Raw genomic sequence first — 40,753 nt, forward strand, 5'->3', positions numbered from 1 at the left:
GATCGGCGGCGGCGCGATGCCGCTCACCTTCCTCAACGAGGATGAGGAAACCGGCGAGACCGGCTGGCCGGACCTGCAGCAGACCCTGGTGGTGGACGCTCCGGCGGGCAGGGACGTGTTCGTGACGCTCGGCGTTCGACGCACCCAGTTCAGCGCCGATCGCATGGACGAAGTGCTGGAGATCACCGACGAGCTTGGACAGCGCGTGCTGCTGGCTGCCGGCGGCAACACGGTGCAGCCGGTAGCGCTCCGCCGGGGCGCCACCGAAGGCACGCCGGCCGCGGCCAGCTATGCCGGCCTGTGGGTCGGTGACGTCGAAGTGCGCGCGGTCAGCGAAGCCCAGCGCGGCGGCACCGAGCCGCGCCCCGTGGTGCGTCCGTTCCGCCAGCGCGTGCTGATCCATGTCGACGCGGCGGGCAATGCGCGCCTGCTGAAGGATGTGATCCAGATGTGGCAGGACGGCACCAGTCGACCCAGCGCGATCAACCCGGCCTTCAATGAGGTCGACCAGCCGGGTCGGCATGTGCTCATCACCGATCCCAACCTGATCAGCCTCTACACCGGCCCGGTCAATCGGGATGGTCAGCCGGTCGGCCTGCGCTTCTCGACGGTCGCCTACGACTTCGCCGGCAACGAGATCGAACTCGACGGCGACTTCGGGCCCGGCGGTGAGGTGGGCGGCACCCTGGTGATCGCCTCGAACCTGCCGACCAACCCCTTCCTGCATCGCTACCACCCCGATCACGACAACCTCGATCCGCAGTTCCTGAACACGGTGGAAGAGGCCTACCAGGTCGTTCGCAACCTGAGCTTCCGCTTCGTCGCCGAAGACCCCGAAGGGCGCAACCCGCCGGGCTGGGGCGACACCCTGGTCGGCGGCGACTTCAGCGAATCGATCACCGGCCTGCACAAGAACCCGATCTTCCTTTCCGGCCAGTTCCGGCTGCGGCGCGCGTCCGCCGTGACGGTGCTGAACCAATGAGTACCGCCATGAACGCCTGTATCGAGCCCGTTGGCAGTGAACATGAGTCAGGGACACCGGACATGAGCGCAAGCCGTCTTCGCAACCGGGGCAGACGATGCATCCGCGCCTGCCTGCTGCTGGCCAGCCTGCTCCTGCCGGCCCTGCCCGCGGCGGCGCAATGGCCGATGGGCATCCCGGCCACCGGCGACGTCGAGGTCACCGCGATCGCCAATGCCAGCAACGGCGACACCATCGTTGCCGGCCAGTACTCGGGCCTGCTCGAGTACGGCGGCCAATCTCTGGCCTCCGAAGGCCTGGAGGACATCTTCATCGCCCGTGTCAGGGCCGGCGGGCAGGTGGTCTGGGTACGCCGTGCGGGTGGGCCGTCCGTCGACACCGTGCGCGCGATCAGCCTGGATGCCGCCAACAACGTGTTCATTGTCGGCGGCTTCTTCGGCACCGCGCGCTTTGGCGGCAGCGATCTCGGCACGCCCGGTGCGACCGATCGCGACGCCTATGTCGCCAAGCTGGATTTCGACGGCAGCTGGCGCTGGGCCCGCCAGATGGGCGGCAGCGGCAATGACGAAGCCACCGGCGCGGCGACACTGCCGGGTGACAACACCCAGATTCCACCGGTCACCGAGTCGGTGGCGGTCACCGGTCGCTATGTGTGCAATGCCTCGTTCGGCCCCACGACCCTGAATGCCCCAAGCTGCCCGGAGGGCGGCGGCGACCTCTTCGTGGCGCGGCTCAGCACCAATGGCGACTGGCTGTGGGCGCGCAATCGGGGCGGCGCCTCGGGCACCGATCGCGCGACCCACATGCTCGCGGATGCCGACAACCGGCTGTTCGTGATCGGCCAGGGCGCAGGGGGATCGCTGTCGTCGCTGATCTCCAGCAATTTCAACGATGGATCGCTGCAGGGCTGGACGCCTTCGGATGCCAGCAAGGGCACAGTCAGTCCCACCAGCGGCCTGCTGGGTGCCACGCCCTATTCGTTCTTCAATGGCACCAACGCACTGGTGCTTCGCGCCGGCGGCGTCAACGTGGCCAGCCCGGTGTTCGACACCAGCGCATCGGACTCGATCGAAGTCTCGCTGGACCTCATGCGCGGGTTCTCTGACTTCGCGTCCCCGACCTACACGGTGGTCACCGAGCAGCCGGACGGGGGCGAGGACATCTTCGTCCAGTACCTCGGCGTGGATGGCCAGTGGCGGGAGATCCTGCGCCTCAACAGTGGATTCAGCGGCCCGCAGAATTTCGCTCTGACAGTGACGGATCCGCGCGCCCTGCACGCTGGTTTCCGGCTGCGATTCAACATGCCGAACGGCTCGGGCAGCGCCGGCGCGGGGCGCTATTTCGACTGGTGGCATATCGACAACGTGCTGATCCGGGCGCGTCCGCGCGTGGCCTTCGTGCTGCCGGTGAGCAACGTCATCGGCGATGCGCCAACGCTGGGTTCCACCCAGCTGCTGCCGGCGGGCCTGGTGCCTTCGGGTATCGCCATCGATCGCAGCCGCCGTCGCCTGCTGCTTACCGGCAACTACACCGGCAGTGGCGCGCCGAACCAGTGCGCCCCGCCCAGCGGTGCCGGCGCTTTCCTTGCCAGTTTCGACATCGGCGGCCTCAACGCCAACTGCGTCTGGGCGCGCTTCGTGAACGGAGCGGTCGGCGGTGGCGTCAGCGTCGATCCGCAGGGCAGGGTGTACTTCACCGGCGCGTTCAGCGGGCCGACGACCTTCTTCACCGATCCGGCCGGACGCGGCAGCCTGGACTCGCAGGGCGCCGCCAGTGACGTCTACATCGCGGCGGTCGATGGCAACGGTGGCTGGCAATGGGTGACCGGCGGCAATCGCAACGATCCGGATACCCGCCTGCCTTCCTTCGCTGGCGGCGGCGGTGCGGATCGTGGCCGCGTCATCAGCAACAACGGCGGCGGCAGTCTCTATGTTGGCGGCAGCTTCGCTGGCATCGCACGCTTCGGTCCGCAGGACCAGCTGATCGCGCAGGCGCGCGATGGCTTCCTGCTGAACCTGGGGGACGATGGCCGCTTCTTCGAGGAAGAGCGCTGGCTGGCCGGGCAGCCGCTGGTGCCGCCACCGAACGCGAAGGTCGACGACGTCACCTATCGCCCCGATTTCGCCGTGGACGGCGAGCCCTTCGATGCGATCGGCAACAAGATCTTCTACTGGGCCGCGCCCGGTGCGCCCGGCTCTGGCCGGATGGCGCGGTTGATTCCGCTGCAGCCCTTCGGCCGCATCGAAGTGCGCTGGCGCGTGCAGGGCGATGACCTGACCTCGACGCGGCGGATCAGCAGCCTCGGCGTGATCGGCTGGCCGACGCTCTCCTGCACACAGACGGTTGGCGTCGGCTGCGTGCAGGATCACGTGATCGGTGCGCCCGTGCAGGCGGAGCCCGCGGCCGGCAACTACAAGGTGCTGGAGCTGGTGAACCCCAGCACGGGTTCGAGCGGCGCGACTTACGCGGCCGGGCAGTTCAATGCTTCCCGCAGCGGCTTCGCCAGCCTGATCTATGTCAACGGCCCGAGCATCGACCCGCTGCAGTTCCCGGTGGAAGTGGAGGTGGTGCGCTCGCAGCCGTACTCGACGGTGCCGCTGTTCAGCGACAACGTCCCCGCGCAGATCGGCGAGGCCCTGGTCGACAGCTACCACAACGAGCCCGGCACCACTGGTTTCGTGATCAATGAGCTCGCCTTCTACGATGGCGTAGGCCAGGACGCCGCCTACAACCGGGCGGCGCGCACCGGCGCGATCATTCCGGTCAACCGCTATGCCGTTGGCCGCGGCCAGGACCAGGGCCGCGAGCTCGCTGTGGCCTGGTACCACGCAAAATCGCGCGGCGTGTACTGGCCGGAGAAGGCCGTTCGCTACCAGCCCTACTGGCCCTTCGATCCCGATCGCATCGTCATCGCCAGCCAGCAGGGCGGCGAGAATCTCGGCCAGGCGCCGCTGGACCCGCAGGTGTTCGCCTCGGCGCGGATCTACATCCAGAACGATTTCGGTCTGCCGGGCTACAACCCCAATGACGAACACGCGTTCACCGCACCTTCGCAGACCGGCACCGGCTTCGAGGCCGTGTTCGCCCTGCGCTCGGATTTCGGCAGCGCCTTGGCCGGAGACACCACGGCGGCCTCCGACCCCTATGTGCTGGTCAAGTACTTCCATTCGGCCAGCGGTCTCTGGCGCTTCCGCGTCTTCCGCGTGCAGGCCACGGGTGCCGGCTTCAACCAGTTCCGCTTCGCCGGCACCGCCGGCACCACGGTGTCGCCGCCGTATCCGGTGCGACTGCTGCCCGGCTGCGCACAGACCTTCGTGGTCGGCCAGGCCGTCGGCGAACAGCCGCCGCCGCCGTTCTTCCAGGACTACAAGAACCAGCTGTGGGCGAAGTCGGCCGGCAGCGGCAGCGTCCGCTATTTCTACCCTGCCCAGGCCGGCTTCTTCACCGACCTCAACAACAACGACGTCAACGACATCGCGGCGGGCATCTGCGTGCCCTGGCTGGCGCGGCTGCCGGTTGCCGAGGGCGGCAGCAGTTCACCGGTCGAGCCGCTGCAGGTCGACTACGACATCGCCTGGCCCGAGCAGGTGCCCCTGCTGATCAGCGGCGAGACCCTGCTGACGCCGAAGCGCGGCCTGCCGGACATCCTCAACCAGGCCGCGGTCGAGGTCGTCTATGACGACATCCAGGAGACGCGCCCGAACCCGCTGCCCAGCGACACCCTGGCGCAGCTGATCGACCCGCTGAACCCGCGGTTCGTGATCCTGCCGGTGATCCCCGGCACCGTGGCCAAGGAGTTCCAGACCGATGGCAGCGAGGCCATCGTTGGCTCCAGCGACGGCGCGCTTAAGCTGCCGGTCTCGATCGCCAGTCGGCTCCGTTACGAGCCACTCAATCGACGGCTGGTGTTCAAGGGCAGCGCCGACTTCAGCCGGGCGGGGGACCCCATGCTGCTGCTGAACGTCCTGTCCAAGCGCGATCGGGTCACCCTGAAGCGACTCGATGGCGGCGACGGCAGCGAGCAGTCCGGCTTCACCGGCGCCTGCGGCACACTTGCGGCCAACTGCAGCTGGGATCAGGCGGTCGAGGCATTGTTCCGCAAGAGCCGCAATCCGCAGGGCATCACCCGCATCTGCACCAGCTCGCGGATCGGCGAGAACCGTCAGCGCATCTGCGACAGCTCGCGCGCGGTGACGCCTGACGATGTGCTGATCGGCTACAAGGACAGCAACAACGACGGCATCCTGGAGCCCTTCCAGGCGGTGGGCGTGCAGCCCGCGCTGACGGCAGGCCTGTCGCAGGGGTCGGGCTACATGACCGTGGCCTTCAACAATGATCCCGCGCTCAATCCGCTGCCGGTCAGCCTCGAGGTGATCGAGGTCGGCTGCCTGCGCAATCCGCCGCCGCCGGCCACCGCCACCCTGGTCGCGCCCTACCAGGGCCAGATCAATGTGATTTCGCCGCCGAACGTCTTCGACGAGCAGCTGGTGCTGCGCCACAGCGGCGACTTCGGCGGCAACGTCGATGCGCTGGATTTCGAGTGGTTCTTCCGGCCCGACACCAGCGGCGTGCCGCCGACCGTGCTGCCCAGCCCGGAAACCGGCCAGCTCAATGGCTGGATCCAGTTCTCGCTGCCGAACCCGCAGGGCGCGGTCGAGATCAGCATCGAAGGCGCCAACATCCAGACCCTGTCGGACAACTGGTATCTGGCGCGCTATCGCGGACTGCCCGGCTGCAACAACGCCAGCCAGTGGAGCCTGTGGGCGGGACAGCCCGGCGCCACCCCGCTGCAGCCGCGCGCGCAGCTGGCGGAGGGTTGGGTGAAGCGCGTGCTCGGCCGCCTCAACCCGTTCGAGGCGCGCGTGCAGAACTTCGCGCAGGCGGCCACCAACAACTACGCCAGCATGCTGGTGCAGCTGGGCCAGCGCTATGAAGGGCCGATCGCGCTCAACAACGACCCGAACAACCTCAACCAGATCGGCCTGATCGAGGCCTACACCACGGTCATGCGTCGGGCGCTGCAGCTGTCGGTGGATTCCTCGCCGCCGGTGGACTACGGCCCGGCCAATTCGGCGGTGCTGCTGGTGGCCTCGCGTCTGGTCGACTTCTACACCCTGCTCGGCAACGAGGCCTATGCCGATGCCCAGGATCCAACCATCGGCATCACCACCAGCTCGGGCACCTTCTCGCTGGCGCCGGCGATCTTCAACTTCCAGAACCAGCTGCCCTCGCTGCTGGAAGAGGAACTCATCCTGCTGCGCGGTCGCGACAACAGCTTGGGCCCGGTGGCGGCGCGGCCCGTCTACAACCGCCTGTTCTGGAACTTCACCACGGGCCAGGGCGAGGTCGCCTACGCGCTGTCTTACAACATCACCGACCAGAATGCCGACGGCATCATCAACGAGCAGGATGCGCGCAAGCTGTTCCCGCAGGGACATGGCGATGCCTGGGGTCACTATCTGACGGCCGCCAAGACCTACTACGGCCTGCTGCGGCATCCGTTCTTCTCGTGGAACCCGCAGGCCGAGGCGGTGCTGGTCGCCGGCGTGCCGATCGCGGTGGATTTCCTCGACGAGCGCCAGTTCGCCTTGACTGCCGCCGCCAAGGCCCGGGTCGGCGCCGAAGTGGTCGACCTCACCTATCGCGCCGCCTATACCGAGAATCCGAATGGCCAGTGGCAGGGCTATGCCGACACCCGCCCTGAACGCGCCTGGGGCCTGTCCGAGTGGGGCCGCCGCGCCGGCATGGCGTCCTACTTCGACTGGGTGACGGTCAACGCCATCCTGCCGGAAGTGGATACCGATCCGAACAAGGTGGGCATCCAGAAGATCGACCGCACCACGATCTCCGAGCTGACCGAGATCATCGGCCACTACGGCAACATCCAGGCCCAGGTCGACAAGGCCGATGCCGGACTGAACCCGCTGGGTCTGGCCAAGAACGTGGTGCCGTTCGACATCGACCCCGCTCAGCTGCAGAACTTCAACAGGACCCAGTTCGAGCAGGTCTACGAACGTGCCCTGCGCGCACTGCAGAACGTGGTCAATGTCTGGGACTATGCCAACCAGCTGAACAACCAGATGCGTCGCAACCAGAACGAGGTTGACGATATCCGCCGCGATTCGGCTTCGCAGGAAAGCGATTTCGCCAACCGGCTGATCGAGATCTTCGGCTATCCCTATGCCGACGACATCGGCCCCGGCGGCACCTATCCGGCGGGCTACAACGGCGCCGACATCTACCACTACATGATGGTCGATGTGCCGCAGTTGGCCGGTACAACCTTCGATTTCGACACCGATCCGGACAATCCGCCGACCAGCGGTCAGAGCATTGATGACCTGGGCATCAAGCGGATCAAGCGCTTCACGGCGACGTACTCGCCGAGCCCGAACGGCATGAACTTCTTCAACCTGAAGCCCATCCCGCCGGGACAGCCCGACACGACCGGCGCCAACGGTCAGTCCTGCCGCAATCAGCCCCTGAGCGTGGGCTGCCCGCTTGGCGATCTGGATGCGAGCACGCCGCTGGAGGTCGAGTACACGACGATCGAGTCGCCGGACTTCGGCTTCTGGTTCACCAAGCCCCCGGAGTGGACCGGTCAGCGCCGCGCCCCGGGTCGTCTGCAGCAGACCCTGCAGCAGATGGTGCAGGCACGTGTTGCGCTGAAGCAGGCGCTGCTGCAGTACGACCTGCTGCGGCAGGAGATCGAAGTGGCCGCGGACACCATGCGTGCGACCTTCGATATCGAAGAGAGCAACATCAATATCCTGATCAACCAGCGCAGTGAACTGAAGGCGCTGACCGCGACTACTGCGGCGATGAACGCGGCGGCGACCGTCGCGCGCCGGATCGGCGAGTTCGCGGATTTCACCTTCGAGGACACGGCCGAGTGCCTGCCCGAGGTGTTCATCGCCGGCCTCGCAGCCGGTGGTGACATGACCTCGGGCATCCGCTGCGGCATCAAGCAGGCCGGCAACGGCGTCAAGCTTGGCCTCGACACGGTGGCTGATGGTCTTGAGATCATCGGCACCGCTACCGAGGCGGCCAAGGAGGACGTGACCGAGCTGGCGGGTCTGAACACCGCCATCAACGGCGCCAACCTCAACCTGTTCAATTCCCTGGGAGAGGTGGAAACGCTGATCCGCAAGGAGCCGATCCTGCGCGCCGAAGTGTTCGCACGCACTGAAGCGATCAAGCAGCTGCTCGGCGACTATCAGGCCACCCTCGCCGAAGGGCTCAGGGTCATGGACAGCATGATCGCCTTCCGCCGCAACGGCGCGGCCGAGATCCAGGAATACCGCTACCAGGACATGGCATTCCGGATCTTCCGCAATGACGCCCTGCAGAAGTACCGCGCCGCCTTCGATCTCGCTGCACGCTACGTCTACCTGGCAGCGGCGGCATACGACTACGACACCAATCTGCTGGGCGCCAACCAGCAGGCCGGGCAGGCTTTCCTGACCCGGATCGTGCGTGAGCGCAGCATTGGACAGGTGCTGAACGGCACGCCGGTGGCAGGCACGACCGGCCTGGCGGGCGTCATGGCGCAGATGAGCCTGAACTTCGACGTGCTGAAAGGTCAGATGGGCTTCAACAATCCGCAGGTCGAGACCAACCGCTTCTCGCTGCGGCGCGAGCTGTTCCGGATCCCCGAAGGACCCGAGGGTGACGAGGCTTGGCGGGCGAAGCTGGAGTCCTTCAAGGTCGACGATCTCTGGCGGGTGCCCGAGTTCAGGCGCTATGCGCGGCCATTTGCGCCGGAGTCGGCCGGTCCTCAGCCGGGACTGGTGATCGAGTTCACGACCAATGTCAGCTTCGGACTGAACTTCTTCGGCTGGGCGCTGGGGCCGCAGGACAGCAGCTACGACTCCAGCCAGTTCAGCACGCGCGTCCGCTCGGTTGGCGCTTGGTTCGGCAACTATGCCAACCTGCCTCTGGCCGATGATCCGCGCGTCTACCTGTTCCCGGTCGGCGCCGACGTGCTGCGTGCGCCCTCGGCGAACGACTTCACGATCCGCGAGTGGCAGGTGGTCGACCAAGCGGTTCCAGTGCCGTTCCCCATCAATACCCAGGAGCTGACCGACTACGACTGGTTGCCGGTGGCCGACACGCTCTCGGAGAGCAGTACCGAGATCCGGCGCTACGGTCGCTTCCGCGCCTTCCACTTCGCCGAGCCCTTCGATGATTCGCAGGTCACCTCGGACAGCCGCCTGATCGGACGTTCGGTCTGGAATCGCCGCTGGCTGATGATCATTCCCGGCGGCACCTTCCTGAACGATCCGGTCGACGGGCTCGACACCTTCATCCAGGGTCCGCTGATTCCGGGCGGTGGCGGCCAGCGCGACGGTCAGGGCGTCAACGACATCCGGATCTTCTTCAAGACCTACGCCTACTCGGGGAACTGACATGAATCGACTGACTCCCCGCGTCCCGCATCGCGCTTTGCCTCGGGCACTTGGCATCGCCCTGCTGCTCCTGGTGCTCGGACTGGCACCGCCCGCGCAGGCCGAGATCGAAGCGCCGGACCACGTGCTGTACGGCTCCGCAACCTTGTTTGGCCAGCCCGCGCCCATCGGCAGCCTGATCGAGGTGCGCAGCGTGCCCGCAGGCGACGTGCTGGCGCGATACACCCTGGGGCGCGATCCCCGCCTCGGCGGGCAGTTCCGACTCGGCATTCCGATGTCGGCGCTGAACCCGCGGGTGCCCGGTACGGCGCGCCCGGGCGATCCAGTGCGGATCTTCCTGGGCCAGCGGCTGGCCGCGCAGACCAGCGTCGGTGCCGAAGGCGTGGCGCGCCGGCTCGACATCGATCCGCAGAACACCGGCACCGGCCCGGCAGTGACCATCGACGATGTCAGCGGCTTTGAAGGCAACGCCGGCACCAGTCCGCTGCGCTTCACCCTCAGCATGAACACCACCAGCTTGGGCACGGTGCACGTCGACTACCAGACCGCCAACGGCAGCGCCGTCGGCGGACCCAGCTGCGGCCCCGGCGTGGACTTCATCCAGCGCGCCGGGCGGGTCAGTCTTCCTTCCGGCAGCCTGAGCCAGAGCCTGGACATCCAGGTCTGTGGCGACACCGTGATCGAGGGCGCCGAGAGCTTCTCGGTGGAGCTGATCAATGCCGAGAACGGCGTGCTCGCCCGCGCAGCGGGCGTCGGCACCATCGTCGATGACGACGACGTGCCGCAGCTGAGCGTCGAGCCCGTACGCGTGCTGGAGCCGGCGACCGGCACGGCGATCGCGCGCTTCCGGGCGCGCCTGTCGCGCAGTTCGACCTTCGAAGCGCGCTTCAACTTCGCCACCCAGAACCTCACCGCCACGGCGGGGGCGGACTACGAGGCCAACAGCGGCACGGCGACGATCGCTGCGGGCGAGGTCGAGGCCCTGATCGATGTGGTGATCCTCGCCGACGCCCAGGTGGAAGCGCCGGAAACCTTCAGGCTGGTGTTCTCGCAGCCCTTCAACGTGAGCTTCGCCACGCCGCAGGTGCTTGGCACGATCGTCGATCCCGCTTTTGCGCCCGAAGTCGAGTTGGAGCAGGACGTGATCGGAGGACCGGGCGGCATCAGCGCCCTGGTCCAGCCCAGCGCGCTCGCCCTGTCGCCGGATGGCGCCTTCGCCTATGTCGCCAGCGAAAGCCGCGATGCAGTCCTGCTGTTCGCCCGCGATCCTGCCAATGGGCGGCTCAGCTATCTGCGCGACTACCGCGCTGTTGCCGGCGGGCTGCCCGATGCGCGGCTGGATGGCGCCAAGCACCTGCTGCTGAGTGCGGACGGGCGGCACCTCTACGTGGCTGCCCGCAATGACGCTGCCATTGCCGTGCTGTCGCGCGATCCCGCCTCGGGCGAACTTGCGTTCGTCGCCAATCAGATCGAAGGTCAGGGCCCCCCCGGGGCTGCCGGCGGCACCACCCGCGGCCTGAGCGGCGTCAGCCGGTTGGCGATCAGTCCGGATGGCCGGCATGTCTATGCCAGCGGCTCACTCGGCAATGCGCTCTCAGTCTTCGCACGCGATACCGACACCGGCGTGCTCAGCTTCATCGAGGCCGAGACCCAGGGCGTGGACGATCCAAACGATGGCGGTGGCGCCGTGGTGGGCCTCGAACGTCCGGCTGGCCTCACGGTTTCCGCGGATGGTTCGCAGGTCTATGTGGCTGCGCGCTTCGGCAATGCGGTGGTCGTCTTCGATCGCCAGCCCAACGCCGCCGAGCCGCGCTTCGGGCACCTGAGCTTCCGCACCGCCTACCGCAACGGCCTGCTGGGCGTGAGCGGAATCGCCGGCGCTTCGGATCTCGTGCTGAGTCCGGACGGTGGTCAGCTCTACGTGGCAGCCGAAGCCGACAATGGCGTGGTGCGGTTCGACCGCGCGGGCGACGGTTCGCTGACCTGGCGCCGCAAGCTGAGCCGTGGCGATGCCGGCCTGCCCGGCATGGCCGGCCCGCAGTCGATCAGCCTGTCGCCCGACGGCAGCGAGCTGTACGTGGCCGGCTTCGGCGACAGCAGCCTGACGATCCTCGAGCGAATCGTCGCCGGCGAAAGCGCCGGCACCCTGCGCCCCCTGCAGACCCTGTTCGATGAAGAGGGAGCGGTCTTCAACATGGGCGGACCGGTGGCGGTGGTGCCCAGCGGCGACGATCGCCAGGTCTACGTGGTGGCGAGCACGGACAGCAGTGTCGTGGTGTTCCGCCGCCTGCAGTCCGAGCGGATCTTCATCGATGGCTTCGAGGTGATCCCGCCCTGACGGCGGCTCCGCTCCGAGGTGCGGCGCGAGCGCGCCGGATGACTTGCGCACTCGTCATCCCCGCGCAGGCGGGGATCGAGGGCCAAGTGCCAAGCAGAAGCCGGCTGCCCGAGGGGCAGCCGGCCTTCGCGCCGGCGCCGGTGACGGATGTTCGGGTGCAGTCCTGTCTATCGAGAGTCACTGGAGCACGCTGGGCCGGCTGCACCCTTGCGAGCCCAACCGAGACCCCGACCGACGCCTCGCCTCAGTACGAACTCTCGTGCACCGCCTGCACCGCGCGGCCCGAGGGGTCGACGATGTTCTTCAGGCTGGCGTCCCACTCCAGCGCCGCCGCGGTGGAGCAGGCCACCGAGGGGCCGCCGGGCACGCATTCCGCGGCCCAGGCCTGCGGGTAGTGGCGCTCGAAGAGCTCGCGGTAGAAGTAGGCTTCCTTGCTGACCGGGGTGTTGTAGGGGAAGCGGAACTTCGCGCTCTCCATCTGCGCGTCGCTGACCTGGGCAGCTGCGTGCGCCTTCAGCGAATCGATCCAGCTGTAGCCGACACCGTCGGAGAACTGTTCCTTCTGGCGCCACAGGATCTTGTCGGGCAGATAGCCGGCGAAGGCTTCGCGCAGGAACTGCTTCTCGATGCGGCCGCGCGGCTTGCCCGAGAGCTTGACCTCGGGGTTGAGCGACATCGCCACGTCGATGAAGCCGCGGTCGAGGAAGGGCACGCGCGCTTCCACCCCCCAAGCCGACATCGACTTGTTGGCGCGCAGGCAGTCGAACAGGTGCAGGGCATCGAGCTTGCGCACGGTTTCCTCGTGCAGGGACTTCGCGTCCGGCGCCTTGTGGAAATACAGGTAACCGCCGAACAGCTCGTCCGAGCCCTCGCCCGACAGCACCATCTTGATGCCCATGGCGCGGATGCGGCGCGCCATCAGGTACATCGGCGTGGACGCGCGGATCGTCGTCACGTCATAGGTTTCGAGGTGGTAGATCACGTCGGAGAGCGCGTCAATGCCCTCCTGCACGGTGAAGTGGAACTCGTGGTGCACCGTGCCGATGTGCGCGGCGACCTCGCGCGCGGCCTTGAGATCCGGTGACTCCTTCAAGCCCACCGCGAAACTGTGCAGCTGCGGCCACCAAGCCTCGGTCTTCTCGTCTTCCTCGACGCGGCGGGCGGCGTACTTCTTGGCGATCGCCGCGACCAGCGAGGAATCCAGGCCGCCCGAGAGCAGCACGCCGTAGGGCACGTCGCTCATCATGTGGGACTTGACCGCGCTTTCGAACGCAGCGCGCAGGGCGGCGCGATCGGTGGGGCCGTCCTTCACCGCTTCGAATTCGCGCCAGCCGGGGTGGTAGTAGCGGGTCGGTTCGGCATCGCCCTTGGCCCAGTAGTGGCCGGGCGGGAACTCGCGCGCCTCCTTGCAGACCGGGGCCAGCGCCTTCAGCTCGGAGGCGAAGTACAGGTTGCCGTGGGCGTCGTGGCCGTAGTACAGCGGAATGATGCCGATGGGATCGCGCGCGACCAGCCAGTGCTGCTTCGCGTCGTCCCACAGCACGAAGGCGAACATGCCCTCCAGCTGGTTGAGGAAGTCGTGGCCGAACTTCGCGTACAGCGGCAGGATCACCTCGCAGTCGGAGTGGGTCTGGAAGGCGTAGTCGGCCTCCAGCGCCGAACGCAGCTGGCGGTGGTTGTAGATCTCGCCGTTGACCGCCAGCGCCTGGGTGCCGTCCGGCGACAGCAGCGGCTGGGCGCCGGAATCGACGCCCACGATGGCGAGGCGCTCGTGCACCAGGATCGCGCGCTCATTGGCATACACGCCCGACCAGTCCGGGCCGCGATGGCGCATGCGGCGGGAGAGGTCCAGCGCCTGCGTGCGCAGGGCGGCCGGATCGGAGCGGAGATCGAGGATGCCGAGAATCGAACACATGGACTGGAGGCCGCCGTCAGCGAGGAGTGAAGGCCCGATTCTATGTCAGCGCTCGACGCCGCTATTGCGGCGCAGCAGGCCTCACGACGCTTCGGACTTCTCCTGCCCGTACAGCTGCGACGTGGCGTGGGCGGCAAGCGCTGCCTGCGAGTGAGCGCTTTGCCGGGCCAGCTGGCGGGTGAAAGCGGATCCAAAGGCCTCAACTGCGCGCCGGAAGTCGGCGAAGGTCTCAGCGCTGGCTTCGGCCCCGACGGGTCCGCTGTCCGCCCACCAGAAACCCACGGCGCGCCCCTGCACTGCGACCGTGGCCAGCAGCATTCCGCTGTCCGGGGCCCAGTCGGCCAAGGCTGCCGGTAGTTTGTCGCCGATGACCGCGCGCTGCGCCCGGGCGACGCGGAACGCCACGCCGGGCCGCGCCAGCAGCAGCTTCACCAGGCCCGGCTCGCCGGTCGGCAGCCGCAGGCTGCGGCTGGCTTGGCCTGCCGGGAAGCCGAAGCTGAAATAGCAGGCCAGGGCGGCCTGGTCGGTTTCGCGCAGGAACAGCGCGCAGCGCTTCAGGCCCAGCCGGGTGAACAGGCGGGCGCTGTCGGTGAACAGGCTGCGGAGGTCCGGGTGACCCAACTGGCAGCGCTGCGCGAAGGCGGCGACCCCTCCCTGGCTGTTCGCCGGGGCGGCCTGCGTTGGTGCGGTCGGGTTGCTTTCTGCGACGGCTTGAGCGACGCGGCGTAGCGACCGCGGCGGCCGTGGCGGCCGCAGCAGCCCGGCGGCAGGGGCGGGCGCATCCTCGCTGAACAGGGCTTCGCGACTGGCGAACACGGCCTGTCGCTGCACGCCGCGCAGCACTTCATCGAGTGGCCGTCCGGTGATCGTTGCCGCGGCCTGGAGCAGGTGGCGCGTGCGCGTGCTGTACCAGTCCACCTGCGTTTCCTGTGCCAAGGCCCGCGCCAGACTGCAGAGCAGGCCGCGCTCGCGCAGGCGGCCCTTGAGGCGCGGCGGCAGGTCCTGCGCACGGATGTCGCTGCGTGCCGCAGCGGCAGTCCGGGCGAGGAGGGTCGGCGTCCAGCGGCAGCCTGCGACGAGCGCGTTGGCCTGGGGCACGCCAAGGTCCTGCAGGTGCCAGAGATTGATCGAATCGAGATCCGCGCCCAGCAGTTCGCGCTCGATGCGGGCACGACGCTCGCCGGACTCGACGCGGTGCTCGATCTGAGCCGCCAGCGCGGGTGCCGCCAGCGGCAGTTTCCAGCGGGCGACGTCCAGCAGGATCAGGCTTGACAGCCGCGCATCCTCGTCAGAGGCCAGCGCGGCGCGCAGCCAGTGCGCGAGGTAGAGCCAGGCCAGGCGGCTGGTGGCCATGGCCCGCAAGGCGAGCAGATGCCCTGGCTGTGTTCGGTCGTAGCGCACTGCTCGCAGGCCGCGCAGCAGGCGCTGCACGCCGCCGCTGCCGAGCCGGTGGATGCCCTGCTGCAGACCGCGCGGAGCATCGTCGGCGCCGGTTCGGGCATTTGCGGCCTGCAGGATCGCCAACGCCAGCCCGGGCTCGCGCTCCGCCAGCAACTGCAGCTGCTTGAGCTCGACCGTCTCGGCCAGCGCCAGCCGGTGTTCGGTCTCGGCGGCGACGCGCGGCAGTGGGGTGTGTCGGAGGCTTTCCAGCAGCGGGCGCAGCTGCGGCGGGCGCGAGAGGGTCTGCGACATCGATGCGGGATACGTCGTCAGGGCAGGGCGGTGGTCCGCGCGGCGTTTCGCGGATGGCCGCCTCCTGCAGATTCCGTGCCCTCTCGTGGCCTAGGCGTTCGCCGGACTGCCGGCGTCATCCTGCCCCGCCAGGAACTGCCGTATCGCGACCGCCGCCTGCTGGGGCTCGGCGATGTGCAGATGGTGTCCGCCGGGCAGACGCAGCAGCTGGGCGCGCGGCACGCAGGCCAGTCGCGCTTGCACGTGCAGACGAGGCAGGCGCGGGTCGGGCTGTTCCGCAGCCAGCACCAGCACCGGCATCGCCAGCGCGCGCAGCAGCTGCTGTACCTGGATTTCGCTCATGGGCATCGCGGACGGCAGCTGCAGGCGCGGGTCGGCGGACCAGATCCAGCCACCCTCGGTTTCACTCAGGCCGCGCTCGACCATCGGGGCGATGGCCTGTGGACTCAGGCCATTCAAGTCGGCGCGCTGCCGGCAGGCGTCCTCGATCCGCGCGAACAGACGTCGTCGCGGTCGCGGTTCGCGCCGCGCCGCCAGCGCACGGCGCAGGCGTGCTGCAACTTCGGCTTCATCGAGACTGAGCGGGCCGAGGGCATCGATGCAGATCAGCCGCTCGACGCGCTCGGGCGCTGCCGCCGCGAACAGGCAGGCGATGGCCGCGCCCATCGAGTGTCCGAGCAGGATCGCAGAAGGCCAGTCGAGTGCGTCCAGCGCGTCCTGCAGGTCGGGCAGGTGATCGACCAGGGCGTAGCTGCCGGCGGCTGGCCGCCACGCGGAGCGACCGTGGCCCGCGAGGTCGAGCGCCAGCAGCTCGACCTCCGGCAGGGCGTCAGCCAGGGCGGTGAAGCTGGCGGCGTTGTCCAGCCAGCCGTGCAGGGCCAGCACGCGCGGAACGCCGGCATGCACGGCCGGAAAGTGCAGCGCAGCGAGGGTGCCGGTGCTGACTTGGAAGCGGCGTTCTTCGCCCGTGCGCGAGGCCTGCGTGGCGGCCGCACTCCAAGCCCCGCGCTCGGCCTCGGCCTCAGCCACGCTGGAACTGCTCGAAGCGCTGCGCCCGCACGGCGTCCGCCGCGGTCTCCGCGCCAGCGTCCCATGAGCCTGGCTCGAATTCCGGCCAGCCAGCGCCCTGGCGGCGCAGCAGGGGCAGCAAGGCCTGGACGTGCGCATCGCTGTCGTTCAGGGCCGGCACGTAGCGCAGGGCCTCGCCGCCGGCATGGGTGAAGATCTCGGCGTTCTCACCGGCGATTTCCTCGATGGTTTCGAGACAGTCCACCGCGAAACCCGGGCAGACCACGTCCAGCTTGCGCACGCCCTGTGCGGGCAGCGCCGCCACTGTCTCATCGGTGTAGGGCCGCAGCCATTCCTCCTTGCCCACGCGCGACTGGAAGCTGAGTTGCCAGGCCTCGCGCGGCAGCTGCAGCCGCTCGGCGACTTCGCGGGCGGTGTATTGGCACAGGCAGTGATAGGGGTCGCCAGCGGTGAAGTAGCGCTTGGGAATGCCGTGGAAGGAGAACAGCAAACGGTCGCCGCGGCCCTGCGCCTGCCAGTGCTGGCGCACGCTTTCGGCAATCGCGTCGAGCCAGGCCGGTTCGCGGTGGTAATCGGTGATGAAGCGCAGCTCGGGCTGCCAGCGCCAGGTCTTCAGCTCATCGACCACGGCATCGAAGACCGAGGCCGTGGTGGTCGCCGAGAACTGCGGATACAGCGGCAGCACCAGCAGGCGGCGCAGGCCGCGGTCCTTGAGCTCGCGCAGCACGCTGGCGATCGAGGGGTTGCCGTAGCGCATGGCCATATGCACGCCGAGCGGACGCGCGTCGGCGGCCAGCGCCGACTGCAGGCCCGCTGCCAGGCCGCGGGTATGGGTCAGCAGCGGCGAGCCCTGCTCGGTCCAGACCTGCTGGTAGGCCTTGGCCGAGCGGCGTGATCGAAACGGCAGGATGACCCCGTGCAGCAAAGGCATCCACAGCAGTCTTGGCAGCTCGATCACGCGAGGATCGGCGAGGAACTCTGCAAGATAGCGACGCACGGCGGCAGGCGTCGCAGCGTCGGGAGTGCCCAGGTTGACCAGCAGAACAGCGGCGGATTCGGTGCTGCCGTGGCGGTAATCGGGCCGGCCGAGGTAGGGCATGGAGTCTCCGAAGCGTTGGGAGGATTGCGACCGGCGGCGTGGACGGACCGATCGGGCGAGCGATATGCAGGCCGAATCAAGCGCTTGCAAGCGCCCTTCGCGGCTGTTCATGCGTGAGGCACCCTGTTATTCTCGCCCGAGGTGCCACCAGAGCGCCGTGACGATTACATAGACTCGGTAAAGGACGTGGCCCACATGCGCCCGATTGCCCGCAGGCTGCTCATTGCCTCCGGACTGCTGCTCAGCGCAGCAGTGAGCGCGCAGCCTTATGGCTACGCCTCGGGAACCGATCCCGACAGTCCCTCGCTCCGCGACGCCCTGTACCGCATCGATCTCGCCACTGGCGCGGCGACGCGCATCGGCTACATCGGCTTCCGCGATATCGATGGCTTGGCCTTCCATCCGGACGGCGTGCTCTACGGCGCGGCGGATGGCTCGGCAGACGCCGGTGGCACCAGCGACGTGCTGGTGCGGATCAACCCCGAAACCGGCAGCGGCAGCTTCGTCGCTCCGTTTGCGGGTCTGGCCGGCCAAGGGCCAGGTCAGGGCGGGCAGCTCGACAACGGCCTCGCCGTGACCTGCGACGGCCAGATGTGGATGTCTTCCGACACCTTGGGGCACCTCTGGCGCGTCGATCGTGCCACGGGTGCGGTGCAGCGGGTGCTCACCGGTGGGCCGCCGATTTCCGGCCTGGCGGCGCGTGGGCAGGTGCTGTTCGGTGTTTCCGTGGATCCCGATCCCGCGCTGTACCGGTTCGACACCAGTACCTCCCAGCTGACGCGGGTCGGGCCGCTCGCAGTGTCCGACCGGATTTTCGACGCGGGTCTCGACTTCGATGCCGACGGTCGACTCTGGGCAACACTCGACTACCTGGTTCCTCCGGAAGGCCTGCCGCGGCCCAACCTCAACGATCTGGTGCAGATCGATCCCGAAACCGGCGCGCTGCTGAGCAGCACGCCCATCACCGGCGCAGGCAGCGGTCTGTCACGCGTGCAGCTGGAGGGCTTCGCGATTGCGCCCCCGGCCTGTGCAAGCGGCGGCACGCCGCCCAGCTTCCCGCCGGTGCAGGTGGACGCCAGCGGCACGACCTCGCTTGCGCTGCTTGCAGTGCTGCTCGCTCTGATCGGGCTGTTCGGACTGCGCCGCGCGCGCTGATCCCTCGCTGCCCGGGCGCTTGCCCGGGGTGGCGCTGATGCGCGCGAACACGCCAAGACAGCCGATCGGATTGTTTGCACGACTTGCAAGGTCCGCGGCCCGTGCCCTTGATGCGCGATCGCAACGCGTCCTTGCTTTCGAGCCGGTGCGATAAGCCCCGATTCATCCGCGCCCGGCCTATAGTCGCGGCGCCTCGCGCGCCCACGCATCCCTTGAAGGCATTGGCCTTCGCAGCCGCGCCCCCAACCCTGGAGATACCGCATGCGATTCTTCGCCCGCTTCGCCCTGCTCAGCCTGAGCGTCCTTGCTCTCTTCGCAGCCCAGCCTGCCTCTGCCGCGCCGCCGCCCGAGCAGCGCCTGCAGAACGCCACGCGCGTGCTGGACGAGATCATGCAGAGCCCCGATCGCGCCGTGCCGCGTCGCCTGCTGGAGGATGCCTACGCGATCGCAGTCATCCCGGATGTGGTCAAGGCGGGCCTGCTGATCGGCGGCCGCCGCGGTCGCGGTGTCGTCAGCGTGCGCACGCCCGACGGTACCTGGAGCCATCCGGCCTTTCTGACCTTGACCGGCGGCAGCATCGGCTTCCAGGCCGGTGTGCAGTCGACCGACGTGATCCTGGTCTTCCGCAGCGCCCGTGGCGTGGATTCCATCGTCAACGGCAAGTTCACCCTGGGCGCCGATGCGGCGGTCGCGGCGGGCCCGGTGGGTCGCAACGCGCAGGCCTCGACCGATGCCGATCTGCGCGCGGAGATCTACTCGTACTCGCGCTCGCGCGGCCTGTTCGCCGGCGTCGCGCTTGATGGCGCGGTGCTGTCGATCGACCACCGTGCCAACCAGAGCAGCTACGGCCGCAACATCACGCCTCGCGCGGTGTTCGAGGGGCGCGTCAACGTCAGCCCTGACCAGGCAGTGGACTTCCGCGACCGTCTGGAGGAGTACACCACGCGCTGAGACCGCCTGCGTGCGGTCCGGGAGTTCCGCGTCATGAGCGGTTGCCGCGCGGCCGCATCGCATCACCGGCGCAGGAGCAAGTGTCGGCAGCGTCATCGCTCTGTCTTTGCGCCTGCGCTATGCTCCGCGGTCTGTCCGACGGAGAGCGTCCATGGGTTCCTTTAGCATCTGGCACTGGCTGGTCGTGCTGGTGGTGATCGTTCTGGTGTTCGGCACCAAGAAGCTGCGCAACGTCGGTGGCGATCTCGGTGCGGCCATCAAGAACTTCCGCAAGGGCATGAATGACGAGGCGCCGCCTGCCGAGAAGCTCGGCGACGAGTCTCGACAGGGTGAGTCGGCCACGGCCGAGAAGTCCGCGAAAGCGGCCGACCGCGGCGACTGACGGCCACCGGGGCCCTGCGCGATGTTCGACCTCAGCATGGCCGAGATCGGCGTGATCGGCGTCGTGGCCCTGCTGGTGCTCGGCCCCGAGCGCTTGCCCAAGGCCGCGCGCACGCTGGGCTTCTACGTGCGCAAGGCGCGCCAGAGCTGGTACTCGGTGCGCAGCGAGTTCGAACGTGAACTCGCCGCCGAGGAGTTGAAGCGCAGCCTCAAGCTCGACGAGGTGCACGCCACGCTGGAGGGCACGGCGAAGGACCTGCGCCGCGACATCGCCGCGACCGGCGCGTCGCTCGCCGCCGCTGGCGCAGAGCTCGGCACGGCGCTGTCCGCGACGAGCGGTGCGGACCCCCTGCCGGCCGCCCTGCAGAGGGAGCCCGCTGCCGCGGACTCCGACGACCTCGGCGGTCTGAGTCCCGAGGAACTCGCCCGCCAGGCTGAGGCCGTGAGCGAAGCGACACCTGGCCCTGTGGATGGGGTCGACGGAGTGTCCGCGCGCAATACGGCCGATACGGACGCCCCGACCGCGCAGCCTGCGTCCGAGGAGACAGGACCGGTTCCGGACGCTGTTCGAACAGCGGACCAGCCTAGGCCCGAACGACACGCATGAACTCACTGCCCGGGCCGTCCCAGGAGGAGGGCGAGCACACCCTGATCTCGCATCTGGTGGAGCTGCGCTCGCGGCTGATGCGCGCCGTGCTTGCGGTGCTGGCCGTGTTCCTGGCGTTGATGCCGTTCGCCAACCGTCTGTACTCGGCGGTGGCGCAGCCGATGATCGAACGCCTGCCGGCCGGCGCCAGCATGATCGCCGTGGACGTGGCCAGCCCCTTCTTCGCACCGATCAAGCTGGCCTTCGTGGCAGCGGTGACGATCGCAATGCCGGCCATCCTCTATCAGGCCTGGGCCTTCGTGGCGCCCGGGCTGTACCAGCACGAGCGGCGCCTCGCGCTGCCGATCCTCGTCTCCGCCACCGCCTTGTTCTACATCGGCGCGGCCTTCGCCTATTTCCTGGTGCTGCCCGCGGTGTTCGGTTTCCTGACCGCGATCTCGCCCGAGGGCGTGCAGGTGGCGCCGGACATCAGCGCCTACCTGAACTTCGTGCTGGTGATCTTCCTGGCCTTTGGCTTCAGCTTCGAAGTGCCGGTGGCGGTGGTGATCCTGGGCGTGCTGCGCTGGGTGACCGTCGAGCAGCTGAAGGAGGCGCGCCCCTATGTCATCGTCGGTGCCTTCGTGGTCGCGGCCATCATTACCCCGCCGGACGTGATCTCGCAGCTGATGCTGGCCATTCCGATGGCCCTGCTGTACGAGATCGGGATCATCGCCACGCGCATGCTGCTGGCGCGGCAGCCGGCGAAGGTCGACGAGTCCTAGCGATGGGTACCGCCCGACCTGCTCAGCACTCGCGGACGCGCTCCAGGTAGTCCTCCAGGCGGCGCCCAGCCGCCCATTCAGGCTGGGGTTCGCCGCAGTCCAAGCGCTGGATGCGGTCGACCCGGAAATGCCGGAAGTCCGTGCGCAGGTGGCACCAGCCGACCAGGGTCCAGCGGTCGCCCCAGAAGAACAGGCCCAGTGGATCGACCCGGCGCGAGCTGGGTCGCGCCTCCGCATCGGCGTAGTCGAACTGGAGCGGGCGGCGTTCGCGCAGCGCACGGCGGAGCTGGCCCAGCCAGCGCCGCGTGGCGGGCTCGATGTGGAAATCCGGCACGTGCAGGGCCAGTGACTGCGCGCCGCTGGCCAGTGGCGGCGGCAGTGCTTCGAGGATGCGATCGCGCGCCGAGCGCGCGGCACGCGCCAGGTCGCTGTCGCCCCAGGCCGCGGTGATCGAGAGCCCGAGCATCAGGGCCTCGATCTCTTCGATATCGAATCGCAGCGCGGGCATCTTCCACCCCGGGCTCAGCCGATAGCCTTCGCCGGGCGTGCCGACGATGGGCACGCCCGAGGCCGAGAGGTCATCGAGATCACGATAGACCGTGCGGACCGACACCTCCTCGACGGAGGCCAGCTCGGCCGCAGTGCGGCGGCCGTGGATCTGCAGCTGGCGCACCAGACGGAACAGGCGGTCGGCACGGCGACTCATTCAACAGGCCTCATGCGGGCACCGTTTCCTCGATCTCTTCGACAGCTGGCACATCGATGCGCCAGGGCTCGCGCTGGCCGCCCGCATACTCGGCCGCCATCGGCCTCGGACTGTAGCAGTAGAGTTCAAGGCCGGCCGGGTCGACACAGGAGAACGCGCGGTCACCCCAGGGGTGGTCCTCCAGCGGCATGCGCATCTCCACGCCAGCCGCCGCCATACGCGCGTGCAGCCCATCGACGTCGTCCAGTTCGAGGTTGAGCATGAGGCTGCCGCCCTGGAACCCCTGCTGGCCCTCGCAGCTTTTCATCAGGTGCAGCTCCGGCGCCAGCGGGCCGCCAAGCTGCAGCACCAGGTACATCTCCGCCTCGAACAGGGCCCGCGCATTGAGGTGGCGCTCGTAGAACGCACGCAAGCGCGTGAAGTCGTCGACGCAGAGGCACAAGGTGGCGCGGCGCGGCGGTGGCTGGCGCGTCCACAGCGAAGCGGGGGCGGGCGCGGCGAAGTGGCGGATACGCGAGGACTGCATATCGATCAGGCCGAAGAAGGCAGCAAGCGCCGGCTCGCGCCCGGCAAGCGCATCCGATTGTTCGGCAGCATGACGTGCATCGGCCATGGAGCGCCACCGGATTAGGTCGATCCACTCACCGTCTTCGCTGCGGCCAAAGTGCCTGCTGACGAAGCCCGGCAGTCGTTCTATCGCCGGCTGCGCGGCCCAGGCGGCCTCGGTCATGCGCGCATCCGCCTCGGGGCTGCGTGCGCGGAAACTGACCTGTTCAATCACATCGCTCTGCATGTCGGCTCTCCTGCCGTGGTGGGGAGGCCAGACTGCTCGCCGCCTGCTGACAGCGGAATGTCAGCAGGCCGCCGCCCCTTGAACATCCGCTTCACAGCCTCATTAAGGGCACATCGCCGCCCGCCGGCCCCGCTACCCTTCGGAGACGTTCCCATGCGCATGGACAAACTGACCTCGCGCTTCCAGCAGGCCCTGGCCGACGCCCAGTCACTGGCGGTCGGCCGCGACCACAACATGATGGAGCCGGCCCACGTGCTGGCGGCCCTGATCGACCAGCAGGGCGGCAGCACGCGGCCGATGCTGCAGCAGGCCGGCGTCAACGCCACCGCCCTGCGCACGCGTCTGGGCGAGGTGCTGGATCGCCTGCCCAAGGTCAAGGGCCAGGAAGGCAACCTCGCCATCGGCAACGATCTCTCGCGCCTGCTGAACCTCACCGACAAGCTGGCCCAGCAGCGCGGCGATGCCTTCATCGCCAGCGAGCTGTTCGTGTTGGCCTGCGTGGAAGACAAGGGCGAGATCGGGCAGATCCTGAAGTCAGTGGGCGCCGACCGCGCCCGCATCGAGCAAGCCATCGACAAGCTGCGCGGAGGCGAGAAGGTGCAGAGCGAAAACGCGGAAGAGCAGCGCCAGGCGCTGGAGAAGTACTGCATCGACCTCACCGCGCGCGCCGAGAACAGCAAGCTCGATCCGGTGATCGGCCGCGACGAGGAGATCCGCCGCACCATCCAGGTGCTGCAGCGGCGTACCAAGAACAACCCGGTGCTGATCGGCGAGCCCGGCGTCGGCAAGACCGCCATCGTCGAAGGCCTGGCCCAGCGCATCGTCAACGGCGAGGTGCCTGAAGGCCTGCGCGGCAAGCGCGTGCTGTCGCTGGACATGGGCGCCTTGATTGCAGGCGCGAAGTTCCGCGGCGAGTTCGAGGAACGGCTCAAGGCCGTGCTGAATGACCTGTCGAAGAACGAGGGCCAGGTCATCCTGTTCATCGACGAGCTGCACACCATGGTCGGCGCCGGCAAGGCCGAAGGCTCGATGGACGCCGGCAACATGCTGAAGCCCGCGCTGGCGCGCGGCGAGCTGCACTGCATCGGCGCGACCACCCTGGACGAATACCGCAAGTATGTCGAGAAGGATGCAGCGTTGGAGCGCCGCTTCCAGAAGGTGTTCGTCGGCGAGCCCTCGGTCGAGGACACCATCGCCATCCTGCGTGGGCTCAAGGAGCGCTACGCCGTGCACCACGGTGTCGAGATCACCGACCCCGCCATCGTCGCCGCGGCCACGCTGTCGAACCGCTACATCGCCGACCGCCAGCTGCCCGACAAGGCCATCGACCTCATGGACGAGGCCGCCTCGCGCATCCGCATGGAGATCGACTCGAAACCTGAAGAAATGGACCGCAAGGAGCGACGCCTGATCCAGCTCAAGATCCAGCGCGAGGCGCTGAAGAAGGAGAAGGACGACGAGTCGAAGCAGCGCCTGGCCGACCTCGAAACCGAGATCGCCAAGCTTGAGCGCGAGTTCTCCGATCTCGAGGAAATCTGGCGCGCCGAGAAGGCCGCGGTCGCCGGCACCGCCAAGATCATGGAGCAGATCGAACAGGCCAAGTCAGAGCTTGAGACCGCGCACCGTCGCCAGGACCTGGCGCGGGCGTCGGAGATCCAGTACGGCCGCATCCCCGAGCTGGAGCGCCAGCTGCAGGCCGCTGCCGAGACGGAGCAGAAGGGCTTCCAGCTGCTGCAGCAGAAGGTGACCGCGGAGGAAATCGCCCAGGTCGTCAGCCGCTGGACCGGCATTCCCGTGTCCAAGATGCTCGAAGGCGAGCGCGAGAAGTTGCTTCGCATGGAAGACGTGCTGCAGCAGAAGGTGGTGGGGCAGGGCGAAGCCGTGCGCGCGGTGTCGGACGCCATCCGCCGCTCGCGCGCGGGCCTGTCCGACCCGAACCGCCCCAACGGCAGCTTCCTCTTCCTCGGCCCGACGGGCGTGGGCAAGACCGAGCTGTGCAAGGCGCTGGCCGAGTTCCTGTTCGACTCCACCGACGCGATGGTGCGCATCGACATGAGCGAGTTCATGGAGAAGCATTCGGTCGCGCGCCTGATCGGTGCGCCTCCGGGCTATGTCGGCTACGAAGAGGGCGGCTACCTGACCGAGGCCGTGCGCCGCCGGCCCTACAGCGTGATCCTGCTGGACGAGGTCGAGAAGGCCCACCCCGATGTCTTCAATGTCCTGCTGCAGGTGCTGGACGACGGCCGCCTGACCGATGGGCAGGGCCGCACGGTCGACTTCCGCAACACCGTCATCGTCATGACCTCGAACCTCGGCTCGCAGATGATCCAGGAGCTGGCCGGCGATACGGACGAGGACTACATGAAGATGAAGGCGGCAGTGATGGGCGTGGTGCAGGCGCACTTCCGCCCGGAGTTCATCAATCGGCTCGACGAGCTGGTGGTGTTCCATCCGCTGGGCCGCGCGCAGATCCGCGAGATCGCCCGCATCCAGACCTCGTATCTCGCCAAGCGCCTGTCCGACCGCCAGCTGAAGATCGAGATCAGCGACGCTGCTCTGGACCTGCTGGGCAGCGTCGGCTTCGACCCGGTCTACGGTGCGCGGCCGCTGAAGCGCGCGATCCAGCAGCAGCTGGAGAACCCGCTGGCCACCCGCATCCTGCGCGGCGAGTTCGCGCCGGGCGAGCAGATCCGCGTCGAGGCCAAGGGCAGCGAGCTGGTGTTCGAGCGTGTCTGACACGAGTGCTGGGAGCCCGACTGCGCCGGGCCTGACCCGGCGCAGCTTTCTGGGCGCGGCGGTCTCCGCCGTGACGCTTTCCGCCTGTGGTCTGCCAACGCGCGAGCGGCCCGAGCGCGTGCTGTTCGTCGGCAACAGCCTGATCTACTACAACGACCTGCCGAGCCAGTTCGCGCAGCTTGCGAGTGCCGCACTCGGCCGTCCGGTGGAGGCTGACATGCTGGCGCGAGGCGGTGCGCACCTCAGCCATCACCTGGCCGGAGGCGTCGTGCAGCGGGAGCTGGCCAGCGGACGCTATTCGGCGCTGGTGCTGCAGGAGTTCGGCGGCGGCCTGCGCTGCCACCCCGAGCTCGCGAAGTTCGGCTTCACCTGCGAGGTCTCGCACGCAGCGCATGCCGAGCTCGCGTCGACGGCGCAGCAGCACGGCACACGCCCGCTGCTGCTCGGCAGCTACCGCATGGATCCCCGTGGTGCGGGCATGCTCGGCGCGGCGGAGGCCGAGCTGGCAGCACGCATCGGCGCGCTGCACGCGGGATTGGGCGATTTTCCGGCGCTGCGCGCTGAGTATTCCGACTGGCTGTGGCTGGATCCTGAGGACGGCGCTCACCCTGGCCACGATCTCACGCTGCTGATGGCGCTGCGCACGCTGAAGACGCTGTACGGGCAGCTGCCGCCGATCGGGGCGGTCACGCTGCGATTCCGCGATTTTCGCGGCCCACACGCGCCGCGCCTGGATCGTCTGGCCTCTGCCGAGGAGGCTCACGCGCCGTGGCTGCAGCGAAGCCTGAGCAGCGAGGACTTCGCTGAGCGCATGGAAGCAGCCGGTCTGAGCCTGCCACCCCGGGCCGGATAGCTGGGCGGGCTTCGCGAGACGGTTCCAACGAACACATCATCCACCCGTGATGATCTGTTCGCGTTTTTCCCGCTTAAGGGGCTGGAGACCCGGATGCCCCGGGTGAAACCAGCCCCGGAGGGCGGGGCGCGCCATGAAGACGTTCCTTCCGTTTCTGATGCTGCTGAACCTGGCGGCGGCCGCAAGCGCCGCCCCCGCCGAGCAGGCTCCCCTGCGCGTCGGCGTCGACCCCGAGTGGCTGCCGCGCTTTGCAACCGAGGGCAGCAGTTCGATCGCCTGCTCCACTTCGCCGTTCGGTCGCTACGCCACGCTCGGAGAGGACGCGGAGTACGTCAACTTCATTGCCAGCACCAACCAGCTGCGCAGCCTGCAGGTGTTCGCGCCGGGGCCCAGTAACGGCAACGTGCTGGTGCAGGAGTTCAGCGGCGAGCTGCTGCAGACCGGCAACGTGGCCGGCTCCACCTTCCTGACCGCGGTCGATGCCGATCTGAACGGCGATGGTCGCGACGAGCTGGTGACGGTGCATCGCTCCGATGTCAACGGGGGCTTGCGACTTGGCGTTTTCCGTCGCGGTACCAACGGCAACGTCACCCTGCAGCAGACCTGGAATCTGGCGCGCACCTTCAGCCATGTCGAGATCGTGGCCGCGGATCTCGACGGCTCGAAGGATGGCAAGCAGGAGTTGGCCATCCTCCTGCAGGCCAACGGCACCGGCGGCAATGCGCTGGAAGTCTATGTGCTCACCGGCAACGCGCAGGGCCTGATCGCCGAAGACACCAGCGGTGCCTGGGCAGGACGCTGGGTCCTGCCGGGTGCGTTTCCGCTCAGTTCGCTCGCCGTGGGTGATCTTCTTCTGACCGGGCGCGAGCAGATGCTGGTGGTCAACGAGTCGGGCAGCGGCGGCACGCGTGCGCTCAACTACCACCTGCTGGAGTTCAGGCCGAGCACCAGCGCGCTGCCGGTCGGCTCGGGCAACGTCCAGATCGGCAGCCGCAGCTTCGTCACCACGCTCGGCACCAGCTTCGACATCGACGATGGCGCTGGCGTCTCGGGCGTATCGATCAACCAGCTGCGGCGGATCAAGGCATTGGCCGGTGACGTGGTCGACAGCGCGGCGGCCGAGCTGATGGTGCTGGTGCTGGTCGAGGGCTCCAGCAATTTCAATCAGCTGTTCGCACGCATGCACCACTTCATAGCGGTGCGCGACGTCGACAACACCATCGTCGACATCCAGATGTACCGTCGCTCCGAGCAGAAGCCCTGGGATTCCAGCTTCGCGGTCAGCGGCCAGAACCAGGGCGCGCTGATCAAGTTCGATGCGGCCTTCGCCAACATGGATCTGATCTCGCCCAGCGAGTTCGTGATGGCCTTCGCCGAGGGGCAGGACAACCGGCTGAAGGTGCAGGCGCACAAGGCCAATGTCGACATGACTGCCGGCTTCCAGTGGCAGCGCAACGGCCGCACGGTCAGCTTCACCGACCGCTCGACCGGCCGCATCGCCTCGCGCAGATGGGACTTCGGCGACGGCAGCGGTCCGCTGACCGATCTCGATCCCACCTACACCTTCCCCGGTACTGCCACGTCCTTCACCGTCAAGCTTACGGTCATCGGGTTCAACTCCCAGATCGAGACCCGCGAACACGTGGTGACGCTCGGACCCACGGATCCCACCAGCGGTGGCGCGGGTCCGCAGACCCGCTACGCGCTGAACACCACCCCCGCCTATTCGGCTTCGCTGGCGGTGGACTCCGCGTCCGACTTGAACCAGCTGAGCCTGGCGGTGGGGGACATGGACAGGCAGGGCGTGGCCGAGATCATGACCCTGGTGAACGACCGCAGCCTGCAGCTGATCCGCTCGGTCTGGCGCCTGCAGAACACCGCCAATCCGGCGAGCTTTGCCGGTCGTCATCTGTTCACGCAGACCTCGGGTCTGGACAGCAACGCCCGCTTGAAGGTGCTGGCAGCCGACACCGATGGCGATTCGGTGCGGGCCGTGCTGGGCGCCGACTGTCGCCAGCTGGAAGAGCCGCAGGTGCGCCAGCTGGTCTGGCATCCGCCCTACTTCGAGCGCCTGCAGGGCGAGGCTGAGAAGCTTGCCGCCTTCGGCGAGAGCACCTCCGGCCAGACCAGCACCGAGAAGCGCGCCGGCAGCTTCACCTCGCACGACGTCTCGACCTATGTCGGCGTGTCCGCCGGCTTCGAGGCGGCGGGCTTCGGCCTGGAGTCCTCGCTCAAGGCGACCGCCGGCTACAACTACCAGTCCACCTTTGGTTCAATCCACGGCAGCGAGAACGCCTTCGCCCTGAACCAGGGCTTCTCGTCAAGCCTGGGCGAGGCGCTGATGGTGGTGGAGGAGAACACTTTCCGCTGCTACAGCTACGACATCCGTCGCGAAGCCACGGGCATCGTGCCCGACAGCGGCCTGCGCATGTGCGAGGTGATCGACGACACGCGCGGCATCAGTGCCACCACGGCCGACTTCTGGGACACGGTGATTCCTGCCGCCAACGGCAGCGAGACGCCGCCTGCGCAGTGGACGCCGCTGCATCGCGACTGGGCCAGCCTGAGCCTGTTCCAGGCCGCCACCACCAATGTCACGCCAGTTGCAGGCAGTGCCGCAAGCGTCACGGATGGTCGCTTCAGCACCCCGCTCACCAGCCAGGCCAATGTGAGCCGGCCCTACGTGCAGATCGACCTCGGCGAAGTGCAGGACATTTCCAACATCCGGGTCTTCCCGACCGCGAACCAGGCGATCCGGCTGCGCGGCTTCCGCGTCTTCGTCTCCGAGACGCCGATGACGGGCGATGCGATTCCCGGCGGCGCAGGGGTCAGCATCTTCGCGCCGGAGACTGTCGACGACATGGCCTTCGACCGCTGGAACATCCACACCCGCAGCGCCGGGGGGCAAATGCTGCGCGGGCGCTACGTCCGCCTGCAGCACCCGGGCACGGCGACCCTGGACGTTACCCAGATCCAGGTCTTCGGCGACGTGCACGTCGAGCCTCCCCGCTATCCGCAGGGAGCCTGCGACCCCAACCGCAGCGACAACACCTTCCTCGTGCGGATGTGGAACCCTCGCACCCAGGGCTGGGCCAACATCGAATCGCGCGGCGAACTCCTCTGGAACGGCACCGGCAACATGGACGGCTGCAGCAACTTCTCGGGCATGCAGCGCTGGGAGATCTGGGCCAATCTGTTCGTGGGCAGCCCGGGCAGCGCCTCCTGGAACCTGAGCCAGGAAGGCGGCGTGTTCAGCGGTGACTACAGCGGCTTTGAAAGCTCCAACCGGGTGGGCGCCGAGTTCGACATCGAGGCCGGCTTCATCGCCAAGGTGCAGGCCGGCGCCGCCTACGAGTACAGCTTCGGCGTCACAGAAGAGGTGCAGACTGTGCAGTACTGGGGCGAGGGGCTGGAAATGGGCGGCACCATTGGCGGCTTCGCGCCGGAGTACTCCAACCTCGTGAGCACCTGCCGCTACACGCCGCGGCCCTATGCCTACCGGCTGATGGACTACTCGAACACCGGCTACGAGCACACCATCTTCGTGGTCGACTACGTGGTGCGCCAGGGGTCGTCGAGCTGGCAGCGCGACAACGTGCCCGAGGTCTGCCTCAACATCCAGCGGCCGCCGGAGATCTTCGCCAACGGCTTCGAGTGAGGGGGCGAACACGGCTGAAGCACGGGCCCGGCGCGCGAGCGCCGGGCCCGTGTCGCATCTGCATCCGCGGGCTTCACGTCCGGCGGGCTTTCATGTGCGTGAAGGCTTCAACGCGCGGGAGCGCCAGTGCAGTCCGCGGGGCACCCGATCTGTTCCATTGGCGCAGGGGCTGCCACCGGCAGTCGCGTAATGCTCCGCTTTCGAATCCCGAATCCCGAATCCCGGCTCCCCATCCATGCGCCTGACCTCAACACTCGCCCTGTTCCTGCCGCTGCTGCTCGCCGGCTGCTTCAACCTCGGTGATCGCCGCGAGCCGATCCCCTACGAAGCCTTTCCGGGCCGCGGCGAAGCCGACCGCAAGACCCTGGTGATCGTGCTGCCGGGGCGAGCCGACAATGTCGAGGTGATGCGCGAATTCGGCGTGGCGCAGGCCATCCAGGCCGGATGGCCGGAGGTCGATGTCTGGCTGACCTCAGCGACGCTGGCCTACTACACCGATGGTGGGCTGCCCGAGCGCGTGCGCGAGCGCTTCATCGAGCCCGCCCGCGCGCAGGGCTACGAGCGCCTGATCCTGATGGGCGCGTCGATGGGTGGCATGGGCAGCCTGGTGGTCGACGAGGCGCATCCCGGCGTGTTCGAGCACCTGGTGCTGATGGCGCCCTACCTGGGGCGGAAGCGGGTCATGCGCGAAGTGGAAAGCGCCGGCGGCATCCGCCGCTGGCAGCCCGGCCCCAAGCCCGAACTCGTCGATCGCAGCAACTTCGACCGCGAGCTGCTCTGGCGGCAGGTCGCGAACTACGCCGCCGATCCGGCGCTGCGCCAGCGCGTCTGGCTGGCGTACGGCGAGGAGGATCGCCTGGCCGCCACCGTGCCGCTGATCGCGCCGGCGCTGGAGCCGGCGCAGATCCTGCCGCGCCCGGGTGGTCACAAGTGGGTGGTCTGGAATGCCGCCGCTACCGAAATCTTCGCCCGGCTGCGCGCCCAAGCCCTTTCGACGGCAGGTTGACCTACCGGGCGTCCCGCGCAGGGCCTGCGGGCTCCTAGGGAAGCTCTGATTTATCGGAGCTTCCCGTGCGCCATGGATGGCGCGCTCGCGAATCAAGCATGCATGTGCTTGATTCAGCGCGAGTGAGTCCGGACCTGCGCCGGACTCACGACGTCTGAAGAACTGCAGGATGGAGTTCTTCAGACCTTCCCTAGCGGGGCGCGGCATTCCTGTTGCTGCCGGACGGGCGTCAACCCCCTGTGCCCAGCCAGCGCCTCAGCTTGGGCGTCACCACCGGAATGGTCAGCATGGTGCTGGCGACTGCCATCAGCAGCAGGGCGGTGAAGGTCTCTGAGGTGATGATCGCCTTGTCCAGCAGGATGTTGGCGAAAATGATCATGATCAGGGCCTTGGTCTGCAGCAGCCAGCCGATCAGCGAGGCTTCGCCGGGCTGCCACTTGAGGATGCGACCGGCCAAGTGCACACCCGCCAGCTTGCCGGACACCGAGGCCACCAGCAGCAGGGCGCCGGCGATAAAGACGGTGGTGCCGCCCACGTCCCAGTTGGTGCGCAGACCGGTCGACAGGAAGAACACCGGCATGATCACCAGCAGCACGTGGTGGCGCAGCAGATCCATGCGCTCCTGGTTGAACCAGCGCGCGTCCATCACCGCGCCTGACAGGAAGGCGCCGACCATGTAGTGCAGGCCCGCCCAGTCGGCGATCAGGCCATTGACCGCCAGCCAGATCAGACCGACATACCAGCGGTCGCGCTCGGCCAACCAGCGCATGAGGCGGCGGAACAGCCAGGCGGCAACGATGAAGCCGATGAGGTAGACGGCCTGGCGGCCGATCCGCGTCCAGTCGAGCAGGATCAGGGCCAGCACGCCCCAGATCGCGATGTCATCGAGGCTGGCGTAGCGCAGCACGCGCTGCCCCAGCGGCTCGCGCAGGATCTCGAGCTTCTCCATGAACAGGATCAGGATCGGCAGCGCGGTGACGGCGCAGGCCATGCCGACGCCGGCGACGAACTGCCAGGTCTGCGCCTGCGGGCCCATCCAGCCGGCGTTCCACGACAGCATGACCGCTGCCGCCGCGCAGCCGAACAGCAGGGGCATGCCCAGCGCCAGGCCGGCGGTCACGCTGGTCTCGCCGCGCTTCGCCCAGGCCTCTTCCAGATCGAGCTCGATGCCGGCGATCCAGACGAAGATCATCACCGCCCACCAGGCCACACCGTTCAGCGCCGTCACCACCTCGGGGGTGAAGACGAAACGGTAGTAGTCGGGAAAGGCCGCACCCAGTACGCCCGGCCCCAGCAGGATGCCGGTGATGATCTGCACCACCACCAGCGGCGCGTAGTATTCGGTGCGGCCGACCCGCCAGATCAGGAACGGCACGGCGAAGATCAGCACCATGGCGATCAGGTAGAGCTCGGTGGTGGTGATGTGCATGCGATGCTTGGTCTGAGCTTGGTTGGAAACGGGCTGAGCAGAGGTGCAACAAGGGCGCGAAAGGTAGGTCGAACGCGCCCCTAAAGCGAGAGAGCCGGCGGACGCTGGGCGTCCGCCGGCTCCCGGTTCACGCGTCCAACATTGGGCTCAGTTGCGGCGTGCGTAGGCGAACGCCGCGAAGCCGAGGGTCAGCAGGGCGAGCACGACCAGGCTGAAGGAGCCGCTCGCCGGAACCACCGCAGGGCGCGGTGCGGCGCCAGAAACACCCGTGCCCGAGAGGGTGAAGGTGGGGCTGCCGCCGTTGCTGGTCACCGTCAGGGGCTGCGAGAAGCTGCCGAGTGCCGTCGGGCTGAACGCGTAGATCAGGGTGCAGCTGGCGCCCGCGGCAAGGCTGATCGGAGTCGCACTGCAGGTGCCGCCCGAGCGCGTGAACGGCGCGGTGGGAGCGGTGATCGCAGTAATCGACAGCGCCGAGCCGCCCGTGTTGCTGAGTGTGACGGTGGCATTGCCCGAGGCCGACACAGCGATGTTGCCGAAGTTGAGCGCGCTGGCGCTCAGCGATGCCACCGGCGCGCCCACGCCCGCGCCCTGCAGGGTGAAGCTGGGGTTGCCACCGTTGCTGGTGATCGCGATCGACTGGCTGGAGTTCGTCGCTGACGTCGGAGTGAAGCTGTAGGTCAGAGTGCAGCTGGCCGCCGGTGCCAAAGCGATCGGTGTGGCGCCGCAGGTGCCGCCCGTCGCCGTGAAGGGAGCGCTGGCAGCGCCGATCGCGGTGATGCTGAGGCCTGCAGTGCCTGTGTTGCTGAGCGTGAGCGTGCCGTTGGCAGTCTGGCCGGTGACCACGCTGCCGAAATCGACCGTGGAGGAGCTGAGGCTGAGGGTCGGCGTGCCGACCGGGCCGAGCAGCAGGAAGGGCAGGCCCTGCGCGGGCGTGCCAGTGCCTGTGTCGAGCAGGGGGCCCCACGTCGCGCTGGTGCCGATGAACTGCTGGGCGTTGCCAGTCACTGCCTGGCCGACGATGGTGATCGGAGGCGCCCACGGCCCGGAACCCAAGGTGCCGTCGGACTGCCAGTCCAGCCAGTAGGTCCCCGCCGCCAGCGTCAGGCCGCCCAGATTGACCGTCTGCGCCATGATGGGGCGCGAAGTGTCCGTCGTCGTGGTTTCGGTCACGCGATAGGCATTGGTCCACGCCGTGGAAGTCATCCGGTTGGTGGTCGTATCGCCGAACACGATATTGCTGCCCATGGCGCCGGGCGGGCCGTCCCAGATACGGACATTGACTGCCGTGATCGTCGAGGTCGTTGTGGAGCCGGTCTGGTAGGCGTACAGCACGGCACAGTTGAGCGTCCAGCCACCAGCGGGCACCACGAACTCGTCAGCGACACGATTGTTGGCGGCAGCTGCGGCCTGGTGTCCAGCGCCCAGCGTGGCCATTCCCAATGAGCTGTTCTGCAGCGTGCTGAGATTCGCCCCACCGGGGCCGGTGCCGGTCGCGGTGATCCATGGACCGTTGTTATAGATCTCGCTGCCGCAGGCCGGAACCCCTTCCGGATTGACGCCGCCGTTGGGGTTGAGCGGAGAGGCCACCGAAACCAGCGGCTCCGCGGGGTTGAACACTTCAGCGTTCTGGGCGTACACGGCGCTGGCGAGCACCAGGGCCAGGGAACACAAGGCGATGCGTTTCATGCGGAATCCATTGTTGGAAAGGTGAGGAACCCGGCTGGCGCATGGCAGCGGTCTGGCCGCGGACCGTGCCGCTGCCATCACCTGCGTTTCTGTGAGCCCCCGAGGCTGGTCCGCGCGGGCCCTCCACTGGCCGCGCGTCGCGCGATCATCCCAGAATCCGCGCAAATCCAAAACGTGGACAGTTGTAGCAAATTGTCACGATCGCGGGCTGTCTTTCTCGATCTGCCAAGGCCGGTGGCGGGGCTGAGCGCCGCTCACGCGGCGAACTGCAGCCGTGCGAGTTCCGCATACAGCCCACCCTGCGCCATCAACTGATCGTGCGTACCGGTGGCCACGATGCGGCCGGCGTCCAGCACGACGATGCGGTCGGCGCGGCGCACGGTGGCGAGGCGATGCGCGATGACCAGCGTGGTGCGGCCGCGCATCAGCCGCTCCAGCGCCTGCTGGATCGCGCGCTCGCTTTGTGCGTCCAGCGCGCTGGTGGCCTCGTCGAGCAGCAGGATCGGTGCGTCCTTCAGCAAGGCGCGGGCGATCACCAGACGCTGCTGCTGGCCGCCGGACAGACGCACGCCGCGCTCGCCGAGGAAGGTTCGGTAGCCCTCGGGCAGCGCGCTGATGAACTCATGCGCCTCGGCGCTGCGTGCGGCTTCGATGACTTCCGTTTCCGTGGCGTCCAGCCGGCCATAGCGCAGGTTGTCGAGCGCATCGGCGCCGAACAGCAGCGGGTCCTGTGGCACCAGGGCGATGTGCTCGCGCAGCTGCTGCGGGTCGAGCTGGCGCAGGTCGATGCCGTCGACCTCGATGCCGCCGGCTTCGGGGTCGTGGAAGCGCAGCAGCAGCTGCAGCACCGTGCTCTTGCCCGCACCGGAGGGCCCGACCAGGGCCACGGTTTCGCCCGGCTGGATCTCCAGCGAGAACTCGCTGAGCGCCGCTGCATCGGGCCGGCTCGGGTAATGGAAGCCGACGTTCCGGAAGGCGATGTGGCCGCGGAGCGGCGAGGGCAGGAGCTGCGGCGAGAAAGGTGCCTTGATCTTCGCCTGCTCGGCCAGCAGCTCGTTGATCCGCGCCATGCCGCCAGCGGCGCGCTGGACCTCGGCCCAGACTTCGGTGAGCGCGCCGACCGAACCGGCGCCGATCACCGCATACAGCACGAACTGGCTCAACAGGCCCGCGCTCATCGTCCCCGCGATCACATCCTTGGCGCCGATCCACAGCACCGCGGTGATCGCGCCGAAGATCAACACGATCACCGCGGCCGTCAGCCCCGCCTGGGTGCCGATGCGGCGGCGTGCGGCCGACAGTGCGGTGCCCACGGCGCCGGCGAAGCGCTCGGACTCATGCGATTCGCGGGCGTGGCTCTGCACCGTGTGGATGGCGTTCAGGGTTTCGCTGGCGCGGGCGTTGGCGTCGGCCACGCGGTCCTGCGCCTCGCGCGACAGCTTGGACACGCGGCGACCGAAGAACACGATCGGCAGGATGATCAGCGGAATACCAATGGCCGCGAAGCCGGCCAGGCGCGGGCTGGTCAGCGCCAGCGCCACGCTGCTGCCGATGAAGGTGACGAAGCTGCGCAGGGCCACCGACGCGCTGGAGCCGACCACGGTGCGCAGCAGTTCGGTGTCGGCCGAAAGCCGCGAGACCAGCTCGCCCGAGCGGGTGCGTTCGAAGAACTCGATGTCCAGCCGCAGCAGTCGTGCGTACAGGCTGCGCCGCAGATCCGCGATGACTTTCTCGCCGAGCAGGCTGACGAAGAAGAAGCGCAGCGCCGTGGCCACCGCCAGCAGCACCGCGACCGCCAGCAGTCCCAGGAACCAGCGATCCACCGCTGCCGGATCCTCGCCGGCGAAGCCGCGGTCGATCATGAAGCGCACCGCCACCGGCAGGCTCAGCGTGGCGAGGCTGGACAGGGCCAGCGCGCCCAGCCACAGCGCCACGAGGCCGCGATAGGGACGCACATAGGGCCAGAGCTGGCGCAGCGGGGCGGCGGCACCGAAGCCGGCGCGCTTGGGGGTATCGGTGCTCATCCGTGACCGGGCAGCTGACGAAAGGCGCGAGTGTAGGACAAGCGCACGTGGCTGCGTCCCGGTTGGGATCGGTGCGCGCCAGCAGCGTGGTTCGCAAGGCGTCACGCCGTGGGGGCCGAAGGGGCAGGGTGCCACCGAGCCTGCGATAATCCGCGACCTGTCCCACACCGCCGCGGGCGCAAGCCGCCGCGGCGCAGCCACCGAGCCCCATGACCCGACGCCAGCGCAAGCGCGACATCGAAGCCGAGATCATCGACCTGAGCCACGACGGCCGCGGGGTCGCCAAGCTGGACGGCAAGACCGTCTTCATCAGCGGCGCGCTCACCGGTGAGCGCGTGCGCGCACACGTCCACACCAGCAAGAAGCACTTCGAGGAAGGCCATGTGCTGGAGGTGCTCCAAGCCTCGCCGCTGCGGGTCGATCCGCCGTGCCCGCATTTCGAGCTCTGCGGCGGCTGCTCGCTGCAGCACCTGAAGGCCGAAGCGCAGATCGAAGCGAAGCAGCACATCCTGCTGGAGAATTTCGAGCGCATCGGCCACGTCCGGCCCGCGACCGTGCTGCCGCCGCTCACCGATCAGCCCTGGGGCTATCGCCGCAAGGCGCGGCTGGGGGTGAAGTGGGTGCCCGCCAAGGAGCGCGCCATCGTGGGTTTCCGCGAGGCGCTGAAGCCGATGTATGTCGCCGATATCCACAGCTGCCGTGTGCTGGTGCCGCAGGTCGGCGAGCGCATCCACGAGCTGTCGGCGCTGGTGAGCTCGATGGATGCGCGCGAGCGCATCCCCCAGATTGAAGTTGCCGCCGGCGACGACGCCACCGCGCTGGTATTCCGCCATCTCGATGCGTTGTCCGCGGCCGATACCCAGCGCCTCATCGAGTTCGGCCAGCGCACGGGGCTGATGATCTACCTGCAGCCCGGCGGCAACGACAGCGTGCAGCCGCTGTGGCCAGCGGATGCGGCGCTGAGCTTCCGCATCCCAGCCGCTGACGTCGAGCTGGCCTTCCGCCCGCTGGACTTCGTGCAAGTCAATGCCGGCATGAACCAGCGCATGATCGCGCGCACCCTCGACCTGCTCGACCCGCAGCCGGGCGAGCGCGTGCTCGACCTGTTCTGCGGCCTGGGCAATTTCACCCTGCCGATCGCGCGGCGTGCGGCGCAGGTCGTCGGCGTGGAGGGCGAGGCCGGGCTGGTGGCGCGCGCGCGCGACAACGCCCGCGCCAATGGCATCACCAATGCCGAGTTCTTTGCCGCCGATCTCAGCCAGGACCTGCGCGGCGAGGCCTGGGTCAAGCAGGGCTTCGACAAGCTGCTGCTGGATCCGCCGCGCACCGGCGCCGACGCCTGCATTCCGCAGCTGCCGCTGGAGGGCGTCCGGCGCATCGTCTACGTCTCCTGCCACCCGGGCTCGCTGGCGCGCGATGCCGGCATCCTGGTGCGCGAGCATGGCTACCGGCTGGTCTCGGCTGGCGTGATGGACATGTTCCCGCATACGGCGCATGTCGAATCGATCGCCCTGTTCGAGCGCTGAGCGATGCTGTTCATCGGAATCGAAGGCCATCAGCTGCGAGCGGACGAAGCGCGTTGGATCGCGCATCCGGCGGTGGCCGGCGTGGTGCTGTTCCGCCGCAACTACGTCGAGCCTGCGCAGCTGCGCGCGCTGAACGCGCAGATCCGCGAGGCGGGTGACGCTCCACGACTGATCGCGGTGGATCAGGAAGGGGGGCGCGTGCAGCGCTTCATCGAGGGCTTCACCCGACTGCCGGCGCTGGCGCGCATCGGCGAGGCCTTCGCCGAGCGGCCTGCGCGCAGCCTGGAACTCGCCGGGCAGCACGCCCGGCTGATGGTGGCCGAGCTGCGTGCCCATGACATCGACCTCAGCTTCGCGCCGGTGGTCGACCTCGGCCGCGGCAACCGAGCCATCGGCGATCGCGCTTTCGCCTCGGAAGTCGATGCCGTCTGCGCGCTGACCCGCACCTACGTGCAAGCCATGCAGGGCGCCGGCATGCCGGCCACGCTGAAGCACTTCCCCGGCCACGGTTCGGTGCTGGAGGACACGCATGTCGATGCCGCGCTGGATCCGCGCCCCATCGATCAGCTGATGCACGAGGACCTGCGGCCTTTCGTGGCGGGCATCGAGTCCGGCGCCGCCGCGGTGATGGCGGCACATGTGCGCTATCCCGCGGTGTGCGAACACCCGGCTGGCTATTCGCAGCGCTGGCTGGGCGAGATCCTGCGCGCTGCGATGGGCTTCAAGGGTGTGGTGTTCAGTGACGACATCGGCATGGCCGCGGCCAGGTCTGCGGGTGGCGTGGCGGCACGAGTGAACGCCCATCTGGATGCCGGCTGCGATGTGGTGCTGGCCTGTCATCCCGAACTGGTCGAGGACGCCATCGCCGCTGTCGAAACGCGCGGATCGCCTGCGACCAATCCGCGTCTCGCTTGGCTGTCGCCGTGCGCCGCGCATGGCCCTGCGCCGGAAGCGCTGGCGCAGGCGCGTGCTAACCTCGCCGCCCTCGTTTGAACCGGAGCCGGGCATGAAGACCCCGCCAGCCTTGGTCGATGCGCTGCCGCAGGCCGATCTGCTCTTCGATCGCGCGCCGCTGGAAGCGGCGATCCGTCGCATGGCCGAAGAGATCCGCCGCGACTACGCGCAGGACGCACGACCGCCGCTTTTCCTCACCGTGATGAACGGCGGCATGCTGTTCGGCGCCCTGCTGGCGCTGGAGCTGGGCTTCGACGTCGAGTTCGACTATCTACATGCGACGCGCTATCGCGGCGACACCACGGGCCGCGGCGTCGAGTGGCTGCGCAAGCCGGCGGTGCCCCTGCTGAAGCGCAGGGTGCTGCTGATCGACGACATCCTCGACGAAGGCCATACGCTGAATGCGGTGATCCAGGCCTGCGAGGCCGAGGGTGCCGCCGACGTACGCGTGGCGGTACTGGCGCGCAAGGTCCACGACCGCTGCGTGCCCGGGCTCACCGGCGACTACGTCGGCGTCGAGGTGCCGGACCGCTACGTGTTCGGCTTCGGCATGGACTACTACGAGCAGGGCCGCAACCTGCCCGGCATCTACGCGCTGCGTGATTGAAACCGATGCGGTGGGCGGCGCGCACCGGTGTTGCATTGGGTGGGCCCCGGCCCACCATGGGCTCCACACGTGCTCCGGTGGGGACGCGCGAACGCCCGCGGAACTGGGTGCAGAGCGTACGCGCTCGCGGATCGGCATGACGGACGTGACCTTGGACCGAAGGCGTGCACAGGCCATGGTGGGCCAGGGCCCACCCCATGGGATGCGCGATAGAACGGGCAGCGGCCGACCGCGAACTCCATGCTCGCCCCGGTCAATGACCTTCGCCGGCCGGTCCGCAACACTCAACACTTCAATTCAACGCAGCTCCTGGAACCGGTGATGGGCATGGAAAACTCCGACATCGTATTGGGCGTGATCGGCGGCACTGGCGTGTATCGTCTGGCCAATCTTGAAGGTGCGGAAGGCATCGAGCTGCATACGCCTTACGGCGCGCCGTCCGGGCCGGTGCGCGTCGGTCGGCTTGCGGGCTTCCGCATCGCCTTCCTGGCGCGCCACGGCGAGGCCCACAGCGTGGCTCCGCATCGCATCAACTACCGCGCCAACGTGCATGCGCTGCATCAGCTTGGCGTGCCTCGCCTGCTCGGTATCAATGCCGTCGGCGGTATCGGTGAACGCATGGGCCCGCGCGTGCTGGCCGTGCCGGACCAGATCATCGACTACACCCACGGCCGCCTGGCGAGCTTTTGCGACATGGAAGGCGCCAAGGTCGAGCATGTCGATTTCACCCGTCCCTACACGCCGGCGCTGCGCACCGCACTGCTGCGCGCAGGTGCTGCGGCAGGCACGCGCCTGGTCGATGGCGGCACCTATGGCTGCACCCAGGGTCCGCGTCTGGAGACCATTGCCGAGATCGCGCGGATGCGTCGCGACGGCTGTGATCTGGTCGGCATGACCGGCATGCCCGAGGCCGTGCTGGCGCGTGAGCTGGGCATCGAGTACGCCAGTCTCTGCCTGGTCGCCAACTGGGCGGCCGGCTGCGGCGATGAAGCCGAGATCACGATGGATGAGGTGATGGCCAATATGGCGGCGGCCACCGAAGCCGTGCCGGGTCTGCTGGCTGCCCTGCTGGCGGAGATGGCCAAGGCCTGAGGGCTTTCCAGGCCGGCGCCGCGGGTCCGCTGTCTCCGAAGAAACCCGAGCTGACCCACTCGCACTTTTTGCAGAGGCCTGCTTGCAGGCGACCGCAGCCTGCGCCCTGCTCACACCCTTGGCCTCTCGATCGGAGCGCACTCAGCGCGCCGCGAGGGGCATGACGGTGGCCGTCGGGCGGGGGCGCTCGTCCATGCCAGAGCACTTGATGCAGAGAGCGGCTGAGCGGGCAGGGGGCTGGTGACGTCCACCGAAGGCAGAGCACCCTCCGAGCGTGGCTTGTGTCGGGCGCCGGACGCCCGCAGGCTCGTCCCGAATCCCGAATCCCGAATCCCGAATCCCGAATCCCGAATCCCGAATCCCGA

At 68.2% G+C, this 40,753-nt stretch carries 24 protein-coding genes and 1 pseudogene (1 of these 25 running past the window's edge); 16 read left to right on the forward strand and 9 right to left on the reverse strand.

All coding sequences use genetic code 11. The annotated features are described in order from the left end of the window. The 3 genes from Q0654_RS08880 to Q0654_RS08890 all read left to right on the forward strand — a co-directional run. On the forward strand, positions 1 to 982 hold the 3' portion of the coding sequence (locus Q0654_RS08880; protein ID WP_298852879.1) for a hypothetical protein. It extends 764 nt beyond the left edge of the window; 982 of the gene's 1,746 nt are visible here — the last part of the coding sequence; the start codon falls outside the window, past its left edge; it ends in the stop codon at positions 980 to 982. A gap of 62 nt (positions 983 to 1,044) precedes the next feature. Further along, positions 1,045 to 9,390, forward strand: coding sequence for a hypothetical protein (locus Q0654_RS08885; RefSeq protein WP_298852881.1), 8,346 nt, complete (start codon positions 1,045 to 1,047; stop codon positions 9,388 to 9,390). A 1-nt stretch (position 9,391) separates the two neighbouring features. Then, positions 9,392 to 11,728, forward strand: coding sequence for a beta-propeller fold lactonase family protein (locus Q0654_RS08890; RefSeq protein WP_298852884.1), 2,337 nt, complete (start codon positions 9,392 to 9,394; stop codon positions 11,726 to 11,728). A 244-nt stretch (positions 11,729 to 11,972) separates the two neighbouring features. Here the strand turns inward: Q0654_RS08890 and asnB are convergent, their stop codons facing one another. From asnB to hemH, 4 genes are all read right to left on the reverse strand, one after another. Beyond that, entirely contained in the window at positions 11,973 to 13,643 is a 1,671-nt protein-coding gene (gene asnB / locus Q0654_RS08895) for an asparagine synthase B (RefSeq protein ID WP_298852886.1), read from the reverse strand. An 81-nt stretch (positions 13,644 to 13,724) separates the two neighbouring features. Further along, positions 13,725 to 15,335, reverse strand: a complete 1,611-nt coding sequence (locus tag Q0654_RS08900) for a hypothetical protein (RefSeq protein ID WP_298852888.1) — start codon at positions 15,333 to 15,335, stop codon at positions 13,725 to 13,727. 90 nt (positions 15,336 to 15,425) lie between these two features. Continuing rightward, positions 15,426 to 16,364: an alpha/beta fold hydrolase gene (locus tag Q0654_RS08905; protein WP_298852890.1), complete on the reverse strand. Its 939-nt coding sequence runs from the start codon at positions 16,362 to 16,364 to the stop codon at positions 15,426 to 15,428. Next, complete coding sequence (gene hemH, locus Q0654_RS08910) at positions 16,357 to 17,463, reverse strand: ferrochelatase (RefSeq protein ID WP_298852892.1); 1,107 nt, start codon at positions 17,461 to 17,463, stop codon at positions 16,357 to 16,359. Before hemH ends, Q0654_RS08905 begins: the two co-directional genes overlap by 8 nt. 195 nt (positions 17,464 to 17,658) lie before the next feature. Here hemH and Q0654_RS08915 point away from each other — a divergent pair, with 195 nt between their 5' ends. The 5 genes from Q0654_RS08915 to tatC all read left to right on the forward strand — a co-directional run bounded on the left by Q0654_RS08915 (position 17,659) and on the right by tatC (position 21,318). Continuing rightward, positions 17,659 to 18,618, forward strand: coding sequence for a hypothetical protein (locus Q0654_RS08915; RefSeq protein ID WP_298852895.1), 960 nt, complete (start codon positions 17,659 to 17,661; stop codon positions 18,616 to 18,618). A 261-nt stretch (positions 18,619 to 18,879) separates the two neighbouring features. Beyond that, the gene (locus tag Q0654_RS08920; protein WP_298852897.1) at positions 18,880 to 19,569 is read left to right on the forward strand and encodes a lipid-binding SYLF domain-containing protein; all 690 of its coding nucleotides are present in this window, start codon (positions 18,880 to 18,882) and stop codon (positions 19,567 to 19,569) included. A 151-nt stretch (positions 19,570 to 19,720) separates the two neighbouring features. Further along, entirely contained in the window at positions 19,721 to 19,951 is a 231-nt protein-coding gene (gene tatA, locus Q0654_RS08925; protein ID WP_298852899.1) for a Sec-independent protein translocase subunit TatA, read from the forward strand. Between the two features lie 21 nt (positions 19,952 to 19,972). Next, on the forward strand, positions 19,973 to 20,557 hold the full coding sequence (tatB, locus tag Q0654_RS22360; RefSeq protein ID WP_343230133.1) for a Sec-independent protein translocase protein TatB: 585 nt from the start codon (positions 19,973 to 19,975) through the stop codon (positions 20,555 to 20,557). Continuing rightward, complete coding sequence (gene tatC, locus Q0654_RS08935; protein ID WP_298852901.1) at positions 20,554 to 21,318, forward strand: twin-arginine translocase subunit TatC; 765 nt, start codon at positions 20,554 to 20,556, stop codon at positions 21,316 to 21,318. Before tatB ends, tatC begins: the two co-directional genes overlap by 4 nt. A gap of 22 nt (positions 21,319 to 21,340) precedes the next feature. Here the strand turns inward: tatC and Q0654_RS08940 are convergent, their stop codons facing one another. Together Q0654_RS08940 and Q0654_RS08945 are read right to left on the reverse strand one after the other, a co-directional pair. Beyond that, positions 21,341 to 22,024, reverse strand: coding sequence for a YafY family protein (locus Q0654_RS08940; RefSeq protein WP_298852903.1), 684 nt, complete (start codon positions 22,022 to 22,024; stop codon positions 21,341 to 21,343). Positions 22,025 to 22,034: 10 nt separating this feature from the next. Next, positions 22,035 to 22,817, reverse strand: coding sequence for a VOC family protein (locus tag Q0654_RS08945; protein WP_298852905.1), 783 nt, complete (start codon positions 22,815 to 22,817; stop codon positions 22,035 to 22,037). Positions 22,818 to 22,970: 153 nt separating this feature from the next. Between Q0654_RS08945 and clpB the strand changes: the two genes are divergently transcribed. The 4 genes from clpB to Q0654_RS08965 all read left to right on the forward strand — a co-directional run bounded on the left by clpB (position 22,971) and on the right by Q0654_RS08965 (position 31,070). Further along, complete coding sequence (clpB, locus tag Q0654_RS08950; RefSeq protein WP_298852907.1) at positions 22,971 to 25,553, forward strand: ATP-dependent chaperone ClpB; 2,583 nt, start codon at positions 22,971 to 22,973, stop codon at positions 25,551 to 25,553. Next, entirely contained in the window at positions 25,546 to 26,406 is an 861-nt protein-coding gene (locus tag Q0654_RS08955; protein ID WP_298852909.1) for a hypothetical protein, read from the forward strand. Before clpB ends, Q0654_RS08955 begins: the two co-directional genes overlap by 8 nt. Before the next feature lie 133 nt (positions 26,407 to 26,539). After that, entirely contained in the window at positions 26,540 to 30,064 is a 3,525-nt protein-coding gene (locus Q0654_RS08960; protein WP_298852913.1) for a PKD domain-containing protein, read from the forward strand. A gap of 235 nt (positions 30,065 to 30,299) precedes the next feature. Then, positions 30,300 to 31,070, forward strand: coding sequence for an alpha/beta hydrolase-fold protein (locus tag Q0654_RS08965; protein WP_298852915.1), 771 nt, complete (start codon positions 30,300 to 30,302; stop codon positions 31,068 to 31,070). A gap of 229 nt (positions 31,071 to 31,299) precedes the next feature. On the opposite strand, the gene Q0654_RS08970 is transcribed toward Q0654_RS08965, so the two are convergent. The 3 genes from Q0654_RS08970 to Q0654_RS08980 all read right to left on the reverse strand — a co-directional run bounded on the left by Q0654_RS08970 (position 31,300) and on the right by Q0654_RS08980 (position 36,209). Beyond that, on the reverse strand, positions 31,300 to 32,499 hold the full coding sequence (locus Q0654_RS08970; RefSeq protein ID WP_298852918.1) for a cation:proton antiporter: 1,200 nt from the start codon (positions 32,497 to 32,499) through the stop codon (positions 31,300 to 31,302). A 147-nt stretch (positions 32,500 to 32,646) separates the two neighbouring features. Then, on the reverse strand, positions 32,647 to 34,185 hold the full coding sequence (locus Q0654_RS08975; protein ID WP_298852921.1) for a choice-of-anchor D domain-containing protein: 1,539 nt from the start codon (positions 34,183 to 34,185) through the stop codon (positions 32,647 to 32,649). A 254-nt stretch (positions 34,186 to 34,439) separates the two neighbouring features. Beyond that, entirely contained in the window at positions 34,440 to 36,209 is a 1,770-nt protein-coding gene (locus Q0654_RS08980) for an ABC transporter transmembrane domain-containing protein (protein ID WP_298852923.1), read from the reverse strand. Positions 36,210 to 36,418: 209 nt separating this feature from the next. Here Q0654_RS08980 and rlmD point away from each other — a divergent pair, with 209 nt between their 5' ends. The 4 genes and pseudogenes from rlmD to Q0654_RS09000 all read left to right on the forward strand — a co-directional run bounded on the left by rlmD (position 36,419) and on the right by Q0654_RS09000 (position 40,388). Further along, positions 36,419 to 37,735: a 23S rRNA (uracil(1939)-C(5))-methyltransferase RlmD gene (gene rlmD / locus Q0654_RS08985; RefSeq protein ID WP_298852927.1), complete on the forward strand. Its 1,317-nt coding sequence runs from the start codon at positions 36,419 to 36,421 to the stop codon at positions 37,733 to 37,735. A 3-nt stretch (positions 37,736 to 37,738) separates the two neighbouring features. Continuing rightward, positions 37,739 to 38,611 (forward strand): annotated as a pseudogene (gene nagZ, locus Q0654_RS08990) (beta-N-acetylhexosaminidase); the annotation flags it as partial. 130 nt (positions 38,612 to 38,741) lie between these two features. Continuing rightward, a complete protein-coding gene (locus Q0654_RS08995; protein ID WP_298852929.1) occupies positions 38,742 to 39,296 on the forward strand; it encodes a hypoxanthine-guanine phosphoribosyltransferase in 555 nt (184 codons plus the stop codon). A gap of 327 nt (positions 39,297 to 39,623) precedes the next feature. Further along, positions 39,624 to 40,388 (forward strand): S-methyl-5'-thioinosine phosphorylase, encoded by a 765-nt coding sequence (locus tag Q0654_RS09000; protein WP_298852930.1) that lies wholly within the window; start codon positions 39,624 to 39,626, stop codon positions 40,386 to 40,388. Positions 40,389 to 40,753 lie beyond the last annotated feature (365 nt).

It is taken from the genome of uncultured Aquimonas sp. (assembly GCF_937888285.1).
In the GTDB taxonomy this organism is placed as follows: domain Bacteria; phylum Pseudomonadota; class Gammaproteobacteria; order Xanthomonadales; family Xanthomonadaceae; genus Aquimonas.

Coding starts and splice junctions, on each gene's coding strand:
- Q0654_RS08900 (WP_298852888.1), bottom strand. CDS start 15,335: ATGTCGCAGACCCTCTCGCGCCCGCCGCAGCTGCGCCCGCTGCTGGAA.
- Q0654_RS08915 (WP_298852895.1), top strand. CDS start 17,659: ATGCGCCCGATTGCCCGCAGGCTGCTCATTGCCTCCGGACTGCTGCTC.
- Q0654_RS08995 (WP_298852929.1), top strand. CDS start 38,742: ATGAAGACCCCGCCAGCCTTGGTCGATGCGCTGCCGCAGGCCGATCTG.
- tatA (WP_298852899.1), top strand. CDS start 19,721: ATGGGTTCCTTTAGCATCTGGCACTGGCTGGTCGTGCTGGTGGTGATC.
- tatC (WP_298852901.1), top strand. CDS start 20,554: ATGAACTCACTGCCCGGGCCGTCCCAGGAGGAGGGCGAGCACACCCTG.
- Q0654_RS08965 (WP_298852915.1), top strand. CDS start 30,300: ATGCGCCTGACCTCAACACTCGCCCTGTTCCTGCCGCTGCTGCTCGCC.
- clpB (WP_298852907.1), top strand. CDS start 22,971: ATGCGCATGGACAAACTGACCTCGCGCTTCCAGCAGGCCCTGGCCGAC.
- Q0654_RS08975 (WP_298852921.1), bottom strand. CDS start 34,185: ATGAAACGCATCGCCTTGTGTTCCCTGGCCCTGGTGCTCGCCAGCGCC.
- Q0654_RS08945 (WP_298852905.1), bottom strand. CDS start 22,817: ATGCAGAGCGATGTGATTGAACAGGTCAGTTTCCGCGCACGCAGCCCC.
- asnB (WP_298852886.1), bottom strand. CDS start 13,643: ATGTGTTCGATTCTCGGCATCCTCGATCTCCGCTCCGATCCGGCCGCC.
- rlmD (WP_298852927.1), top strand. CDS start 36,419: ATGACCCGACGCCAGCGCAAGCGCGACATCGAAGCCGAGATCATCGAC.
- Q0654_RS08940 (WP_298852903.1), bottom strand. CDS start 22,024: ATGAGTCGCCGTGCCGACCGCCTGTTCCGTCTGGTGCGCCAGCTGCAG.
- Q0654_RS08890 (WP_298852884.1), top strand. CDS start 9,392: ATGAATCGACTGACTCCCCGCGTCCCGCATCGCGCTTTGCCTCGGGCA.
- Q0654_RS08960 (WP_298852913.1), top strand. CDS start 26,540: ATGAAGACGTTCCTTCCGTTTCTGATGCTGCTGAACCTGGCGGCGGCC.
- tatB (WP_343230133.1), top strand. CDS start 19,973: ATGTTCGACCTCAGCATGGCCGAGATCGGCGTGATCGGCGTCGTGGCC.
- hemH (WP_298852892.1), bottom strand. CDS start 17,463: ATGCCCTACCTCGGCCGGCCCGATTACCGCCACGGCAGCACCGAATCC.
- Q0654_RS08920 (WP_298852897.1), top strand. CDS start 18,880: ATGCGATTCTTCGCCCGCTTCGCCCTGCTCAGCCTGAGCGTCCTTGCT.
- Q0654_RS08970 (WP_298852918.1), bottom strand. CDS start 32,499: ATGCACATCACCACCACCGAGCTCTACCTGATCGCCATGGTGCTGATC.
- Q0654_RS08885 (WP_298852881.1), top strand. CDS start 1,045: ATGAGCGCAAGCCGTCTTCGCAACCGGGGCAGACGATGCATCCGCGCC.
- Q0654_RS08980 (WP_298852923.1), bottom strand. CDS start 36,209: ATGAGCACCGATACCCCCAAGCGCGCCGGCTTCGGTGCCGCCGCCCCG.
- Q0654_RS09000 (WP_298852930.1), top strand. CDS start 39,624: ATGGAAAACTCCGACATCGTATTGGGCGTGATCGGCGGCACTGGCGTG.